Origin of the sequence: Microcoleus sp. Pol11C3 (assembly GCF_036701485.1) — a bacterium.
Lineage (GTDB): Bacteria > Cyanobacteriota > Cyanobacteriia > Cyanobacteriales > Microcoleaceae > Microcoleus.
Genome location: NZ_JAUBQW010000042.1, coordinates 1 through 45,955, shown reverse-complemented (window position 1 = coordinate 45,955; position 45,955 = coordinate 1). Strand labels below are relative to the sequence as shown.

Sequence of the window (45,955 nt, the reverse complement as noted above, 5' to 3'; positions counted from 1 at the left end):
ATTTTTTTCTAATTAACTATTTTTATCGATTTTATCATGATCTTGCCTCTGTCTCACATTTATTTGAAATGACTATAGATAATGGCTTGTTCGGTTCGGGAGTAGGCTGCATAATGGGTTAATGAAATGTCCTCGATGCGAATCTGACCAAGTTCGTAAAAACGGCCGTCCCAACGGTCGCCAGCGGTATCTTTGCAAAGCTTGCCGCAAACAATTTTTTGAGGCCGCCGGCCCGCACTCTTTAAATCGCAAATGCACCGAAACACGGTTAAGCGAAGCTATCCCGAAGGAAATCGCCCCTGCAACCACCACAGAGTCCGGCGGGATTGCGATTTTGCTGTTGGATGCCGAAAATCTGAAACTTAAGGTTAATACAGAACTATTCTTAGCCGGTTTGTGTGGCTATCCCCTGCAAGTTAAAATTGCTTTTGCTAACTGGAAAAACCCGAGTATCGGCAAGTTGGATGCTGAACTTTATGATCGCGGTTACGAACTGATTCACGTTCCGGGCGGTGCTAATAGTGCTGATGGTAAGATGATTGCTTTTGGCGCTGCTATTTTATATCGATATCGGGATGTCAGACAAGTTTTTGTCTGTTCTTCGGATGGTTTGTTAAATCATCTTTGCAATCAGTTGCAAAATCAGGGATTGACTGTGTTTCGGGTGCGTCGGCAAAATTCGGTTTTGTCTGTTGAAAATCCTCTGACTGGTGATACTCTTCACTATTCTTGTGAGAGGGAAGTGGAAATCCCTAGTTTTGAAGAATTGGCTAATCAAGTTGCAGAGTTGTTGAAGGCTGAACACAAATCTATTGAGGAGCGAATCGCTCGTTTTTCTAGTGTTGCTGAGCTTTTTCAAGAGCGCCGGACTGTTGCTTTCAATTCTACAACTTCCCCAGCAGCACTGTCGGAGTCAGTACAAAACGAAGTTAGGCCGGTGTCTGAAGAATCTTTGGCTTCTGTTGCTGTCAATCAAAATTTGCCAGAAATAATTCCAGAACTCAATTCAAATCCTATTGAGTCGTTGGATGTTTTAAAATATATACTTGTGCAAATAATTGAAACTGCCAAATTTGAGTTAAAAGAGGATTCTATTCCTGTGCCAATAATTAAAAAAAAGTTTTTTGCCAAATATCAGTTTCATGCTGATTTAATTGTCAAAGAATTGTTGGGGAATAATTCCAGTCTAATCAAATTATTCCAGTCAGAATCGGCGGATTTTAAAATAAAATTAATCGGTAGCGAACATCAAGTGGCAATCATGCCAAAGATTGAAAGTTCAGAAGAAGAATAAGAATTATCAATAGGCGATCGCACAGTCAGCTCCCTGATGTATTTAAGAAATCACGTCTCCGAGTCTGCGGTATGAAAATTTAATCTATTATTAACCAAAATTTAAAACAAGCTTATTCTTTTATTATTTAATCTATTATTAACCAAAATTTAAAACAAGCTTATTCTTTTATATCCCTTTCCTTTGGGATTTCAGTCTATCCTATGGAGGAGATTGGCAAAGTCGGCTATTAAGGGAGAGGAGGAATATGATTTTTTTCACAGCACGTTGGCGACGTGCCTTTATACTTACGTTAGCGGTAGCAGCATTTTCGCTCTCGTTGATTACTTCTGCTGTAGCTGCGGTAACACTAAACGGTACGGGAGCAACTTTCCCTAAACCTCTTTACGATCGCTACTTCTCTCAGATGAGAAGTGCAAATCAAATTACTGTAAACTACGAAGGAACCGGCAGCGGTGCTGGTATCAAAGCATTCATTGGAGGGAATGTTGATTTCGCAGGCAGCGACGCGCTGATGACTGCGGCGCAAATAGCCGAAGTAAAGCGCGGCGTCATGGCAGTTCCCACTGCTGGCGGCGCTGTTGCAGTTGTCTACAACTTGCCCGGAGTGACTAATCTGAGGCTTAATAACGATGCTATGAAAGGCATCTTTGAAGGGAAAATTACTCGCTGGAATGATGCGAAAATAGCCGGAATTTCTGGACAAGCTAAAAACTTGCCAAATACTCCCATTCGAGTAGCTGTACGCGCAGATAGCAGCGGTACAACTTTTATTTTTGCTAACCACTTGCAGGCGACCGGTAGCAGCATCAAAGCTGCCGCTCAGCCGAGTTGGCCAGGAAGCCCTGTCAGCGGTCAAGGAAACCCCGGCGTAGCTGCTTTGGTGAAGAATACAGCGGGTGCGATCGGCTACGTTCAAGATACTTATGCTCGGCAAAATAATCTCCAAACAGCGTTTATTCAAAATAAAGCAGGTCGGTTTGTAGATCCTAGTTTGGCTGAAGCAGAGAAAGCTTTAGCAGGGGAAACATTCCCAGCAGATTTCCGCTTAGTAGAAGGCAATCCTAACGACGGTTATCCGATTGTTGGTTTGACTTGGCTGTTAATCTACAAAGAGTATCCTGCAGCGAAAGCAGATGGTATTAAAAAGATGGTTAATTGGGTGATGACTACCGGTCAAGGTATCAACAAACAGCTAGAGTTTACTCAAATTCCTTCAGCTACCGCTCAAAAGGTGGTTCAAACAGTTAATCAGACTGTGGTTGCCAAAGGTTAATTGGGGCGATCGCACGGGGTTATGAGTTGACGAGTTGAATCGATGACTCAAAATTCATAAATTATCAGGTTAATCTGCGCTAATTTTACTGCGTAAGGTACGCATTGCGTACCTTACCAACCAGGTGCGTAGCGCGCAGCCAGCGCATTAGAATTACTCGTCTTTTAAGCAAATATTTCACTCTTTAGGCAATAAGTCGGGCATGACAAATATTTCAAAAAAACCGAAAAAATTGACTCGGAAATCTGTAGGAATAAACACAGAAGTAGATTTGACAGATACTGCTGGTGAAGGTCTGTGGATGGAGTCAGGATTTACACTATTTGTATGGGGTTTTGCCCTAGCGACAGCGGGTACGCTGTTTTGGATGAGTGCGGTAATTTTTAAAGATGCTTGGCCAGCTATTAGCCATTTTGGACTCTCCTTCTTGTGGAATCCCAAGTGGGATATCAGCGAGTTGCAGTTTGGGGCTTTGCCATTTATTTACGGTACTGTAATTAGTTCTGCGATCGGCATAATCATCGCACTTCCTTTAGGGCTGTCAGTAGCTATAGTGACTAGCGAGAACTTCTTACCCCTTTGGGTGCGATCGCCCTTGGGATTCATGGTTGAATTAATCTCGGCTATTCCCAGCGTGATAGTTGGCCTGTGGGGAATCTTTGTTTTGATTCCCTTTTTGTTGCCCTTACAGCAGTCATTGTTTGATAATTTCAGTTGGTTTCCCCTGTTCAGCAGCGAACCTTTAGGCCCAGGAATGCTGCCCGCTGGAATACTTTTATCGATTATGATTCTGCCCACAGTAGCCGCCATCAGCCGCGATGTCTTGCTGTCAGTTCCAGTCGATTTGCGAAGTGCTTCGATGTCCCTCGGTGCCACCCGCTGGGAAACAATATTTAAGCTGTTATTACCAGCCGCTAGTTCAGGAATTATCGGGGCTACTATCTTGGCATTGGGACGGGCTTTAGGCGAAACAATGGCCGTCACAATGGTAATTGGCAACTCGATTCAAATCAATCAATCCGTGCTAGCTCCCAGCTACTCAATTCCTGCTGTTTTGGCAAGTCAATTTCGGGAAGCTCTCGAACCGCTGCACATCGGCGCTTTGATGTATTTAGCCTTGATTCTATTTGTCATCACTCTGTTGGTAAATGCAGTGGCAGTATTGCTGGTTAAGCTAATGAGCGTGAAGGTATCTAAGAATTAACACGCTCTAAAGTAATTGGGTAACAAGCCCTTTTATGTATTCTTTCCCAGGCTCAGGACGGAGAAATAGAAAAGTGTAACATCCTGAGAACAAGCTTGCGGATAAATCCGTAGAATCAATCTAAAATCTAAAATCGCATGACTCAAGCACAAAAATCAAACAGTATTCTGGATGCAGAAATTTACAATCCCCTGTCACTGAGCAGAACTTTGTTTAGTCGGGGAATGACACTTATTGCCTTCCTTCTCACAGCTCTTGCCGTGCTACCTTTGTTCGCTATTTTGTACAAAATCTTGGGGGAAGGACTTACACATTTGAGCTGGGAAGTGCTAGTATCTTTGCCCGCACCCGTCGGAGTTGAAGACCAGCCCAACGGCTTTGCTAATGCGATTCTCGGCACTGCTTTAATGGTGGGAGTTGCGACATTAATCAGCGTGCCTATCGGCGTAATGACGGGAATATTTTTGTCTGAGTTTGGTATAGAAAACAAAGCGATGACCAATAGTATTCGCTTTATCACCGTCATTCTCAGCAGCGTTCCCTCGATCGTAGTTGGCGTCTTTTCCTACGCCCTAATTGTCGTTACCACCAAAGCATTTTCATCATTAGCAGGCGGTTTCGCCCTCGCCATCATCATGCTTCCAGTTGTTGCTCTGACAACAGAACAAGCATTAAAATTAGTGCCGACTTCTTACCGTCTCGCTTCGGCTGGTTTGGGAGGCGGACGTTTTCAAACTATTTTTCGGATTATTATTCCCTCAGCACTTCCAACTATTACCACAGGTATTTTACTCGCTGCTTCCCGGGCAGCCGGCGAAACCGCCCCGCTGATTGTAACTGCCTTGTCAAGTCAATTTTGGCCTCCTTTAGTTGATAAATTGGGTGAGATAATGCAGTCCCCTATAGGTGCAGAAACCATTTCAAAACTAAAAGAAATTCCCGAAACACTGCTGACTCCAACTCCTTCTATGTCGGTATTAATATATAGCTACGCCAGCTCTCCTTACAAGGAGCAGAACGAATTGGCGTGGACTGCTGCCTCTGTCCTTTTGGGCATGGTTGTGATTGCTAGCGTCGCATCCCGTACAGTAACTCGGAAACGCTTGCAAAACCGATAAATCAATAACTAAAGTGCATCTCTCAGTCAAATATTAACAATATAACGAGGAAAATAATGAAACCTAAAGCTAGCTTAAACTCCGAAAACTATACAGATAAATTCCTAGAAGATGCCACCCCGGAAATAGACCCCAATGCAATGCCAGCACTGCGGGTTCAGGACTTGAGTTTTTATTACGGAACTCACAAAGTATTAGAAAATTTATCAATGAATATCCCTCACCCGCAAATTACGGCTATTATTGGCCCTTCAGGTTGCGGCAAATCTACGTTTCTCAAAGCTCTCAACCGGATTGGTGAATTGGAGGGAAAAGTTAAAATTAAAGGAAGAGTTGAGTTTTTTGGACAGGATATTTACAGCCCGAAAGTAAACATTAATAGTTTGCGTAGGCAAATTGGGATGGTGTTTCAAAGACCGAATCCTTTTCCACTGAGCATCTACGATAATATTGCTTACGGGGTGAGGATTTTTGGTCGCAAAAGCAAAGCTGAATTAGATGAAATTGTGGAATCTGCACTTAAAAGTGCGGCGCTTTGGAATGAAGTCAAAGACGATTTGAATAAATCGGCTCAGGGGATTTCGGGCGGACAGCAGCAGCGACTTTGTATTGCTCGCGCTTTGGCGGTGAAGCCGAAAATTTTGCTGATGGATGAACCTTGTTCTGCTCTAGATCCGATTTCTACGATGAAGATTGAGGAGTTGTTTCAGACTCTGCGACAGCAATTAACAGTGGTAATTGTGACTCATAATATGCAGCAGGCGGCTCGTGTTTCTGATTACACGGCATTTTTTAATACTGATGAAAGTCGCATCGGCCGCATGGTGGAATTTGGACCGACAAGTAAAATTTTTACTTCTGCGGGCAATTCCAGTACGAGAGATTACATTCAAGGCCGTTTCGGTTAATACTTACATCTTGAACCTCTTTCAGAACAGGCAAGATGCCTGTTCCACAACAGATAAATATTTTTGTGGAGCTGGCATCTTGCCTGCTATAGTTAGGGCAACCGCCAAGGTTCTAAAGGTTCCAGCGGACGTTATTCATTGCTGAAACCATTGGGGGGAATTTCTTTCTTCACATCGATATCGATTTGCGACTATATGTCTTCACCACTTCTTAAGCGAGAGTTAGGTGTTTTCGGCGCAACTCTCATGGGCCTGGGCTCAATCGTCGGTACTGGAGTATTTGTGAGTCTCGGAATAGCTGCGGAAATTGCGGGGACTGGAGCGATCTTGGCTGTGGGTATAGCTGCTTTAGTTGCTGTCTGCAATGGCCTTAACAGCGCTCAATTAGCGGCAAATCATCCTGTTAGCGGTGGTACTTATGAATACGGTTACAAATATCTCAATCCTTGGCTGGGTTTTACGGCTGGGTGGATGTTTCTGTTAGCTAAAACGGCTTCGGCAGCTACTGCTGCTTTGGGTTTTGCGGGGTATTTTTTAAATGCAGTTGGTGTAGCCGATCGCACTTACCTGATCCTAACAGCTTTAGTCGCCCTCGCCACCCTCACTTTAATTGTATTGACGGGAATTAGGCGATCGAATATTGCAAATACTGCCATAGTCTCAGTTACACTCCTATCCTTAGCGGTGTTTGTTGCTGTCGGTTTGCCAGAGGTAAGGTGGGAAATGGCCGCGCTACAGAATCATAGCTCGATCGGCTCCATCTTCTAGGCCACGGCCCTGATGTTTGTCGCTTATAGCGGTTACGCCCGCATCACCACAATGAGCGAGGAAGTGCGGGAACCGAGGGAAAGCATTCCCAAAGCCATAATTTTCACTTTGGTGCTGAAAATGCTGCTTTACGTTGGGGTAGCAGTAGTTGTCGCGGGTGCGGGGGGAGCCGATAAATTGTCTTTACAAATAGGCGGTACGGCCGCACCTTTGGAAGTCATCGCCCGCAGTTTCCGAATTCGAGGAGTTTCTCAACTGCTAGCCGTCGGCGCAATTACCGTTATGTTGGGAGTCTTGCTGAACTTAATTCTCGGCCTCTCGCGCATCTGGCTGGCGATGGGGCGGCGCTTGGATATGCCGAGAGTCTTGGCGCGGCTGAATCCTTCGGGGACAACTCCCTACGTGGCGGTGGTGGTTGTCGAAGTTACGATCGCACTTTTAATTCTCGTCGGCGATGTCAAAACCACTTGGTCATTTAGCGCTTTTAGTGTTTTGATATACTACGCTATCACCAACCTCGCCGCGCTGCAACTTTCCGCCGCCGAAAGGCTTTATCCGCAGTGGTTGGCTTGGTTGGGTTTGGGGAATTGTCTGTTTCTGGCTTTCTGGATGGAGAGGGAAATTTGGCTGACAGGATTGGCATTAATTGCCGTCGGTTTAATTTGGCGGGCGATCGTCCGACTCCCGGCGAAAAACTAGAATTGTGATAAATTGAAACAGCATTCCGCATTGTAGAGGGCCATGCCCGATCGAACTCCCTTGCTGGCGACTCAAGAATCTGTCGCATTCAGCGCCATCAGTCGCTATATAGCTCAAACCCTAATTACCATTCAGGAACAGCATCCCGAATGGATAGCTGAAAAATACAGGAAAACCCCCTGGGCCCAACCTGATTTTCAGTCAGTTTTGATTGGAAAATTAACAAAAAGTTTCACAGTAGCCAGCGATACAGATTCCCTGCTGCTGACTGCGAAAAAATACTTACAAATTCTGCTGATTCCAGAATTCGTTAATTCACCTCAATTCAGCAAATTATCTGCCAAAATTCAGCAGCTAGCCCACTCTCAAACAGCACCAGCTAAATCACAAAACTCAGTTTCCTCAGAACCTCCAACTCCAACAGCCAATCAACCAGCCCCGCTTCCTCTCGGTATTGCTATCTTGCTGCTAGATGTCGAAAACTTGCAACTCAACATCGAAACCGAAAAATTCCTAGAGGGAATTTGCCACTATCCCATCCAAATCAAAGTTGCCTTTGCCAACTGGCGCAGCATGGGCAAGAAAGATGCCGAATTTCACCAGCGCGGCTATCAACTAATTCACGTCCCCCCCGGCAAAGACAGCGCCGACTTAAAAATGGCTACAGTCGGCGCCTCGATTTTCGTACATTATCCCACAGCCAAAGAGATTTTTGTCTGTTCGTCCGATCGCGCCCTCACTCACCTCAGCAACACACTGCAAGCCCACGGACTAACCGTATTTCAAGTCCGCAAACAAATAGATAAAATCATAGTTTTAAACAGCAAAACCGGACAAATAGAAACCCATTCCCTCGTAACTATACCGGAAATTACACCCCTAGAACAATTAGTTATTCAGCTAAAAGAATTAATCAAAAAAGAGCAAAAACGCACCTCAACTCAGTGGATAAAAGTTTCTACTGTTTCAGCTTTATTTAGGGAAAATTACGGCTTAGTTCTCAATCAAGTTGTTGCCCATCATTTGCTCGGTACTAAAACCCGGGATATCTTTCTTAAATATCCCACCGATTTTGTCCTCCACAAACCCTCAGAAGTTTCTCAAACTTATGTCACTCTTTTTGAAGTAAGATTATCGCCCCCACCGCCAATACTTAGCCAAGAAGTTCTGAATAACCACCAGACAGCACCTGCAACTTTGACAGATATTAATTCTCTGGAAGACTTGGAAAGAGCTCTTGTCAAAATCGTTGGCGACTTAACCGGCAACTCTCCTGAAAATTCTGTGTTTCTCTCCAATGTAGGCAGCGAATTTCACCGACAATACGGCAAACAAATTACCCAAATAATTAAAGATTTCAATCTCGGTAGGAAATTTACTAAATTTTTGCAATCCTGCGCTTCTCTCCAGCTAAAAAAAGCCGAAAAAGGCTGGCAAGTTTCCCTCAATTAATTAAAAATTAAAATATCTCAACCTCCCCATTACTAGCAACTTGAGTTATCATACAATCGGGACGTAAAGAAATGTAAAGGGATATGCAGGACAAAGTTGTGGTTGTGGTGGGTGCGACTGGCGGCATCGGTTCAGCAGTGGCCCGCAAACTTGCTGATGCGGGTGCGAGGCTAGTGCTCGCCGCCAGAGACAGCAGTAAATTAGACGCTTTAGCTAGCGAACTTTCGGCAATAGAGGTACTGTGCGTGCCCACAAATATCACCGATTTGCCCCAAGTCGAGACGCTGATGCACAAAGCTGTGGAACATTTCGGACAAATTGATGCCCTTATAAACGCTGCCGGTGCCGGAATTCTCAAGCAGTGGAACAAGCTAGAACCCGCTGATTTAGATGCAATGCTTGACTTGAACTTGAAAGGCAGTTTTTACACGTCTCAAGCAGCGGCGAATGTGATGAAAGAGCGCAAATCCGGCCACATTTGCAATGTCATCGGGATTTTGGGCAAGCATTCGATGGCGATGGGAACGGCTTATTGCGCTTCAAAGTTTGGGGTAGTTGGTTTCAGCAAGTGCATGGCCGATGAACTGCGACGCTACGGCATTAAGTTTACGCTATTCTATTTTGGCGGGGTGGATTCTCCGTTTTGGGATAATGTGAGTTTGAAGGTAGACAGGTCAAAAATGCTGAGTACCGAAACTGCTGCAAATGCGATTATGTTTGCTCTTTCGGCTGACCCGCAAGCTGTGCCGATGGAGATTAATATTCAGCCGGAAAGTCATTTGTTCTTTTAGCTATTGAGGAGTGATTTGAAGGCAGAACGCAGCGGAAGCTGAGGGCAATAAAAATTATGATATTTTTAGGTTTGAGAACTTGTACAGCACTTAATTATGTAGGTGCATGGGCTGGTGCACCTTACCCCTATAAGTAGCGCCTCAAACCATTTTTTTGCCTTAGTCCTATTGGCGAAGCCCTAGCGGTCAAACCTAAGTTATCGCAGAACCGGGTTTTTTTAAAGTGCCGACTTATTTCTGCCTTCAGAGGGAGCTAGGATATTCAATCTTTAGGTTACTATTAACTGGGCGCACAATAAAAAGTATGAAAAATCTCCATTACTCAATTCCTCCCTTGCAATTTCGCCTTGAAAGTCAGCCGATTTTCCATGGTTCAGTTTCCATTTTCAATTATTGATTATGGAGTTCGATCGCATTCAATTTTACGTTGAAAACGCTAAAGTATCCCGCGACTGGTTTGTCAGCCAGTTAGGCTTTCAATCAATAGCAGGTTATGCCAACAGCCACACTCACACTGAAGTTGTCAGCAGTGGCCATGTATGTTTTGTTTTATCTTCGCCCCTGACACCCGCTAGTCCCGCTGCTAGTTGGTTGAAGTTTCATCCTCCAGGGATTGCAGATGTGGGTTTTCGGGTAAAAAATATTGAATTAGCGGTAGCTAGAGCGGCTGCTGAAGGCGCTAAAATCCTGGAACCGATTCAAGAAGACCTAAACGCAGGAGGCTATTTTAAGCGGGCACAAATTTCGGGCTGGGGAGATTTAAGCCATACGCTCGTGGAGCGAATTGGCAGCCATTCACTGCTATCGGCTTCGGATAAGCTGCCGTTGTTTACCCGAATTGACCACGTAGTGTTAAATGTTGAATCTGGCGATTTGTCAAGTGCTGTTAGTTGGTATCAAAAAATATTAGGTTTTCAACCGCAGCAAAATTTTGACATTCAGACTGAGAATTCGGCTTTGCGGAGCCAAGTTATGGTGCACGCTGAAGGTGGGGTGCAATTCCCGATTAATGAACCGGCATCAGCTAATTCTCAAATTCAAGAGTTTTTGAGCGCAAATCGGGGGCCGGGAATTCAGCACATGGCTTTGCAAACTAATAATATTGTTGGTGTTGTTGGCGATTTGCGATCGTGCGGTTTGCCTTTTCTGCCGGTTCCTCCAACATACTACTCGGAATTGCAGCAGCGACAAAACTATTTGCCCGCAGATTGGCAAGCAATTGCAGCTTGTCAAGTTTTGGCAGATTGGCAAGAAGATACTCCCGCAGCGATGCTGCTGCAAATATTTACCCAGCCAATTTTTGCAGAACCGACTTTCTTTTTCGAGATTATTGAGCGCCGAGTTAGTTTAGTTAACGGCAAACAGGTGCAAGCTGGAGGTTTTGGCGCGGGGAATTTTCGAGCTTTGTTTGAGGCAATTGAACGCGAACAAATGAAGAGGGGAAGTTTGATAGAGGATTGACAAAACTTCCACTTTTTAGGTCATACAGCCGTGTTAATCAGCACTGCGATATCTTGCCACCCGTAGGCAATTTCTTTGAGTGCAACTCCTGCTCTACTTGTCTGCTGTTCGTCTACTTTTTCACCTCCTAATAATTCATAAAACCTATAGGCTGAATTGTCTCCTAGTACCCAAACTAGCATCGAGTTCAAACTTAATTCTGCCAATTTTGTTGCAACTGTTTTCACGAGTTGCCGTCCGATTCCTTGACGCTGATATTCCTCCAAAATATAGATGGCAAATAATTCTCCTTGATAAACATATTTGCCAGTTCGCTCGCAACCACCCGCAGCAAAACCCACAATTTCTCCCGAGTCATTCTCAGCAACGCACACAAAATTTTTACTTTTTTCTGCGTTTACGAGGATTTCTTGCCAAGTGCTTTCTCGCTTTTCATACGATAACTGTGCGAGGTAATCTGCTGGTACAATTTTTCGGTAAGCGGTCCGCCAAGTATCTACATTAACCCGTGCGATCGCAGGTGCGTCAGCGATTTTAGCTTCTCTCACAATCATCAGAAAATACTCCTTTCGGGCCCTGAAATTCTCTTTTCAAGTCTAGGCAAACTATACGATCGCGCCCTTCTAGTTTAGCTCGATACAGCGCTCGATCAGCCTGTCCAATTAACTCCTCAATCGATAAACCAGCAGCAGGCACAGTAGTAGCGATCCCCATACTGAGAGTTATAAACTTACTAACTTTGGAAGCAGCATGAAAAATTGCCGCTGCTTTCAAATCGCTGCGAATTGCTTCAGCTACCTGCTTTGCTCCTTGCACATCAGTTCGCGACAAAATTACCGCAAATTCTTCGCCACCGTAGCGGGCGGCTAAATCTCCTGCCCGCTGAGCCTTGCTAGCTAAAATCTCGGCTACTTGTTTTAAACATTCGTCGCCTCCTTGATGCCCGTAATGATCGTTGTAAAGTTTGAAAAAATCGATATCGCACAAAATTAAAGACAGCGACTCTTTTTCTCGCTCCATCAACTGCCATTCTAACTCCAATTTTTTGTCAAAACAGCGGCGGTTGGGAATTTGAGTCAATCCGTCCACCGAAGCGAGGCGCTGCAATTCCATGTTAGCTGCTTGTAATTCTAATTTGGCTTGTTCTAAAGCTAAATTTTGCCGAGCTAGTTCTTCACTTTGGCGTTTTTCTTGTTCGTACAAAAATCGGATTGAAGCTTCAGCTTCTTGCAATTCTTTCTCTGCATATTTGCGCTTGACAAATTCCCCTAATTGAGAACTTACCACAGCTATGATCTGAAGTAAATCTTTATCCGGTGGCAGTTCTTCCCGGCAAAAAAAAGTCATTACTCCTACAACTTGGCTCCTAGCGTGAATGGGAAAACCGAATCCCGATCGCAGTCCCGCTTCCTCGGCCAAGCGCGATCGCACGAAATTGCGATCGCCCACAATATCAGTAATCCACTGCGTAGAACCGCTTCTGGAAACTGCTCCCGGCAAACCCTCACCCGCAGCCAAAGTAATCTGCTGATCGTTTTCGGCAAACTCCCTAACTTCCTCCGCTGCCTGCCAAACTGCCACCCGCCGCCAACCAGGAGTTTCCTCGATCGGACAGCAAAGTGGCAGGCACCAAAGCGGATCTTTTTCAGATTTTATTTCCTCACCCCATCTAGTTTCTTTCTCCACCTCGGCAGGCGTCCAAAGTTCCCCAAAATCCCACCCAAAACTTTGGCAAATAGCTTGCAAAATTTTCGGAGTTGCGCTATCTAGAGAACTTGATTCTGACAGGATATGAGTAACAGCATACTGTGCTTCTTGACACTTTTTTATGCGTTGTTGCTTGGTAATGTCTTTGCCTATATAAACAAAATCTTGTATAACCTCCCTATCTCCATCCGGGCTTCCTGTACTTGTCTCGAAAGTAGAGCATGAAAACGCAACAATCAGCTTTAAACCTATTTTCGTTTGGCAAGCTACTTTTACTTGAGGCCAATATTCGCTTTTAAGTGCAGGAGGTAGCTGGCTGACTTTGCGTAACAATTCCTCCTCAGCCGTAATCATGGATATGGATTGGCCGATTAATTCCGATTCGGTATATCCAAATAATTTCTGTGCAGCTTGATTCACTTTTTTGATTTGACCAGATGTTCCTGTTACGAACAAAACATCCCCTAGGGAATTAATAATTTTGTCAATATAATCGCCAGCCGCAGCTAAGTTCTCGCCTTTAATACTTGTTTTGTTGGCAGACTGAACGATGGTTGGCTGAGATCCAATGCTATCTGTCACATCTTCACATAAAATAATCAATCTGTCAGCATTAGCTTGCCCCTTATAACCAAAAATATACAAGTTTAGATACAAATAAGAGCCGTCTTTGAGAACTCGGCTAATTGATTTTAACTGACAATCTTGCTGTCTTTCTTCAATAATATCTTCAAGGAGTCCTTCCATTCCGATCAGTTCGGGAAAACTATCGCGCACGTCTTTTCCTTCGCCTACTTCCTCCTGAATGTAGGCAAAATCTTGCACTTTCAAAGATATTTCTTTAATCTTAAGTTCCCGATCGACTGTGAGGTATTCAATCCTGCGTAAGGATAACAGCTTATAAAGAAGAATATTAATACTTCTGGGGCTGCTCTCTACAGTTAATGTTGGAAGCATCTCGTTATTGTAGAGCATCTCTCTCAAAGGTTAGCCGGTAAAGTTAGTTGTTGTTTGGCTGCGATTTATCATGGAAATTTTTATACTGGCAGAGGTCATCACCTGTTACCGGTGGCAAATTTATGCAAACAGTACACTTTAAATTCTCCAAGCAGTTGTTTGCTTATTTTAAAAATGGAGCCAAATATTAATTTGACCCACTTTTTGTGAGAAAGCGCAGTCAAAATTATCCTCGATCCAGGTTGAGATTTATGAAGAATATGTAGCGGTTTACACTATTTGTGCGGCACATTTTAATTTTAAATTCCCCGATATGGCTTACAACCGCTAAAGTTGAGGAACAGCACAGTTTAATTCAAATGTTTGCTTTAATTAGCACCATTCCTCTAGACCTTACCTCCCCTGGGTATTTGTGTCAATTTTTGTAAACAAAGTGTTACTTTTAAGTGATATAGTATCGAAGGATTTGTATAAAAGCTTAAAAATACTCTGCTAAATGCTGAGACTTATTACCGACTTTGACGGCCCGATCATGGACGTGTCCGATCGCTACTACCGAGTTTACCAGTATTGTCTCGCCGAGACTAAGCGTTCGGGCCAACCAGTGCGCGAACTACCGAAAGCCGAGTTTTGGGACATGAAGCGCGCGCGGGTTCCCGAAACCGAAATCGCCATCCTCTCAGGATTAGACGCAGCCCAAGCCCGCGATTTTGCCCAGAAACGCCGTCAAACCGTCCACACCCTACCCTACATGATTTACGATCAACCAGTTCCCACCGCTCTGGAAACTCTCGAAAAGGTGCAGCGCGCTGGAGTAGACTTAGCGGTGATGACCATGCGCCGCGTTAGGGAACTAGATGAAGCCTTCAACCGTTGCAATTTAGGGCAATTTTTCCCTGAAAACCGCCGCTATTGCCTCCCCAACGATTACGTCAAAACCGGGGATGTCAAAGATAAGCCCCTGCTAATGGCAAGAGCTCTCGCCGAACTGCCGCCGGCTTCTGACCTTTGGATGGTTGGTGATACGGAGGCAGATATAATAGCAGCAAAAACGCACGGTGTCAAGGTAATTGGTGTTTTGTGCGGAATTCGCGATCGCACCCAACTAGAACAGCACCAACCGGATTTAATTGCCAACAATTTGAGCGAAGCAGTTGAGATTATTTTAGGTCACAAAAATTAGTCAGTTGTCATTAGTCATTAGTCATTAATTATTAATTGTTAGCTGATGTTATTTGTCGGAGGTCTTGATTTCACAGTTATTAGTAGTTGGCTGCTGACTAATAAATGCTGATTAATAAATGCTGACTAATAACTGCTGACTAATGACAACTGACTATCGCAGAAAACCGCTGACCAGCCACAGAATTAAAAACGTAAACAAAGCGATAAATTTCTCTGTTGTTATCAATGCCGGACTGACAAAAGATCCCACAAGGCCTCCCAGCAACAAGCCTATAACCAAGCCAGCCACAGTCAGCAGCACAGCCCGACCAAATTTTTGTTCCTTGCGATTAACAAAATAAAGACAAGAGCCGACCCCAAGAGCCAGAGTCAACTGTAGTAAACCATCATTAGCCGCCGGATAAATAGTCAGTCCGCCTAACCCCACATACACTCCAGCCGGCCACAAAATGTCCGATCGACTAGGAGTATCGATTAGCCGCTGCAACCAAGCAGGGCTGCCACTAGGAGGAGACGGAGTAAAGCTTGCGGGCGGGGGAGTCAGCCGTTCGGGAAAGCGGATGCGTTCGGGTACTTTAATTTTACCTTCCTGTCGCTGCCGCAGGCGATCCATGAGGATCGCGTCGTAAGCTGCTTCGATCAATTCCAAACGTTTCTTGTCACCGCTGTACTGCTCAGCTAGGCGCGTGCGGGCCTCTTGCACTTCATCAAAGGAAGCATCTTCATCGACTTCAAGAAGTTGATAGGGAGTTGGCTCACTCATTGTAATAACCCGCTGAAGACTCTCGTTATAGAGCAATCTTAACAAGAGAGGAAAGCGGGGCGGGAGCTCTGCCGCTTTCCCAAAAGTTTTGCTGCTAGTTTTTGGTGCTTTAAAACAGGAACCAGCAAACCTTACGAAAATAGAAACTAGAAGGCATTTGGCATTCGTAAATAAAAAATAATGAATCCAAAGATTTTTATTTTTATCTTGGCCTTGTAAAATTTTACCTTCTGCCAAATGCCCTCAGAAGGAACTTGTCCCGCACGCACTCACAATTCCCGACCACTGGACTTTTTTAAGTCGATCGCGGCGGTAGGAAAAAAAGCGAGCCGAGTCAGAATAAGTACAGAAAGGAGCGATCGCCACTTGAGAAAGATCGATCCCCAACTGCTGCAATTGCAAAGCATTGCAGAGGCGAACATCCAAGCGTACCTTTCCCAGTTCTGGATCGGCCAAGACAGGGGTTTCCGGCAGTTGGTGCAAAAACTCTAGAATGCCGTCGGCTGTCGCACTAACGCCACTCTTAGGAGCAATAGTGGCTCCCAGTTCCGCTGCTACTTCCACAGATACCTGGTAAACCTCTCCAGCGATCGCCGGCCCCATAGCAATCTTCAGATTTTCTAGTAGACTGCCTTGTGCCACAAGTTGAGCGATCGCCTCTGGTAATATCTTAGCAGCAGTCCCGCGCCAACCCGCGTGAACTGCCGCAACCAGTCCCGTGCGATCGTCAGCAATCAGCACCGGCACACAGTCAGCCGAGCAAACCCACAGCGCCTCCAATTCTCGCTCCGCCACCAAGCCATCAGCCTCAGCATAGCTTGGGGCAGCGGTTTCCGGGCCCAGAGCCACAACCGGGGACAACTCACTCGTTTTGAGTACCGCATTGCCGTGTACCTGTTGGAGTCGGTAAACCTTAGCTCCCGGTTCGAGAACTTCCGTCAGATCGATCGGCCCCCGGGGCGAGAAATCGCGAGTAAAAAAGCCGTGAGACCAGCGAGAAAGCAAGCTGCAAGTCAGATAGGGCAAGCCTTCAGAACTCTGCCAGTCCCAACTGATACCGTCAGACCCTTGGACGCACTCAGAGTCAGGAAAATTTGTCAAGCGATCGCCAGCTACAGTCATGAAACCTATCCTTACCCAAGCGCATCATTTAGCTTGTATTCTAAACAATCAACAATTTTGTCCGCGAAGTTTAAAGGCAGGGCTAGCTTTCAGGAAAAAATCACGCTCAGTCGGCGGTTTTAGGACAACTCACGCCCAGAGCACCATTCTCGCTTAACAGGCTTTGGGGCCTGTTAAGCGAAGAGTAGATTTTCTTGTGGGGAGTAGGGGTTGGGCACCAGAGCCCGCCCTGAAAAGATTATTGAGAATGGTGCAATATCTCAGGACGACCGACAGCGCCGAAATTTTGCATAACCCGATAAATATAGGCAACTAATTAGCATAGAGGAACGCCAAAGCGCTATCATCATTGTGGCCGTCACAGACTTCTAGGCAAGTGCCATCGGGAGCAAAAAAACCGGATATCGATCGCGAGTGAATGCGTAAGGCATTTGATCTTGTTCTATGTGCAAAAAAAATTGCCTCAAGCCCGGTAAAATCAGTTAGGCCTGTATATAAAGACAAGGATTGCCATACATTCGATCCTGACTTCGAGATCCTTGTGCCCCCTGTTGAGTTGGGAAAAAAAATCGTGAAACCAGTTCCAGACAAGCAAATAACAGCCCATTTGAACACCAAACAGCAAAAAAAGAACCCTACAGGCGCCCGGACTCGATCGCGCCTTTTGTCCGATCGCTCACTGCTGGTGGGACTGGGTTGCCTTGCCAGTCTGGGACTGCTCAGCAAAGGCCTAGTTTGGGCTCAAGCCGAAACTCCGCCAGCAGAACAAGCCGCCCCCGGCGCAGCAGAGCTCCAGCCATTATTTGAAGCTCCTCTCCCGCCCCCGGAACCCGAATTTAGCCAAGGGTCGCCAGAACCATACCCTGAACCGCAGGCAGAAGTTCCGCCGTCGGAGCCTTTCGATGCCAAACCGCCGTCAGAGCCAGAGTACGCCCGCGAACAACCTCCCACCCAATATTATCTGCCGGAACCCGCGCTGATTCCCCTGCCAGAAGCGACGGCCCAGGAGCCGCCTTTTGAAGCGCCAGTTAACCCAGCCCATGCTGAAATCGACAAAACAGACTACAGCGTTGGCGCTACCAACGACTACGAAGCGCCAACCAGAATAGAGTTTGCAGAACGATCGACCGGCTGCCAAGGAGTTGGCGGTTTGTGCGCGCCTCCTCCTGTTTCCGAGCCAAGGACGGCAGATGCAGGAGAACCCAACTACAGACAGGAAACTCCGATCGCAGACGACCGCTATATTGCAGCCCCTCCTCCCCGAAATCTGCCAGAAAGCATTCCGGGCGATGTTCGGGAAACTGTGGCGGCAGGAAATAGTAGCGGAAATCCTGTCAGTAAAATCGGTCAAGCCGTTCAACAAATAGGCAGCCAGGTGTGGGGGAGTTCCAACCCCCCTGAATCTGCTTACGCACCCCCGCGCTACTCGGCTAACGCTGGATACTCCGCAGACACCGGCTACTCGGCTAACGTCGGCTACTCGGCTAACCCCGGATACTCCGCAGACGCTGGGTATTATGCCGGATCGGCATCTTACGGTGGCGGCCCTCCAGCGCCCAGCATGGGACTCGGGCCGGTTCAAGTCGGTGCGGTTAGTGTCAGCAGCGGCAGCAATAGCGGTTTTGCTTACTACAATCTCACGCCGCGTCCTGCCGGCCTGCCGGGAAATGGCAACGGCAGCCTGCTGTTTCCGCTATCTATTGCTGCGGAAATTACTTCGCCGTTTGGGTGGCGGACTCATCCGGTTATGGGCTACGGTAGGTTTCACACCGGAACGGACTTGGGGGCCCCGATGGGAACGCCCGTACTGGCAGCCTATGCCGGTCAAGTGGCGATCGCAGATTGGTTGGGCGGCTACGGTTTGACGGTGGTTCTCAACCACAACAAAAAGTCTCAGGAAACTCTCTACGGCCACCTTTCGGAACTGTTTGTGAAACCGGGAGAGTGGGTGAAACAGGGAGAGACGATCGGCCGCGTCGGCAGTACGGGAATGTCTACAGGGCCTCACCTCCACTTCGAGGTTCGGCAAATGACTGACCAGGGTTGGGTGGCGATCGACCCGGGTTCTCAGCTAGAATTCGCTCTGGCAAAAATGATCGGCACTTTGGAAACCGCCAAAGTACCGCAAATGCCGAAAATGGTGGAAATACAAACCGCTAGCGGACTCAAAGATTTGGAAAACGATCTGCCCCAGCTTCCCCCTCTGCCGCTGGGAATGGACATCGAAGTTCACAACCTCCAGCCGCCATTCCCAGAACTCTTAAAAGCGGACACTTCTAAGCCCAAAAATGCCGAAGCAGTCAAACCCAAAACTCAGAAGCAAGCTAGCAGGTAAAAATTGGGGATTGCCTAGATTAATTTTCTTGTGGAACGGTCGAAAAGCCCACCCCACAAGAAAATTTATATTTTGTGCAACGAGTACGCCAACTCGTTGCTTTTCCTCGTTACCAGGCTGTTTCGGGTAACGAGGAAAAACTGATAAAAAATGGTAACTTGCAGTTTATGCTAATAGCGCAGCATTTGTGGGAATTAATTTTATTTTTGATTATTCTAGTCGGCCCGATTCCCTTAAGCTTGTCTCTTGCCTTTGAGAATCAAAAAGAAAACAATAACTATTCATTTCCCCATTTTATCCTCGTACTCCTGACGGGATGGAGCATTGCACAAGTTTGTATCGGCTTAATTTTAGGAAGTGCCGAGCGCCTAAATATTGCTGCGGTGATTGTAGCAGAAATGCTGATTTGTGCGATCGGCTTCATCCTGATTTATACCAAAAACCACAAAAGTTTTACCTTCTCCCAGTGGCAGATTCCCCAACTCAAGCAACCTCTGGGCAAATCCGAACGCCTAATTATTGTTGCCACCGCTGTTGTAGGATTTGTGCTGTTAGAAACTCTCGCAAGCAAACCAACAACTAATTATGATTCATTGTGGTTTCACCTGCCTGCGATCGCCCGATGGTATCAAACCCATTCATTTACATTATTAGATGCCACCGGAAATTGGATTTTTGAACAAGAGCAAGCTAAAGTATATCCGTACAATTGGCACGTTTTATCTGCTTTGTGTGTAATCCCATTCAAAGAAGATTTTCTAGCAGCTTTTCCCCTGCTAATTGCGTGGGGACTTGAGGGAATTGCCGTCTATCTCTTAAGCGTAAAATTTGGAGCTACCCGAATTCACGGCATGGCAGCAGCATCTTTAGTATTGACAGTACCGATGATGCTCAACCAAGTTAACACAATTCACCCCGACTTACCGCTAGCTGCAATATTTACAGTTGGTTTGTATCTAGGTTTATCCTATCATAGTAGCCGATCGCAATCCGAACTATCCCTATTTTTGGCAGCCGCAGGAATGCTAGCAGGCATAAAAATCACGGGAATAGTCTATGCTGCCTCACTTTTAGGAGGATTAGCAATATTAGAAATAAAAAAAATCGCGGTTAAAAAAAACTCCACACCAGCTAATTTGAGAATTCGCCAATCTCTCAAACCAGTGTTACTGTGCGGCATAGCTTGTTGCTTGCTTTTAGGATGTTTTTGGTATGCGAGAAACTTGCTGCAAATCAATTATCCTGTCGGCGAAGTCGGCTCTATTAAAGTTCCCTTACAGCCTTTTGCTTTACCGTCTCCCTTACCTGGGCAAGCACTTCCGGTACAGCAGCCGCTCGCTTCACCACTTTTAAAGATTTGGCAAAGCACTTTAGCAGCTCAATTTAATCCCAGCAATATTTCCCACTGGCAAACTGTCGGCTTACAAATTATCATTAGATTGCAACTGCCCTTTCTGGCGATCGCACTTCAGGTATTGGCAGCACCTCTGGCTTTGATCAAAGGTAAAACCAGAATAATCAATCAAAATACTATCATTTTAATTGTACTTCTCGCCAGCACCGGAATTTTGTATTTAATTACACCTTACACGTCCGGTACTGTCGGAGACTCGATCGGTCAACTCAGCCCTATACTCGGTTTTAACCTCAGATACGGATTTCCCTTTTTAAGCTTGCTGGCCATCGCAGCGGCAGCTACAGCAACTCTCTTGAAAACTCAAAATCAAGTTGTTCTGGCAGTGGTTTTGGCTAGTGGTTTTTTCGGAATTACTAGCAACACAATTTTTGATTATATTAAAAATGCTTCTTTCACCGGAGATAGTATTGTTTGGGGGAGTTTGTTGATTGACAATTTTAAGTCTAACCCAAGAGAAGCTATTAATAGTATTGGAAAAATCTTAGCTCCGAGTTGGCAATATATATTACCCTATCCGATATTTTATCTTTTGTCACTGACGCTGGCTTGGATATTGTTGAAAATCAATCCTGGATTAGGAGGGCTGAATTATCTATTTCCCACCCGAAAAAAATCGATTTACATAGTGATAGTTGGTGTCTGTATAGGATTGATATTAATTGGTCAGTGGAGGGAAAAGCGAGATGTTGCACGTACAGAACTATATCGCGGTATTTACGAATATATTGACAAAAATACAGTACCAGATGAAAGAATAGGCTTCTTTTTGAGTTCCCGCAGCTACCTGTTTTACGGGAGAAACTTGGACAGACAAGTTTTATACGTGCCGTTTAGAGCCGATCGACTTTCGGCATGGATTGAGAACCTGCGGCAAAATAAAATTAGGACTGTGGGATTCGGTCCCCTGACTGAGACAAACGCAGCTACTAGGAAAGCTCTATCTTGGCTGACAAGTGCCGAGGGTCCGCTGCAACCCGTTTTCGGAAAAGATATTAATACTGAGTCGGTCTTGTATCGCTTGAAAAATTAGTAAATGCTCCTCGCAGCGCAGTTGCAGTGAGCAGTTACGTTTTAATAGCCTTAATTTCTTTTTTCATTAAGACAACTCTGCCTTTGTCGGTGGCGTGGCGCTAAGCTTCACTTGAGGGATCGTGTCAATATTTACTTGATTTCGCTTGACAAGGAGGGAAATTGAGCGGTGAAAAATGTTCCCTATCGTTACCATTAATTCGATATTTTTGCGCCGCATCTCTATCAACACATCCCGACAGCTCAGTTGGTTCCCAGAGGATGGCGTATCTTCTACTCTCACAGGTGCATCTAGAGCATCCTGATGTTTCCAAAACTGCTGGGATAATAGGTTTAAAAGGCTCTTTCCCAATACTCTGTAAAAGCCAGAACGGAATAAGGGTGAGATACACTCAGTTTTTAAAGCTTGGAATAACCAAAAGAGCGCGGTGCGATCGAGGCCGTTGCGGCTGCTTTGGTGCGCTAAATACAGCAAAAAATTACTGGTAGATAATCGGTGCAGGAAATCGGGAATTTCGGGATGCCGTTGCTTGGCAGCTTGCAGCATCAAAGATTGAGAATTCGCCATTGTCGTATAGTTGGTAGACATAGTGTTATACATCCTCCGATAGCCAATTGAAAATTCCGGCACGGCTCGAAATTGATAAAGCTCTGCTATCCGCAGGTACAAGTCCCAGTCTTCACAGCCTTGAGCATTCCTTTCCTTCAATGTTTTGTCATAAACCCCCGCCTTTTCCAAACAACTGCGACGGATCAGAGAAGCACTAGCATTTCCGATAAAGTTGTGGCAGATTAGGGTCGCGTACACGTCACCTTCAATTCTAAAAGACCGGAATCCTCCTGTTAGTAATCCTTTTTCATCCAAGTCCACTGTCCACGAATAGACCACCCCTACTTCTTCCCCTCCCTCCAACATACATTGAACTTGTTTTTCTATGTTTTCAGGATACCAAATATCATCGGCATCAATGGGGGCAATATATTCTCCTCTGGACTTCTCAATTCCTAAGTTTCGAGCAGCAGCGACTCCAGCATTTGGCTGTTTCAGAAGCTGGACGCGAGAATCTTTTTTGGCAATTTTTTCGACAATTTCAGGGGTTTGATCCTGCGAACCGTCATCGACTACTAAAACTTCAATTCCTGGATAAGTTTGAGCCAGAACTGATTTCAGAGTTTCTTCAATAAATGGCTCAGCGTTGTATGCAGGGATAATGACGGAGACGAGAGGCAAAGAGGGGGATTTTTTAGAATTGGGCTGCATTGGCTTTTAACAAGGTTTTTCAAAATTTTTGTTGCTTTCTAGATTGGCGGATCTACCTTACACTCCTGACAGTTAGGACTTACACAGTTGGTGGAGGAGACAGCCAAGAGCCACTAATAATAAATATTTTTACCGCATTTTTAGTGAAAAGTCAATGGTATCTAGCACGTCTAAATTTTTTTTGCGAATCAAGAAAATGGTGACAGACTAAAACTAAAAGTCATATTATTTGAGGCCAAGAGATGTCAATTGATTAAATCAAGGAGAGCCAATAAAAGCCGAGTTAGTAGTTGCGTCAGCTTTCAGCGGTTAATTATTGATCAAATAATTCGTGGCTGACGCACCAGACAAGTACGAACTATGGTGTAAGGTGCGTCGCCACTGGAAAAGTCGATTGAATGCTGCATGATTTTTGATTGCGACACACCCGACAAATATTGTTGTTTCATGAATCTGCGCGATGCACTTGTTTTTTCAACTATCATGTAAGGTGCGTCGCAACTGGAAAAGTCGATTGAATGCTGCATGATTTTTGATTGCGACACACCCGACAAATATTGTTGTCTCAGAAGCTGCGCGATGCACACCCGAAGATTAAATAAATCCGTGTTCGGCTAAAAATTCTGGGGTAATGCCTCCCAAACTGTTGATGGCGGGGGTGTCTTCCCAGGGTTCGAGATGGGCTTCCCGGCCGCTGCGGAGAAATTTGGCGACATATTTGCCCAGAATATCTGCTTCTAAGTTTACTAAACTTCCTGGTTGCAAATAGCTGAGATTTGTCTCACCAAAACTGTGGGGAATGACAGCAACTTCAAACCAATTGCCGTCAGCATCGCAATCTGCCACGGTTAAGCTGATGCCGTTGACGGCGATACTGCCCTTGGAAACGATGTAAGGTGCGATTAGACGTTGCCAGCCCGAATTTGCTGTCGGTGGGGCAGTAAACCGCATCTCCCAAGCGTTGGCGGTTTGGGTTGATGTGGCTAAAGTGCCGATCGCATCTACGTGCCCCGTCACGAAATGTCCCCCCAATTTGCTACCGGCGCGCAGGGAGGTTTCTAGGTTCACCAAAGCATCGGGGAATGATCCCAGAGTAGTGCGGCGGAGAGTTTCTGGGGAAGCGACGGCGACAAAACCTTGCGGCAGAACTTCCACTACCGTTAAACAGACTCCATCTACGGCTACGCTGTCCCCAATGGCTAAATCTTGTAAAATCTGGTAGGAGTTGTTTGATGTGCAGGAAATTTGGAAATAATCGTTGCCTAGCGACTTCAGCTTTCCGAGAGATTGAATTAGTCCTGTAAACATAAGTATTTTTCCGTAGTCGATCGCTTATTTACATCAAACCATAGGGACAAACCAGAGACAGGAGGTTTTGTCGTCCCCCTGTCCCCCGGAGTCAATCTAAAATCTAAAATCTAAAATCGACAGTCCCAGATCAGTTGCAGATTCAGGCGAAGATCAAGTCATACTGGATTTAGGTGATCTTTATGTCCAAGTTCTCTACTGCCTTACAGTTTCTTAATTCTATGAGGCCGATCGAATGATTGAAATGAAAGTCGCTGGAATTGCCTTAGATGCAGCCACGCGCAGTCCTATTGTCCTATTGAGAGACTCTACTGAGCGACGGGCTTTGCCTATTTATATCGGTCAGGAGCAAGCAAAGGCTATTATTAGCGCGATCGAAGGCCACAAGCCTCCTCGGCCCTTAACTCACGATCTGATGGTCAATTTTTTAGAGGCATGGAGTCTTACCTTGGAGCGCATAGTTATTCACTCGCTGCAAGATAACACGTTCTATGCCGTCCTGATCGTCCGTCAGGGAGAAGTTAAAAAAGAGATCGATGCCCGACCTAGCGACGCGATAGCCCTAGCCCTGCGAACGAACTGCCCCATCTGGGTGATGGAAGAAGTGGTCGCCGATGCTTCGATACCGGTCGATCGAGATGCTGATGAGGCCGAACGCCGAGCCTTCCGGGAATTTATCTCAAACCTCCGTCCAGAGGATTTGATTAAGAGAAGCGGCTTGGGCCAAGGCGAAACTTCCTCGTAACAGTTATGCGCTATCGAAGGTTTGGCAAAACTAACTTGCACCTGTCCGTATTTTCCTTGGGAACCATGCGCTATTTGGCTTCTGAGGAAATTGCCGGCCAGACTGTACGGCAGGCGGTGTCTCTGGGAATCAATCACCTGGAAACCGCGGCGGGTTACGGTTGCAGCGAGGAATATCTCGGTGCAGCCCTCTCGGCTGGTTTGTCTGTCCATCGATCGCGCTTTCATGTCACTACGAAAATTTCCTTAACCGAGGATGCTGCCGCAATGGAACGCTGCATAGACGCATCCCTCAAACGCCTGAATTTAGACTATATCGACTGTCTGGCAATTCACGGTTTGAATACTTGGGAACATTTGGCGATTGTGCGATCGCCCACAGGCTGCATGGAAGCTGTAAGTAAAGCCCTGGGTGATGGCCGAATTCGGCACGTTGGCTTTTCGACTCACGGGCCTCTGGATCTGATTTTGGCTGCAATCAATACAGATTTGTTTGAATTTGTCAATCTGCATTATTACTATTTTTTTCAGCGCAACGCCCCGGCAATTGAACTCGCCAAGCACAAAGATATGGGCGTTTTCATCATTTCCCCCGCAGACAAAGGAGGGCAACTCTACACGCCCCCGGAAACTCTCGCACAATTGTGCTCGCCTTTCTCGCCTTTGGAGTTGAACTATCGGTTTTTACTGAGCGATACTAGGATTGGGACTCTGAGTGTGGGGGCTGCAAATGCGACAGAATTAGAGCAACCCCTGCAATATTGCGATCGCGACTTTCCCCTCACGCACGCCGAAATCGCTGCGTTCGATCGGCTAGAATCAGTTATTGCCGAGCGTTTGAAAACCGACAAATGCAGCCAGTGCTATGCCTGTTTGCCTTGCCCGGAAAACATCAACATTCCCGAAGTATTGCGACTTCGCAATCTCGCCGTCGGGTGCGACATGACTGACTTTGGCAAATACCGCTACGCCATGTTTGAAAATGCCGGACACTGGTTTCCCGGCAGCAAAGGCAACCGCTGCACCGATTGCGGCGAATGTTTGCCCCGGTGTCCCGAAGAGTTAGACATCCCAACTCTGCTCAAAGATACTCACCAGCGACTGGGCGGCAAAGCAGGCAGGCGGTTGTGGGATTGAAAAAAAGGTGAAGCAGGGAAAAGGCGATCGAGCGTATCTAAGTGTTGCAATAATTAGGTTAAACTTTTTTTAAGTGAATTTACTCTATAGTCGATCGAAAAACTACTTAGCTTGCGGGCTGTCTGCGGGCATGGGTGTCCACTTAACGTCTTATGTTGTACCAATCTACTGTTTGAGTTCATAGTCTTCCTGATCCCCCCTAACCCCCCAGGGACAAGAGCGTCAAAGTCCCCCTTCTTAAGGGGGATTTACGGGGAGCGAGACTCGGCTATAAACGAGAGAGACAAAAGGTTTTAGTCTGAAATTGACACCAACGTCCCCTGTCTGCTCGCAACAAACTTTAAATAGGAGCCGACAGTATATGGAAAAACAACTAAATAAGACAATCTGATTGAACACCGAGAAATTGATTTATTTAAAAATATCCCAGTCCTTTTCTTGCTTTATTGCGTCCGGCGAGAGCGAACAATTTTATGATGAGTGATTAAGCGAACTCGATATAAAATATAAAATCGTTCGACTGAGCGCTCACGCCGAAGTCTAAAATCTCAAATCTTAAATCTCAAATTGATTCCCTTCCCGATTAATTGATGGCCTGTCATCTACAACCGATCCCGTATCTACTACTATGGCTCATACTCAGTTAAACGACAGCCAGCCAAATTGTCTGCAGCAAACTAAAGTTGCCACTTCCGAAAGAAGATTGAAAGCAGCTTTCAAGCCGTGTACCTACAACTTATCTGTTACCAGAAAACAGCTAATCGGACTGCTGACTTTACAAACAATCTTGCCCGTCGGACTAACCGCAGCAGCACTTTGGCTAACATCAGCAGTGGGAAGCAATCAACTGCAAAATCAAGCTAAATCCGAACTGAGCCTTAGTGAAATTAACTACAATCTCCAACTCGATCGCGCCGCCGACCGTTTGCAGAACTCCTCTGACAGCAAAACGATCGTCCAAACAGCCTTAGCTTACAACAGTGGCAAAAAAGTATCATATTTGCAAAAATCTGTCAAGGAAATTATAGAAAATTATGTCAAAACAGGAGCAATACACAGTGCAGCTTTAGTGGGGAAAGATGGGAAGATAATTGTTAGCGTTAATCTCAACCAGGAGGGACAAAGTTTTAATCCTCGCAACCTAGCCTATCAAGTATTAGCAAAAAAAGACCCAATTACGGCCAGCAAAATTCTAGCTAAATCGGCAAATCAAAAACACTTGCCAACTTTGCAACCGAAATTGAGCCAACGTGTCCTTGTGAATTACGCAGAAATTCCCGTAAAAAATCCCAAAAATCAGACTGTTATTGCTGCTTTATTTCTCGGAACAAATCTGAGCCAAATCCCGATGGTTGCCAGTAGCGAAACCGTCAATTCACTCGTCGGATTTTACGCTATTTATGCACCACTTAATGAGGGCAAATATGTCTTGGTAAGTAGACAAACTGTTACGAAAACTCAACTGTTGCCCGACTTACAGTGGATGGACAGATCGCTACTGAGAGCTGCACGCAGCGCCGATGGCAAACCAGTTGCTCAGCAAATAAAAATAGGGAATCAGACTTATACAGTAGCAGCAAAATCTCTAAATAATTTAGCCGGAAAACCCGCAGTAATTTTAGTCCGGGGCATTCCCAAAACCTCGATCGCAACTTGGTGGGGCAATAACTGGCTGCTGGTAATGTCTGCGGCTGCCGTTGTCCCCTTTGCCTTGGGAGTTGCCGTCACTCGCCGGATTGCCAAACCCGCTAACTCAGATTTATCAACAGCAGACGGGAATTGGGCATCTAACTCCAGCGCCGAACCGCCGCAGCGATCCCGGAAGTTAGATATAATTTATGACAATTTAAATTTCGGCGAATTTCCCGATTTATTCCCTAAAAAATCGAGTTTAGATGGTCAATTAGCCGTAGATTTTCGATATAAAAAATTGGCGGGCGCTCCTCTTCCAGCGCTTCGCCAACGCCCGATCGCAAATCCCCACATCCCCCTCGCTTTCCAACCCCTAGAATTGCCAGGAAACTCCGTCTCAAACGAGTCGCGGCAGGTAAATACAGAACTAGAAAAAAGCGCGATCGCCTTAAATCTAGTCCAGGAAGCTTGGCAAGACTTAAATCGCCTCAACTGGGAATTGCAGCCAGAAATACTCGATCGCCAAAATACCCAAAAAGCCCTGCGAAAGAGCGAAGCACTGCTGCAAGCGATTTTAGACAACTCAACAGCAGTAATTTACATCAAAGATGTTGACGGAAAATATCTGCTCACCAACCGCCATTTTGACAATTTGTTCGACATCGCAAAAGAGCAAATAACAGGGAAAACCGACGGCGATATTTTTCCCCAAGACAAAGCAGCAGCCTTGCGAGAAAATGACCTGAAAGTTCTCGAATCCTCCTCGCCCGTAACTATCGAAGAAATCATCCCTCAAGACGACGGCCCGCACACTTATATTTCTCTGAAATTTCCCCTCTGCAACTCCGAAGGTAAAGCTTATGCAGTCGGTACAATTTCTACAGATGTGAGCGATCGCAAACTTGCCGAACTCACCCTAGAAAAAGCCAAGGCAGAACTAGAAATAGAAGTCGAACAGCGCACCCTATTCCTCAAACAAGCCAACGAACTCTTGCGGTTTGAACTCGCCGCCAGAGTCCGCGGCGCTATCACAGTCAGACAAATGACCGCTCAGGTAGCCCGACACGCCCGAACAGTTGACGGCATTCTCGGCGCTTCCCTTGACCTAATTTTTCTAGTAGATCGCTCTGGAAAATACACTTATGTCAGCCGCACCGCCGCTCAAGCAGTCGGCCTCAATCCCAGAGATATGATTAGCAAAACCTGGCGAGAATTAGGCTGGTCGCCACAAATTTTACAGCAGGTTGAGGACGATTGCAGCGCCGTATTTGCCACAGCCGAGCCCAAGAAAGGCGAAGTAATTGTCCCCACCGCAATTTGGGGAACCCGCGACTACGAGTACATTCTTAGCCCGGTTTGTGCGACAGACGGCAGCGTCGAATCCGTAGTAGCGACGCTGCGGGATATCACCGAACGCAAAGACGCTGAGGAAGCGTGGCAGTTGGCCAAAGAAGCCGCAGAACTCGCCAACCGCGCCAAGAGTGCTTTTCTGGCAAACATGAGCCACGAGTTACGCACTCCGCTGAATGCGATTATCGGCTACAGCGATATGCTGGCGGAAGATGCCGAAGAGTTAGGCAACTTAGAGGTAGTCTCAGACTTAGACAAAATTCGCACTGCTGGCAAACACTTGCTGCGCCTAATTGACGACATTCTCGATATTTCCAAAATTGAAGCTGACAAGATGGAGATTTACCTCGAAAGCTTCGATGTTGGAGGCTTAATCGAGGAGGTAGTAACAACTATCAAACCGCTAATGGATAAAAACGGCAATACTTTGCAAGTATTAAGTTCTGACAATATCGGCGCGATGCACGGCGATTTGATGAAAGTCCGGCAGGTTATTCTCAATTTGCTCAGCAATGCTGCTAAATTTTCTGCTAATGGGACGATCGTGCTTACTGTCGAAAGAATTACCAGTGAAGAATTAAAAAATAAATATCAACCGAAAGTTGCTCAAATGTTAATTTTGGATGCAGATTTTTTAATTTTCCGAGTGACCGATACGGGCATCGGCATGACAAAAGAGCAGCAAGAGCGACTGTTCCAACCTTTTACTCAAGCTGATAATTCAACTACTCGCAAATACGGCGGTACTGGTTTGGGACTGACTATCAGCCAGCGTTTTTGTCAGATGATGGGCGGCGATATTGAAGTTACCAGCGAGTTAGATTGCGGTTCTACTTTTACTGCTTGTCTGCCTGCTTCATTGTTTAGGCGATCGGAATTTTAACAACAATTGTGCCGATTCGCAGTAAGAACTTGAGTCCTAAAAATTCCCTGAACACTCAATTACTCACTACAAACCGATTTTACAGGACTCGATATTAACAGATAACTTTTGTAAAAAACCGGGCATTGCCAATTTATGAATTACCACAACTTTAGCCACAAAAATGAAGTTGATCGCCGCAGGCACGGCATTTTGACAAAAAGTTTATTTTTGTTCCTAATTGGGGGTTCTGCGTGCCTCGGAGCCTTGCTGTGGAGACAATCTGCGGCATTTTCCCAACAGCCGGCTTGCCCGACTGGCAACGCTGCTAATTTCCCGTCGCCTCCGCTTTCGCAAACCGAAAAAAGCGTGCCGAGTTTGTGGTTAGCTCAAAAACAGTTTGGCGGCAAATTGCTCGATCGCTGGTTTGTCGATCCCGGCAATACTTGGGTAATTATCATAGTCAACCGCCAACTTTGGAGTTTGCTCGATTATATGGAACGCTATCAGTTTGTCAACCGCTTCGGCACTGTCGCCAGCGAATACGGTTACAATGTGCGAGTTTGCAACCGTCAAGGCACTGCTTTGGCAGTTTATTCGTGCAAGGGCGATCGGCGCTTTTGTCGCATTGATTTAGAATCTCTCTCAAACCCACGTCTTCGAGGAAGGGTGAAAGGATTTTAGTAGGGTGCGTCAGCCGCGAGTAATTTTATGGATAATCGATAAATCAAGAGCTGACGCACCGTGCATTTGAGCTGATAAATGCGGTTTGTAATAAGTAGAAAAAAATGAAAACACACCTTGAGCTTCTTGCTGAATTAGAACCTTTTCGCCAAGAAATTGAAAGTTCAGAAAAGCCTGTTATCAAAATCACTTACGAACGAAAGGCGACTGATTTCTGGTCAAGCAAATTTGGCGGAGTGCCTTACTTGCCGAAAGGTTACGATTTTCCCAAAGATAGTGATGGAAAATATATGCACCTTTTGGCACAACTCAATTTTGAGGAAATCTTTGCCCAAGTGCCATATTTAGCCCCTTTTCCCAAACAAGGAATTTTGCAATTTTATATTAGTAACAATCTAGGTTGTTATGGAATGGATACAGAGAACTTGGACAATCAAAAAGATTTCAAGGTATTGTACTTTTTAGAAGTTGACAGAAATAATTATCAAACAGATTTTAGTTTTTTATTGGATCTAAATGAGACATATTCAACTTTAAATAATCAAAAATTTAGTGGGTGGCAAGCTTTTGACGAAAAAAATTGTCCGATTGATTATCCTTCTTCCGATTGTATTTATGAACATTATTATTCACCTTTACAGCACCAAGATGTGAATAATTCTCAAGAATGTTTGGCTTTACAGTTTAGTTTTGACAATGCGTGGGTGAATCCAGCGGACTATCAATTTGATACTTTTTTGGGAGAACAAAAGCTTCAAAATTATTTGGATATAATTTGGGAAGATGATAACAGATTATTTGAGTGGTATTCTGGTAATATATACGAGAATCACCATAAAATAGGGGGATACGGCTACTTTACGCAAACTGATCCTCGTGAGGATAGTCCGCAATACAAAGACCATAAAGTTGTACTCTTACACATGATTAGTGATGATGAGATTTGTTGGGGTGATTGTGGAGTAGGTAACTTTTTGATTCGTGCTGAGGACTTAGAAAAATTAGACTTTTCTCAGGTGATTTATAATTACGATTGTTCTTAAAATTAAAATACTAACACTTTCTGCCCCTGCTGTTTTGTTTGTTATTTCACTGCCGTTTGTTGCTTTGCTACACACACAAGGCTGGTGACTCACGAACCCTACGGTTTAAGGTGCGTCAGTTTTGATGATTTTCTCGGCGCTTTTGGGCTGGTGACTGACGCACTCTACATTTTAACTTCTCACTACTTGCCGAATTTCTTGCCAGAGCGATCGATATTGTGCAATCCCCGCATCCCCCAAAGGCAGCAGAAAGTCGCTAGCAGCAAGAATCTTAGCATCCGGCAACAACACAGAATTAGTGCGAACAGCTTCCGGCAAATCTTCGGGTTTCATGCCGACAATTATCGGCGAACTAGCCTTAGCCAGCAAAGATAATTGAGGAGCAACCCGAGGCTGCAAGCAAAAATCAATCCATTTTTCCACTAAAGAAACTGGATTTGCCGATGCGGGTTGTACCCACAAATCTGTCCATAGTGCAGTTCCCGAAACAGGAACTACTAAAGCAATATCCTTTTGAGTTTGCAGCAGCGGCAGCAAATCCCCAGAGGAACCAACGGCTAACCAAGTATCCCCTAAAATTAATGGTTGCAGGTAAGCGTCAGAACTATAAAATTTAACTTGTCGGTGCAAAGAAGCGAGTTCTTTTTTGAGATTTGGGACTTTATCTAATTGCTGCGTATTGTAAGATTTTCCGAGTTTTTTTAATGTTAAACCAATAACTTCTCTGGCATTGTCCGGCAAAGAAATTCGATCGCGCAATTCGACTCGCCACAAATCACTCCAATCTGTCGGAGTCCACCCCAAAGCCTTAAATTTGTCGGTTCGATAGGCAATTACCGTACTTCCCCAGCGGTAAGGTGCAGCCCACACTTTACCTTGAGGATCTAATTTACCCTCATCGTTGCGCCTGACGAGTTTTTGCCATCTTTCGGGCAATTGTGGCCAATTAGCAAACTTAGCAGGATCGATCGGCTGAATCAATTTTTGCCGAATTGCCAAAGTCAGCCAGTAATCTCCCAACATCACCAAGTTAGCTTGATTTTCTGATTCGGGAACCTGTTTCCACTCCTGCAACAGGGCGAATAATTCTTTTAATTGTCCTTCTTGCGTTACCTGCAAAAGCGGAGACGGTTGTACATCGCGGCTAAATTTGCTTACCAGTTGGGCCGGAATACCGTTTTTGAGTGATCGAATTTTGAGAATGGGCTTCGAGCCGCAGCCTGCCGCCAATTGACTTAAAGTTAGGGTGGCGGCCCCCAATAGCAAAGACCTTCGTTTCACCTGTGAATCCGCTTTTCTAAATATTGACCGATCGTTTTGTGTTCTGCTGCCCGGGAAATAATTATTTGTCGAGTCCGGTAGTTGGCGCCGATTTGTCTTATTTCTTTCTCAAACACAGAGCCATTGTACTCGGTTCTGCTGCCTTTGAGAGTCTGTTTGACTCTTGCCCTGATTTTACCTTCTACTTTGTTGATCGAGCTTTGCGATGCCGACAACCCCGTCAACTTACCGCCTGATTTCTCTGGTCCAAGTTCCTTTGAGCCAATCGAGCTTGCCCCCGTTGGCGATCGGCTGAATCTGTGTTACATTTTTTAATATAACGAAACAAGGAAAGCGCTGCCCTCTGCCGCTGGGTGACAATTTTTACACAACCGAAGTTAAAAATCCTTTTTAAATCCGCGACAGCTTAATAACTAAAAATCCATTCCTCTGAATCCTGAAAGCGCTGGCGAGGGGGAAGTCAATCTAATAGGACGTTCCACGATCCGACTCTCAGAAACCAGATTTTTTAACTCTGATTAAAGGTTTGAACGAATAATGGGGGTTAAAAAACCTGATTTCTGCGTCTAAGACTATCTAAAACCTAAAATCTAAAATCTAAAATCGACCCACGAATGCCGATCGATTATCTTCAGCCTGAGTCCCTAAATTTACCGTCAGGATTAGGAACACAACAATTACATCAAAAATTAAATAATTTAGTGATAAATCAGAGTTATGTAAAGATTTCCCTTATATGTAAATATATAAGTTACGATCCAAAGGATGATTGTATGGAAGCGCTCCGCCAGCAAGTTACAGTATTGAGCCAACAAGTCGAGGCCCTCTACAAACTCATAGAAAACCTCAATGAAAAGTTATTGGAGTCCGCCCAGGAGACGAAGCTGACCCAGCAAAGAAACGAGTGCTCTGGAACGGTAGGAAATGACAAAACCTCTTCTTATCAAAGCTACAGCCGTCTCGACGGGCTCCTCGATCACAAGGACATACTGTTAGATGACAGCTACTTCGACAAGAATTCTCAAAGTCTGGAAAAAGAGCTGAGCGCAGAGATTCAAATCCAGCGCCTCACAGCTCAGCTAACAGCGGCTTACAATCGAATTGCCGCCTTGGAAGAACAGTTGCTATCCAAAAGAATGCACTCGCAACATCTAAGCGGGCCTAATTAAATATTGCTAGCCGGGATCGGGTACTAATCAAAAAAAAATATAAGTTGCGTTGATGTATGCTCGTCTACTTATAGATTCATTAAAAAGAGTTTTTTATCTCCCGTAATTAGCAGGGGGAATACTGCATCAAAGCCAGATATTGTGTTGAAAATTCTGTAAATCTGAGAGCAGAAATGCTACAGAAAGTGATATAATTATTCAGCCAAAAGCATTACTCACAAGTTAAGCTAAAAACACTGTTGTCAATGAGTAATCTTACTCATTTTTTACCTGTTGACCAAATTAAAATATGACTCCATTTGTTCCTTTATTATTGAAAAAAAACTGTTCGGGACTTCTTTGAGTTCCAGGGAAAGCAGAAATAATTAGCCTGACATGAGGTTTTCGCCGTCGCTTAATAATCCCTAAATCTTGATTTTCGTCGGCGGCAAAATAGTTAACTAGGTTAGAAGCTATTCCTTTTTGATAGGCCACCGAAAAATGATACATCCCCCGATAAATCATTTCTAATGAAACCCGTTCAATTGGTACTCCTAATTCATCTGCAACCGCATCTCCTAAATCTACTAAAACCGCATAAAATAGCCAAGTAGCCCAGATTTGGAGCTTGATTCCGTTTAATGAACCTGTCCATAAATAGCTGAGATTTAATAATCTTTTTACTGTACAAAATGCCTCTTCAATTCGCCAGCGTCTTTGATATAAATCTGCTACTACATAGGGCGGTAATATTTCAGGTTCTTGGACACTTGTTAGATAAGAACGCCAGGAATTCTGGGAGCGAATCTGTACTAATCTTATAGTCAAAGCTGGTGTCTGTTTTGTTCCTGCACCTATTTTAATTATCTGGTCTTTGACATCATAAGTATTGGTTAATACCCGCTCGATTTGATAAGATGCACCTTTCTTAATTCGAGTGATAAATCCAATTTCTTGAGCAATGAGTTTCGACCAAAAAGCGAAGTGATAGAAGCCTCTATCCAGTAACAGCAAGGTTTTTGGCTTAACTGTTTTTAGTAAATCTTCTTCCCAATTAGTATCTGCTTGTTTGGGATTTTCCCCAAACCAAATTTCTTCGGGAAGATGAGTTACTAGGTCTATAATTACTCCCAGTTTTCCGGCTAATTGACCAATCGGCACCTCTGATAAACTTTGTAGCTTCTTAAATAATGCTTCTAATGTTGAGCCGTCAGCTATCCAGATATTTTCAAAGTTTTTTAAGGCGAATTGTACGCTCTCTGGTAATGGTCTCGATTTTCTTATCAACCATTCCCGACGAAAATGAGGTAGTAATTCTTTAAATACTTTTTCAAACAAAATTGCTGGAAAAGTTAAAAATCTGACTGATAATGCTTGTTGACTAATCTCTTGTGGCTCACACCAGAGAAATCCCTCTCTATTTAATAATCTCGTTAATTCTGTTACTCCTGCTACATTTCGCCATAAGAGGCTTAATATTGCTGCCATCATTAATGGTAATGTCAGAATTCTATCTCTTAAATTTAGTTGGCGATAAAAAGTTTTTTGAGCAGCCATTGCTGGAATTAATAAATCTTCCAGGTGATTCGCAATCGCTTCATTTTCTATTTGGGGACTATTTTTTTTCTTTGCATGATCTCGGTTAATTCTTTTTTTGCGAATCATAACTGGTTCAACTATAGCTCAACTGCTTGCCCCGTAAAGGCTTCATCCTATTTTACCTTTTTTGGTCTACCCCCTTGACAATTTGCACTTTTTCTTAACTTGTCACAAATGAGCCAAAAGGAAGCTGGGTGAGCAGCATAACCATGTTTGCAGCTCGATCGCCGCATCTTAATTTTTAATGTTTAATTCCTGGACGCACAGAAAACTAAAAACCCGGTTTGCGAGTGTATTCGTCGCTGCAAAACCCCAATATTTTCCGTAAAAACCAGGTTTTTTGCCTCCAGGACTCTCTAATGTTTAATTTCACAGCGCGAGGCTAAAGCTTCAACAGCTTGAAGGAGTTGAGTTGGAGTCCAATTTGCAGCTAAGCCACTGGCGATCGCACACGCTCCCGCACCGACACCTTCCTTAACATAGCCGCGATCGTAAGCTTGCAGTTGCCCGTAGCGAGATCCAGCAAAACTTAGCTGCGCGGCTAACAAAGGCACACCGCCGATCTCATTAGCGAGTCCTACAGTGTCCCCTGTAGGGTCTTCCGCTACCCAGCGCGTAGTTCCCACCGCAACTTTTTCGGGATGCCATAACAGAGCATATTCCCTGGCTAAGGCTTGCATCAAAGCGTACACTGCCAGCATTTGCGTGCCCCCAGCAAGGAGCACCCCGCAAGTCCGACTCGCGGCGATCGCCATTGCCGCCACCGCTATTTGCATCGGATCGCCCACCGCCGCTACCAATTCCAGGGGAGTGCTGTTTTGTCCGCCAATTTCCCACTCCGAATTATTGAGTCCCGCTGTCACCGCAGCCAATTTTTGAGCGTGATTGCAGCGAGGATGAGAACTATTAACTTTGCCCGCCGCTGCAATACCCAAACCCATTAACACGCCCAAAGCCGTAGTCGTTCCCCCAACTACGCACTCCCCTAAAATTAAATAGCTGCCATTAGTTTGAGCAGCCAATTTAGCTCCCCAAATTAATCCTTGTTCGAGCAAATGTTTGACTGTTTCGAGTTCTAAAGCATTCCCAGAAATCAGACACTTTGCCGGAGTGCCGCCCAAATCAATTGCAGGTACCGGAGGTGGGAGGGGCAAACCAGCATTAAATAGGTAAAGGGGAAGTTCCAAAGCTTCGACTACAGCGCGAGATATCAATACTGGGGAGGCGCCCGCTTCTAGGGGTGGCAAAGGATATTGGGGCGACGCTTGGGGGCCGTTATACAAAAATTCTGCATCGGCTAAACAAGTAAATTGTCGATCGTGCGGGGTTGCTCCTGCTGCTGAAATCCCCGGAATTAAGCCAGTAGCGGTAAATCCTAACACGCAGGCAAATATCGGTTTTCGTCCCCGATAGCGATCGAGCCACCTCTGCCCCTGTTCGATTTCTGTATAAATACCAATCATAGTTAGTCATTAGTTATTAGTCATCAGTTATCCGTCAACAGTCAACAGTCAACAGTCAACAATTCCCAATAACTACTCTTCATAATCGATCAAAACTTGCACCCAGCTTGGCGGTCGCGGGATTGGATTTCCCAAACGATCTAATAGGAGCAAAGCTACTAAATGCACTACAAATAAATAGACAATATTGTTAACCAAAATCATCCCGGCGGCGATCGCCCCTATTGTGTCCAAACTCGGTACATTAAGCCAGCCCAGCTTCACAAAAACCCATTCCACCATCTCTGTTACCTGGGCGGTTACGTAAACCCAGAGGTCTTGACCCACCAAAGCTGACAGCAGCCAAAACCGAAAAAAGAACCCGACAGTACCAATTAGCGCGCCCACACTAATAGAGAGTGACCAACTCGCTTTACGCCTCCAAAGTCCTCCCAGCGCAACTCCCATAATTCCAAAAGGCATCACGTATAAAATGCTCCGCGTCGGGCCCATCAGTACCGACAGCAGCAAACCCGATACCAAAGCTGCCATCCAAGCTGCTCGGTTGCCCCAACGCAAGTAAACTAGGGCGATGGGTATCGGGAAAAAAACCCGCAGCAAAGGCCCCAGCGGAAAGTAATAATTTACCAGCCATATTAAGCTAGCGGTACTTGCCAAAAAAGCTGTTTCTACCAGCCTTAAAGGCGCTTCCCCAGAGGCGCGCTTGCCCGGATCGGGATTTGTGCGATCGCCAGCCATTGCTGAAATATCAGCGGTTTCCGGCTCATTATTTGTACTGGGTGAACTGCCCGAATTAGACGCAGCATCTGCTGACAAAAAATCACTCATCCGATTTTAGATTTTAGATTTTAGATTTTAGATTTTAGATTTTAGATTTTACGGACTCTGCACCCGATACGGCTGATTCCCGATTTTAGATTTTAGATTTTAGATTTTACGGGACTGGCGCGCTATACGGCTGATTCCCGGTTTCACTGTTTGGATGCTTCGCGGCCAAATTTAATCTTGCTCGCAGAAACCGGGTTTAGGTAAGAAGGCGAGTCTTATTTGAGATGGACTTTCTGGGCAAAAATTTTCAGCAGCATTATTTTTCGGCTTTGACTTCCTGAATTACAAAAACCGAACAAGATGCGTGGTGAACGACATAATTGCTGACGCTGCCGAGGAAAGCTTCTGCGAACCCCGTGCGGCCACGCCTCCCCAACACTATTAAATCTGCGCCCCAATTTTCGGCGGATTCACAGACAGAATGCCCCGGAGCGCCGTCCATTTTGCAGTCAAATTCCACCTGCAATCCTTGTTTTGCTGCGGCGTCGCAGTAATTTTTCAGGAAACCCGAAGCCTGTTTTACGTCGCTTTCCAGCCGCAAACGTTGAGCTTGATAAGCTTGATTCATTAACTCGACATTCATGCCCAAATCTACCGGAATGGGCACTGTCGTTTCGCCCAGCGTGTTGACAGTAACGCAGTTAAATAGCATCACCTGGGCGCGATCGCTCAGAGCTAATTCTAAAGCTTGAGTGAAGACGCGGTGGCCGAGTTCAGAATCATCTAAGGCGGCGAAAATTTTCTTAAAACTCACAGCTTTACCTCCTGCGGGAAATCATTAATATCAGTTAGTTAACAGAGAGTGCTTTTGAATTAGATTCAATAAAAGCAAACTCTGATACTTCTAGACTAACAGACGCTCTAAGGCGTGCAGGTCGGGAATGCACAAAACGTCACGTTCGCGCTGAATAGTTCCTTTTTTTTCCAGCTTGCTCAGCACTCGCGTTACTGTTTCGCGAGCCAGCCCGCTGAGGCTGCTCAATTCTCTGTGTGGTAGGTTGGGAATTTCTGTACCTCCTGTTTCCAGGATTTTTTTGCCTTGCCCCTCTGCCAAAAATAATAGAATATCTGCTACTCGCGAGGTACTGTCCGACTCTCGCAAACGCAGGCGGCGGTTGACTTGTCGCAGGCGACGGGCCATCAGTTGAGCTAGCCGAATGCCTGCTAGTGGCTCGGTATGAATGAGCTGCACAAAATCCTGAGATGGCATATTGCCGATCAGTGTCGGGGCTAGGGTGATCACATCTGTCGATCGCGGTGCTTCTTCGATCGCGGCCATTTCCCCGAATAATTCTCCTTTCCCTAAAATATTCAGTGTTACTTCTTTTCCGTCTAGGTTGTAGGTGCGAATTTTCACCCAACCATCCAATATAAAATACACTGATGTTCCCCAGTCATTTTCAAGTAAAATTACTTGATTCGACGGATGACTGCGGGTAACGATGTGGACAGTTGCTCTCTCGATTACAGGATCGGGTAATCCTGCAAAAAAAGGAGTAGAAACTATCAATTGATTTATATTGGAATTCGGATCTCGGGTGTTAAAGCGGTCTTCCATGAGGCCATCATTTTAATTTATGCGCTTGAGCTGCGCTGGGCAGTTAGAAATAGCTTGCAGCCGAGTCATTCGATTTGAGATTCAAGATTTGAGAAACAAGGATCTAAAATCGGCAATTTTACCTCTAAAGTTTTGCGGTCAAAGGCCCAATATGGGAATTAATAGCCTCAAGCTCTGATTGCGAGCTAGAAACTAAAGAATATACCATAATTTTTTAGATATATACCACTGAGCAAATTTTATTAACAAAATTTTAGCAATGTGGCAAACGACTGAGCCGATCGAATTACCTTTGAAAGCACTTCGCGAAAACAAGCTTAACACTGCTGAGAGATTTGTTGTCACTCTTGCCCTGCTGTCGAGAAGGCAGAATCCACGAGTACAAGCCTGCAAGCACGGTAGACAGATCCCAAATCCGATTGCAAGCGTGAAACCTGGCAACTGTCAGCACGATCAGCAAAATCCACAGCCATTGCGAGCCTCAAGACTGGCGCTCTTGGCGAGCGACGCCCACCCACTTCCCAGCCAACTTTTCTGCTACCCCAAGATTATTGTACCATTAGTATCTAGCCATGAATACAGATAAAAGGCTATGATAAAAGGTTACTCAAACCCAGTATATGCGAACAATCCCGAATGTCGGTATCCCCAATCCCAAAGTGTTTGAGGTTTTTTCCAACTCGGTGAAAGATGAAGAGACAGTGGCGCGCCGCCATGCTAACGAAACTCGCGGTGACAGTGTGCGGCCCGCCGTTCCAGCCGGTGAAGGCAAAAGTTCGTCGCGATCGCAGCTCTTACGAGCAGGAATCAGCCTCCGGGTCGGGAAACTCGCCCCTGAGCCGCAGAATTTGACAGCACTTGCAATTGATAGCAGCGGGCATTTGGTGCGGAAGTACCGGCTAACCTATCATAGGCAATAGAAGTTATCCGAAGGCAAAACATTAATTAACAGTTGTCAGAAAATATTAGTGAATTATTGACGGACTCGCATTCAGATTATTCTATCTATTGGCATCGCTGCCGCCTGACTTCAGTCTTTTTTCGGTAAAGTTTCTCCCAAGCCGCATTCCCAGAGGTTCCGCCCTTGAATTCTCAGAAGTACAAAATTCAAGCACTGATTGCTGAGATTGACGAGGTACTCAGCAAGCCCGCACCCCGCTTGCCTTGGACGGGTTCGATCGATACTGTCCACCAGCGCCAACTTTTAGAGCGAGTTCGCGCTTATCTGGTTTCCTCAGACTCAAAGCTAACGGCCCCAAAGGCCCCCGCCCGCCCAAATGTCCGCCCGCAACCAGTTCCAGTGCCCAAAGTGCCTCTAGCCGCCCCTGGCCCCTCAGCCGCAGAGCAAATCATGCTTGCCGTAACCGGAGAAATCAGCAACCTGCGTTCAAGCCTGACAGGGCCGCTCCAAGAAGACATAGAAGCTCTGCGGCAAGAGCAGCAAGCTCTAATTCAAGAAATCAAACAGCTAGAAGCAAAACGGCAGCAGCAACAATCCCTAGCTCAGCAACAAGCCAACCAACAGCAAATCATTGCTGAATTCTTGCAGGTACTGACTGGCCGCTTGGAAGAAACCTTGACTAGCGATTTCTCCCAAATTCTAAGTTCGCTAGAAAATCAGTTATTGCAAAGCAGCGCAGCACCATACTCTTTGGGCAGTGCGCCTGATGAACAATCGGCTATTGACGTAACACTTAACCGACAAACCTCAGAAGAACACCCGCTGCTGACGCCGGCTCAGAGGTTGGAGCAAATGCAACTGTTCCAATCTCATGCTGACAATCTGCTGATGAGTCTTGATTCTAGGATGGGTATCGTGTTCGAGGCTTTGCAAGCAAATCTGCAAAGCTATCAAGCTTCCTTGAGACAAGAACTCGAAAATATGTACGGTTTGAGCCAGCAGAGCGAGGCGATGTTCGCGGCTTTGTTCAACCACTTGGCTTCACAGTTGGGGCGAGAAGCGTCTTCCTACGTTCAACAGCCGATCGATTTAGCAAATAATCTCGAAACCGTCACCCCAACCGCAGCGGATCAATCTCCTGTCGCTCCCGCCCTTTCAAATACTTTGAGCGAGCACTCAGTCGCAGAGACTCTGAGTGGAGACTCGGTGCAGGAAATTCGCACCGGCGAATTCGCAGAACAAGACAGATTGCCCTACGCCGGTACAGAAATTTCTCCGCTATTCAGACAGTTGAGGCGCGACCGCGATCGCATTCAAGCCCCAAGTTTGCTCCCGGAGGTGGAAGATAATTTGTCCGGTTCTAAACCCGAAATACCTCGAAATGCAACTCTGTTTTCTGGCGGTGAATCGGCGAATAGGTCAACAGAAACAGACGAAGAGATTGAGGATTTATATGCAAGTTTGTTCGCGGGGAAAGCGGTTCCTGAAGTAGAATTAGAAATCGAAAGTATCCAGGTAGAAAATACTGTAACTGAGACAAAAAGTGAAGGTGTAGAATATCAAGCGACCACGGATAAGGAAACGACCGAATCGCTAGAAATGACCGAAGATTTGTTTGTAAATCTGCTGGATGAAGGCGAATCTCTGGAAGAGATTTTGGTAGATGAAGATTCAGACTTTGTAAGGGGGAATTCTGTAGAGTCTCTAACTTTAGATAGTGCAGATTTATTTGAACCGCAAGTGGCAACAGTACCTCAAGTTTCAGAAGCACCACCCCCAACTGCTGAGGTGCAACTTGACGCGGACGATCGAGAAAATCTAGAAACGGGTCAAAACCTCAGCGAGCAGTTCGGCGCTAATGTGCCTCAATCACCAGCTTTGCCGTTGAGAACGCCTGTAGAAATTAGCCCTGACCGACCCAGTGCCACGCCCGCTGTGCCAAGTGTCGGCGATGTTCAAACTGGCGAGTTCGACTCATCCTCACAGCGGCTCGATGATGGGTACATCCAAGCTTCGCCGGACGAGGATTTGCTGCCGGTCGAGGCATTAGAAGATGACCTCGATCGAGCTCTCAATTTGGACAACAATACTCTGGAACTATTGGAGGCAGACCTCTACAATCTGGAGGGATTGGAAAATACTAGCTCCCGGCGATCGAATGCCTCAGTCGCTAACAGCTTGGATTTATCGGCGAGTTCCCCCGAAGGCCGTGCAAAAAATCCCTTTGCGGAAGTGGCAGAGGAAGAACTCGGTACGCTGGACGATTTGTTCTCCGATGTGTTGGAACTCTCATCTGATGATGAACCCTTTGTTTTGGAAAACGAACTTGAGGATGATTTGTTTGCGGAGGAAGACGACTCGAATTTGACGCTAGACGAGATTTTGGCTAGTTTGACCGAGACCGATCGACCTTTGACTGATTCTCCCCCTCCAGAAACTGCCGAAACTAACGAACTGCGATCGAGTCCTCCAGAAAGTCAAAAAAAAAACCTAATTTCGACAGAGAGTAAAGCAGGAGTTGTTGAGGGAAAAACCGATTTTAGCGAGTTAGCCGGGACACAGCAGCAAGACTCGGCTGGGCATTCTGCAGCAGGCGCGATCGCCCCATCCCGAGAACGCCGGAATTCTAGCTGGTATTTGGGCATTGATTTTGGTTCCAGTGGCCTGTCTGCGGCTTTGCTTGATCGCACCAGCGGCCAGTTGCACCCCATTTACTGGGAAGCATCGCAGGCTGAGGGTTCCGAGGAAGGCGCCAGCTTTCGGATTCCCTCGGCTGCGGTGCTGGCGGAAACAGCCCCAGGAAGCCCAGGGGCAGAGGTGACAGTTAAGTCGGTGGGATTCCGACCCCAGGCTTTGGCTGCAGGAGAATTTTTACTGGAAAATTTTAAATTGCCTTTAAAGGTGGGCATTCCTTATCAGCGCGAGGCTGCTGGGATGTACGAACCGCTGTTGCAGTGGTCGCCCTTACAGGCTTTTTCGATCGCCTTGCCGCTGCAAGGTGTGCGGGCACTGCTGGCTACTTTGAATCCGAGTTTGCGGGGACAAAAATTTGACGGTTCGGGGGAAGTTTTGGATTCTGCAATGCCGAGGGAGATTTTTGCAGGATTGCCAGTTTCCAATTTAATCTGTAAGGCTTCGGGACTGATGCCAGAAACTCTCGATGCGGCGCTTTTAGACTTGCAGGGTGTAATTTTGGGGACTCCGGCCGGGTGGTCGGATGTTTATATGTTTAATCTGCGGGAGGCGGTTTTGGGCGCGTCTCTGGTGGCTTCTGGTTCGCAAATTTTTGTGGTGGAAGATGCGATCGCCACTTTGCTTGCTGCTGTAACTCCTGTGAAAAATGGCATGGAAGTCGAGTCGTCCGCCGTGGATTCTGCTAAGGGCAGTGAAGAAACTGCACCGCTGAGTGTGAATCCTTCGTCTTTTAGCGGGGGAACTTTGATTTTGAATGCGGGGGCGGCGACGGTGGAATTCGCTTTAGTTGAGTTGCCGTCCAATCTTCAAGATTTAACTCGTGCTGATTTTACTTGCCACAGTTTTGATGCGGCTGGCGATGCTTTCGATCAGGATATTATCTGTCAGTTGTTGGCTAAAAATGAAACGTGGGGAATGGCGATCGATTTGCCACGTCCGGGCCATCCTGATTTGCCAAGCCGCTATCAATTGCAGCAGCGGTTACAAGGTTCTGCTTTTGGCCTGCAATTGTTAGAAGCCGCAAGGCAAATAAAAGTTATCTTGCAACATCAAAAAAGTTTTGCTTTGGATATTGGCCAGCAGCATTGGGATGTGAAACGCAAAGATTTGGAAAGTCTGGTTTTAGTGCCTTTTGTACAGCAGTTGAACCGCGAATTGAATGCTTTGCTCAGCCGCGCGGGAATGTCGCCGGCGGGGATTAATCAGGCGATTTGTGCGGGGGGTATGGGTGCTTGGCCTGCGATCGCCCGCTGGTTGCGGCAGAAGCTGCCGAATGCGATCGTGTTTCAAGACCAGGAATTGCAGGTCGATCGAGATATTTTTGACACTCACAATTCTGCCTTAAATTCTGTATCTCAAAGTACAAATTTTTCCCAAAAAATTGGTCGAGTGGCCTGCGGGTTGGCGAGTTTGGCTCTCTATCCTCACATTTTGAATGTGTCGCAGCAGCAGTACAGCGACTTTTTTCTGCTGTGGGAATTAATGCAGGTTTTGGGTGAGGAAACTCTCAGCTTTCAGGAAATTTTGCAGTTGTTGGAACGCCAAGGCGTAAATACCCGCACCTGCGAACCCCGGATTTTGCGGATTTTGGAAGGAAATTTGCCGGCGGGACTTGTGCCTGCAGAGGAAGATTTCATGCTGTTGACCGAGGAGTCGACGCAAAATCCTGATTGGGAAGCAATTTTGGCCGAGCCGCTTTTCTTTGAAGATGTCTCACGGGGTTATCGTTTGAATCTCGAACACGCCTCTGTTGTTCGCGAATATTTAGGTAAACTCGCCTCTAGCAGCCAGCAAAAATTGTTAGAGCCGCTAACACTTGCTTGGGATGTTCGCACCGATATTTATCGCTAAACGGCAAAAACCCGGTTTCTCAGTATAATCCTCCCTGTCTTTCGGGAAGAGTCCTCGTCGAAACCCGGTTTTTTTGCGTCTAGGACTAACTTTTTTCTGTAAATTTACGTACGTTTACATAAACTTTATACGTTTTTACAAAAAACACATAGAAACTTTATAAAAGTGTTATTGCTTTTTAAAGATTGTGCAAAGCTCAGCATTTTAGGTTCTGCAGATTTGCGATGGCTAATAAGATGGACGTAAGAGTATCGTTAAAGTTGAGAGAAATCATATGAAATTTCCGATGGGTGCATCGTCGAAATCATCATTATCAGAAATGCTGTCCTTATTTTTTCAAAAATATACTTACAAAGTCTGTGTATCAAAACAACAGCATCACCGCTCAGTAACAAGCAAGGTAAAACGGTCGATCGATATTTTGGGCTCGCTGCTGGGACTGGCAATTGCTGCTGTGGTGGCGCTGCCGGTGGCCGTGGCGATGCTGTTGGACAATCCGGGCCCGCTGCTTTATAGTCAAGTCCGCTGCAGCTTGAAAGGACGACATTTCAGAATATGGAAATTTCGATCGATGGTTGTCGGTGCAGAAAATCTCAAACATTTAGTTAGCAACCAAGCCAAGGGTCACATTTTTAAGAATGAAAATGACCCGCGAATTACCCGCGTCGGCCGCTTCTTGCGGTGCACGAGTTTGGACGAGTTGCCTCAATTCTGGAACGTGTTAGTCGGCGACATGAGTTTGGTGGGAACTCGACCGCCCACTCCTGATGAAGTTGCTGCCTATGACGATTTTCACTGGCAACGTTTAAATGTCAAACCCGGGCTGACTGGGGAGTGGCAAGTCAACGGACGCTCTGGAGTTAAAGACTTTGACGAGATTGTCCGCATGGATCTCGACTATCAGCGCAAGTGGTCTGTTGTCTACGACATCAGTCTGATTTGGAAAACAATTTGGGTTGTATTGAATAAACACGGTGCGTGTTAATCAAGCTGCTGTTTTGGGTTGTCTGTTTTTTTGTTGTGAGCTGCGATTCCATGAATATAGAGCTAATACGGAATCCGGTTGACAAAGGTCTACAACAAATCATCAATAAGTCAACCAATGATAATTGGTCAAAGCCTTAA

At 45.7% G+C, this 45,955-nt stretch carries 33 protein-coding genes and 2 pseudogenes; 21 read left to right on the top strand and 14 right to left on the bottom strand.

What is annotated here, in order from left to right; all coding sequences use genetic code 11:
* Positions 1 to 127: 127 nt before the first annotated feature.
* The 9 genes and pseudogenes from QUA40_RS29005 to hppD form a co-directional block, all read left to right on the top strand.
* Positions 128 to 655 (top strand): annotated as a pseudogene (locus QUA40_RS29005) (IS1/IS1595 family N-terminal zinc-binding domain-containing protein); the annotation flags it as partial.
* Between the two features lie 886 nt (positions 656 to 1,541).
* The gene (gene pstS, locus QUA40_RS12320; RefSeq protein WP_333125806.1) at positions 1,542 to 2,570 is read left to right on the top strand and encodes a phosphate ABC transporter substrate-binding protein PstS; all 1,029 of its coding nucleotides are present in this window, start codon (positions 1,542 to 1,544) and stop codon (positions 2,568 to 2,570) included.
* A 202-nt stretch (positions 2,571 to 2,772) separates the two neighbouring features.
* A complete protein-coding gene (pstC, locus tag QUA40_RS12315) occupies positions 2,773 to 3,774 on the top strand; it encodes a phosphate ABC transporter permease subunit PstC (protein ID WP_333125803.1) in 1,002 nt (333 codons plus the stop codon).
* Positions 3,775 to 3,911: 137 nt separating this feature from the next.
* Positions 3,912 to 4,892 (top strand): phosphate ABC transporter permease PstA, encoded by a 981-nt coding sequence (gene pstA, locus QUA40_RS12310; RefSeq protein WP_333125800.1) that lies wholly within the window; start codon positions 3,912 to 3,914, stop codon positions 4,890 to 4,892.
* Positions 4,893 to 4,948: 56 nt separating this feature from the next.
* Entirely contained in the window at positions 4,949 to 5,800 is an 852-nt protein-coding gene (gene pstB, locus QUA40_RS12305; RefSeq protein WP_333125797.1) for a phosphate ABC transporter ATP-binding protein PstB, read from the top strand.
* A 195-nt stretch (positions 5,801 to 5,995) separates the two neighbouring features.
* A pseudogene (locus QUA40_RS12300) lies at positions 5,996 to 7,267 on the top strand (APC family permease).
* Between the two features lie 42 nt (positions 7,268 to 7,309).
* Entirely contained in the window at positions 7,310 to 8,719 is a 1,410-nt protein-coding gene (locus tag QUA40_RS12295) for an NYN domain-containing protein (protein ID WP_333125795.1), read from the top strand.
* Positions 8,720 to 8,802: 83 nt separating this feature from the next.
* Complete coding sequence (locus QUA40_RS12290; RefSeq protein WP_333125793.1) at positions 8,803 to 9,510, top strand: SDR family oxidoreductase; 708 nt, start codon at positions 8,803 to 8,805, stop codon at positions 9,508 to 9,510.
* 399 nt (positions 9,511 to 9,909) lie between these two features.
* Positions 9,910 to 10,971 (top strand): 4-hydroxyphenylpyruvate dioxygenase, encoded by a 1,062-nt coding sequence (hppD, locus tag QUA40_RS12285; protein WP_333125791.1) that lies wholly within the window; start codon positions 9,910 to 9,912, stop codon positions 10,969 to 10,971.
* Positions 10,972 to 10,991: 20 nt separating this feature from the next.
* On the opposite strand, the gene QUA40_RS12280 is transcribed toward hppD, so the two are convergent.
* Entirely contained in the window at positions 10,992 to 11,525 is a 534-nt protein-coding gene (locus QUA40_RS12280; protein ID WP_333125789.1) for a GNAT family N-acetyltransferase, read from the bottom strand.
* Positions 11,506 to 13,635, bottom strand: coding sequence for a diguanylate cyclase domain-containing protein (locus QUA40_RS12275; RefSeq protein ID WP_333125787.1), 2,130 nt, complete (start codon positions 13,633 to 13,635; stop codon positions 11,506 to 11,508). The genes QUA40_RS12280 and QUA40_RS12275 overlap by 20 nt, the downstream gene beginning before the upstream one ends.
* 496 nt (positions 13,636 to 14,131) lie before the next feature.
* Here QUA40_RS12275 and QUA40_RS12270 point away from each other — a divergent pair, with 496 nt between their 5' ends.
* Positions 14,132 to 14,818 (top strand): HAD family hydrolase, encoded by a 687-nt coding sequence (locus tag QUA40_RS12270; RefSeq protein WP_333125785.1) that lies wholly within the window; start codon positions 14,132 to 14,134, stop codon positions 14,816 to 14,818.
* Positions 14,819 to 14,971: 153 nt separating this feature from the next.
* Here the strand turns inward: QUA40_RS12270 and QUA40_RS12265 are convergent, their stop codons facing one another.
* Both QUA40_RS12265 and pgeF read right to left on the bottom strand, forming a co-directional pair.
* Positions 14,972 to 15,583, bottom strand: coding sequence for a CPP1-like family protein (locus tag QUA40_RS12265; RefSeq protein ID WP_333125783.1), 612 nt, complete (start codon positions 15,581 to 15,583; stop codon positions 14,972 to 14,974).
* A gap of 243 nt (positions 15,584 to 15,826) precedes the next feature.
* Complete coding sequence (pgeF, locus tag QUA40_RS12260) at positions 15,827 to 16,705, bottom strand: peptidoglycan editing factor PgeF (protein WP_333125780.1); 879 nt, start codon at positions 16,703 to 16,705, stop codon at positions 15,827 to 15,829.
* A gap of 571 nt (positions 16,706 to 17,276) precedes the next feature.
* On the opposite strand from pgeF, the gene QUA40_RS12255 reads away from it, so the two are divergent.
* Together QUA40_RS12255 and QUA40_RS12250 are read left to right on the top strand one after the other, a co-directional pair.
* On the top strand, positions 17,277 to 19,040 hold the full coding sequence (locus QUA40_RS12255; RefSeq protein ID WP_333125778.1) for a peptidoglycan DD-metalloendopeptidase family protein: 1,764 nt from the start codon (positions 17,277 to 17,279) through the stop codon (positions 19,038 to 19,040).
* A 74-nt stretch (positions 19,041 to 19,114) separates the two neighbouring features.
* Complete coding sequence (locus QUA40_RS12250) at positions 19,115 to 21,487, top strand: hypothetical protein (RefSeq protein ID WP_333125775.1); 2,373 nt, start codon at positions 19,115 to 19,117, stop codon at positions 21,485 to 21,487.
* A 66-nt stretch (positions 21,488 to 21,553) separates the two neighbouring features.
* Here the strand turns inward: QUA40_RS12250 and QUA40_RS12245 are convergent, their stop codons facing one another.
* The 3 genes from QUA40_RS12245 to ribE all read right to left on the bottom strand — a co-directional run bounded on the left by QUA40_RS12245 (position 21,554) and on the right by ribE (position 24,055).
* Complete coding sequence (locus QUA40_RS12245; RefSeq protein ID WP_333125772.1) at positions 21,554 to 22,747, bottom strand: glycosyltransferase family 2 protein; 1,194 nt, start codon at positions 22,745 to 22,747, stop codon at positions 21,554 to 21,556.
* Positions 22,748 to 23,067: 320 nt separating this feature from the next.
* Positions 23,068 to 23,274 (bottom strand): hypothetical protein, encoded by a 207-nt coding sequence (locus tag QUA40_RS12240; protein WP_333125770.1) that lies wholly within the window; start codon positions 23,272 to 23,274, stop codon positions 23,068 to 23,070.
* Between the two features lie 67 nt (positions 23,275 to 23,341).
* Positions 23,342 to 24,055: a riboflavin synthase gene (gene ribE / locus QUA40_RS12235; protein WP_333125768.1), complete on the bottom strand. Its 714-nt coding sequence runs from the start codon at positions 24,053 to 24,055 to the stop codon at positions 23,342 to 23,344.
* 235 nt (positions 24,056 to 24,290) lie between these two features.
* Here ribE and QUA40_RS12230 point away from each other — a divergent pair, with 235 nt between their 5' ends.
* The 5 genes from QUA40_RS12230 (at position 24,291) to QUA40_RS12210 (ending at position 31,507) form a co-directional block, all read left to right on the top strand.
* Positions 24,291 to 24,800, top strand: a complete 510-nt coding sequence (locus QUA40_RS12230; protein ID WP_333125765.1) for a bifunctional nuclease family protein — start codon at positions 24,291 to 24,293, stop codon at positions 24,798 to 24,800.
* 5 nt (positions 24,801 to 24,805) lie between these two features.
* Positions 24,806 to 25,936: an aldo/keto reductase gene (locus QUA40_RS12225; protein ID WP_333125763.1), complete on the top strand. Its 1,131-nt coding sequence runs from the start codon at positions 24,806 to 24,808 to the stop codon at positions 25,934 to 25,936.
* A gap of 628 nt (positions 25,937 to 26,564) precedes the next feature.
* The gene (locus tag QUA40_RS12220; protein WP_333125760.1) at positions 26,565 to 29,801 is read left to right on the top strand and encodes a PAS domain-containing protein; all 3,237 of its coding nucleotides are present in this window, start codon (positions 26,565 to 26,567) and stop codon (positions 29,799 to 29,801) included.
* A 135-nt stretch (positions 29,802 to 29,936) separates the two neighbouring features.
* Entirely contained in the window at positions 29,937 to 30,464 is a 528-nt protein-coding gene (locus QUA40_RS12215; RefSeq protein ID WP_333125757.1) for a hypothetical protein, read from the top strand.
* A 104-nt stretch (positions 30,465 to 30,568) separates the two neighbouring features.
* Complete coding sequence (locus tag QUA40_RS12210; protein ID WP_333125755.1) at positions 30,569 to 31,507, top strand: DUF1963 domain-containing protein; 939 nt, start codon at positions 30,569 to 30,571, stop codon at positions 31,505 to 31,507.
* A 171-nt stretch (positions 31,508 to 31,678) separates the two neighbouring features.
* Here the strand turns inward: QUA40_RS12210 and QUA40_RS12205 are convergent, their stop codons facing one another.
* Complete coding sequence (locus QUA40_RS12205; RefSeq protein ID WP_333125753.1) at positions 31,679 to 32,788, bottom strand: extracellular solute-binding protein; 1,110 nt, start codon at positions 32,786 to 32,788, stop codon at positions 31,679 to 31,681.
* Positions 32,785 to 32,904, bottom strand: a complete 120-nt coding sequence (locus QUA40_RS12200; RefSeq protein WP_333125808.1) for a hypothetical protein — start codon at positions 32,902 to 32,904, stop codon at positions 32,785 to 32,787. Before QUA40_RS12200 ends, QUA40_RS12205 begins: the two co-directional genes overlap by 4 nt.
* A gap of 657 nt (positions 32,905 to 33,561) precedes the next feature.
* On the opposite strand from QUA40_RS12200, the gene QUA40_RS12195 reads away from it, so the two are divergent.
* Positions 33,562 to 33,957, top strand: a complete 396-nt coding sequence (locus QUA40_RS12195; protein ID WP_333125750.1) for a hypothetical protein — start codon at positions 33,562 to 33,564, stop codon at positions 33,955 to 33,957.
* Positions 33,958 to 34,239: 282 nt separating this feature from the next.
* Here QUA40_RS12195 and QUA40_RS12190 read toward each other — a convergent pair whose 3' ends face one another.
* The 5 genes from QUA40_RS12190 to QUA40_RS12170 form a co-directional block, all read right to left on the bottom strand.
* Positions 34,240 to 35,601, bottom strand: a complete 1,362-nt coding sequence (locus QUA40_RS12190) for an IS4 family transposase (protein ID WP_333125746.1) — start codon at positions 35,599 to 35,601, stop codon at positions 34,240 to 34,242.
* Positions 35,602 to 35,891: 290 nt separating this feature from the next.
* Complete coding sequence (gene cobT, locus QUA40_RS12185) at positions 35,892 to 36,998, bottom strand: nicotinate mononucleotide-dependent phosphoribosyltransferase CobT (RefSeq protein ID WP_333125743.1); 1,107 nt, start codon at positions 36,996 to 36,998, stop codon at positions 35,892 to 35,894.
* A gap of 72 nt (positions 36,999 to 37,070) precedes the next feature.
* On the bottom strand, positions 37,071 to 37,826 hold the full coding sequence (locus tag QUA40_RS12180) for a DUF2232 domain-containing protein (RefSeq protein ID WP_333125741.1): 756 nt from the start codon (positions 37,824 to 37,826) through the stop codon (positions 37,071 to 37,073).
* Positions 37,827 to 38,082: 256 nt separating this feature from the next.
* Entirely contained in the window at positions 38,083 to 38,580 is a 498-nt protein-coding gene (locus tag QUA40_RS12175; RefSeq protein ID WP_333125738.1) for a universal stress protein, read from the bottom strand.
* A 90-nt stretch (positions 38,581 to 38,670) separates the two neighbouring features.
* A complete protein-coding gene (locus QUA40_RS12170) occupies positions 38,671 to 39,384 on the bottom strand; it encodes a Crp/Fnr family transcriptional regulator (RefSeq protein ID WP_190663937.1) in 714 nt (237 codons plus the stop codon).
* Between the two features lie 620 nt (positions 39,385 to 40,004).
* Here QUA40_RS12170 and QUA40_RS12165 point away from each other — a divergent pair.
* From QUA40_RS12165 to QUA40_RS12155, 3 genes are all read left to right on the top strand, one after another.
* Positions 40,005 to 40,304 carry a hypothetical protein gene (locus QUA40_RS12165; protein WP_333125735.1) on the top strand — a complete coding sequence of 100 codons (300 nt, stop codon included), beginning with the start codon at positions 40,005 to 40,007 and terminating at the stop codon, positions 40,302 to 40,304.
* A 164-nt stretch (positions 40,305 to 40,468) separates the two neighbouring features.
* Complete coding sequence (locus tag QUA40_RS12160) at positions 40,469 to 44,830, top strand: hypothetical protein (protein ID WP_333125732.1); 4,362 nt, start codon at positions 40,469 to 40,471, stop codon at positions 44,828 to 44,830.
* 274 nt (positions 44,831 to 45,104) lie between these two features.
* The gene (locus QUA40_RS12155; RefSeq protein WP_333125729.1) at positions 45,105 to 45,815 is read left to right on the top strand and encodes a sugar transferase; all 711 of its coding nucleotides are present in this window, start codon (positions 45,105 to 45,107) and stop codon (positions 45,813 to 45,815) included.
* The last annotated feature ends 140 nt before the right edge of the window (positions 45,816 to 45,955 follow it).

Bases quoted from the DNA above. Each gene is read 5' to 3' on its own strand.
- QUA40_RS12295 (WP_333125795.1), top strand. From the start codon at position 7,310: ATGCCCGATCGAACTCCCTTGCTGGCGACTCAAGAATCTGTCGCATTC.
- pgeF (WP_333125780.1), bottom strand. From the start codon at position 16,705: ATGACTGTAGCTGGCGATCGCTTGACAAATTTTCCTGACTCTGAGTGC.
- QUA40_RS12290 (WP_333125793.1), top strand. From the start codon at position 8,803: ATGCAGGACAAAGTTGTGGTTGTGGTGGGTGCGACTGGCGGCATCGGT.
- QUA40_RS12265 (WP_333125783.1), bottom strand. From the start codon at position 15,583: ATGAGTGAGCCAACTCCCTATCAACTTCTTGAAGTCGATGAAGATGCT.
- pstS (WP_333125806.1), top strand. From the start codon at position 1,542: ATGATTTTTTTCACAGCACGTTGGCGACGTGCCTTTATACTTACGTTA.
- pstC (WP_333125803.1), top strand. From the start codon at position 2,773: ATGACAAATATTTCAAAAAAACCGAAAAAATTGACTCGGAAATCTGTA.
- QUA40_RS12210 (WP_333125755.1), top strand. From the start codon at position 30,569: ATGAAAACACACCTTGAGCTTCTTGCTGAATTAGAACCTTTTCGCCAA.
- QUA40_RS12275 (WP_333125787.1), bottom strand. From the start codon at position 13,635: ATGCTTCCAACATTAACTGTAGAGAGCAGCCCCAGAAGTATTAATATT.
- cobT (WP_333125743.1), bottom strand. From the start codon at position 36,998: ATGATTGGTATTTATACAGAAATCGAACAGGGGCAGAGGTGGCTCGAT.
- QUA40_RS12180 (WP_333125741.1), bottom strand. From the start codon at position 37,826: ATGAGTGATTTTTTGTCAGCAGATGCTGCGTCTAATTCGGGCAGTTCA.
- QUA40_RS12155 (WP_333125729.1), top strand. From the start codon at position 45,105: ATGAAATTTCCGATGGGTGCATCGTCGAAATCATCATTATCAGAAATG.
- hppD (WP_333125791.1), top strand. From the start codon at position 9,910: ATGGAGTTCGATCGCATTCAATTTTACGTTGAAAACGCTAAAGTATCC.
- QUA40_RS12165 (WP_333125735.1), top strand. From the start codon at position 40,005: ATGCGAACAATCCCGAATGTCGGTATCCCCAATCCCAAAGTGTTTGAG.
- QUA40_RS12195 (WP_333125750.1), top strand. From the start codon at position 33,562: ATGGAAGCGCTCCGCCAGCAAGTTACAGTATTGAGCCAACAAGTCGAG.
- ribE (WP_333125768.1), bottom strand. From the start codon at position 24,055: ATGTTTACAGGACTAATTCAATCTCTCGGAAAGCTGAAGTCGCTAGGC.
- QUA40_RS12170 (WP_190663937.1), bottom strand. From the start codon at position 39,384: ATGGAAGACCGCTTTAACACCCGAGATCCGAATTCCAATATAAATCAA.
- QUA40_RS12240 (WP_333125770.1), bottom strand. From the start codon at position 23,274: ATGCAGCATTCAATCGACTTTTCCAGTTGCGACGCACCTTACATGATA.
- QUA40_RS12270 (WP_333125785.1), top strand. From the start codon at position 14,132: ATGCTGAGACTTATTACCGACTTTGACGGCCCGATCATGGACGTGTCC.
- pstB (WP_333125797.1), top strand. From the start codon at position 4,949: ATGAAACCTAAAGCTAGCTTAAACTCCGAAAACTATACAGATAAATTC.
- QUA40_RS12225 (WP_333125763.1), top strand. From the start codon at position 24,806: ATGCGCTATCGAAGGTTTGGCAAAACTAACTTGCACCTGTCCGTATTT.
- QUA40_RS12230 (WP_333125765.1), top strand. From the start codon at position 24,291: ATGATTGAAATGAAAGTCGCTGGAATTGCCTTAGATGCAGCCACGCGC.
- QUA40_RS12190 (WP_333125746.1), bottom strand. From the start codon at position 35,601: ATGATTCGCAAAAAAAGAATTAACCGAGATCATGCAAAGAAAAAAAAT.
- QUA40_RS12280 (WP_333125789.1), bottom strand. From the start codon at position 11,525: ATGATTGTGAGAGAAGCTAAAATCGCTGACGCACCTGCGATCGCACGG.
- QUA40_RS12220 (WP_333125760.1), top strand. From the start codon at position 26,565: ATGGCTCATACTCAGTTAAACGACAGCCAGCCAAATTGTCTGCAGCAA.
- pstA (WP_333125800.1), top strand. From the start codon at position 3,912: ATGACTCAAGCACAAAAATCAAACAGTATTCTGGATGCAGAAATTTAC.
- QUA40_RS12245 (WP_333125772.1), bottom strand. From the start codon at position 22,747: ATGCAGCCCAATTCTAAAAAATCCCCCTCTTTGCCTCTCGTCTCCGTC.
- QUA40_RS12215 (WP_333125757.1), top strand. From the start codon at position 29,937: ATGAATTACCACAACTTTAGCCACAAAAATGAAGTTGATCGCCGCAGG.